49 protein-coding genes (1 of these 49 cut by a window edge) are annotated in these 56233 nt (G+C 70.6%); 19 read left to right on the plus strand and 30 right to left on the minus strand.

Annotation, left to right across the window (positions count from 1 at the left end):
• Positions 1-155: 155 nt before the first annotated feature.
• Positions 156-980, minus strand: coding sequence for a T9SS type A sorting domain-containing protein (locus tag AAGI91_05685; protein ID MEM1042103.1), 825 nt, complete (start codon positions 978-980; stop codon positions 156-158).
• 344 nt (positions 981-1324) lie between these two features.
• Between AAGI91_05685 and AAGI91_05690 the strand changes: the two genes are divergently transcribed.
• Both AAGI91_05690 and AAGI91_05695 read left to right on the plus strand, forming a co-directional pair.
• On the plus strand, positions 1325-1912 hold the full coding sequence (locus AAGI91_05690; protein MEM1042104.1) for an ECF-type sigma factor: 588 nt from the start codon (positions 1325-1327) through the stop codon (positions 1910-1912).
• A gap of 4 nt (positions 1913-1916) precedes the next feature.
• The gene (locus AAGI91_05695; protein MEM1042105.1) at positions 1917-4577 is read left to right on the plus strand and encodes a serine/threonine-protein kinase; all 2661 of its coding nucleotides are present in this window, start codon (positions 1917-1919) and stop codon (positions 4575-4577) included.
• Positions 4578-4648: 71 nt separating this feature from the next.
• Here AAGI91_05695 and AAGI91_05700 read toward each other — a convergent pair whose 3' ends face one another.
• The 6 genes from AAGI91_05700 to lat form a co-directional block, all read right to left on the minus strand.
• Positions 4649-5608, minus strand: a complete 960-nt coding sequence (locus tag AAGI91_05700; protein ID MEM1042106.1) for a M12 family metallopeptidase — start codon at positions 5606-5608, stop codon at positions 4649-4651.
• Between the two features lie 19 nt (positions 5609-5627).
• Positions 5628-7316 (minus strand): hypothetical protein, encoded by a 1689-nt coding sequence (locus tag AAGI91_05705; protein ID MEM1042107.1) that lies wholly within the window; start codon positions 7314-7316, stop codon positions 5628-5630.
• A gap of 63 nt (positions 7317-7379) precedes the next feature.
• Positions 7380-8603 carry a hypothetical protein gene (locus tag AAGI91_05710; protein ID MEM1042108.1) on the minus strand — a complete coding sequence of 408 codons (1224 nt, stop codon included), beginning with the start codon at positions 8601-8603 and terminating at the stop codon, positions 7380-7382.
• A gap of 161 nt (positions 8604-8764) precedes the next feature.
• Complete coding sequence (locus tag AAGI91_05715; protein ID MEM1042109.1) at positions 8765-11641, minus strand: DUF4397 domain-containing protein; 2877 nt, start codon at positions 11639-11641, stop codon at positions 8765-8767.
• A 292-nt stretch (positions 11642-11933) separates the two neighbouring features.
• Positions 11934-12299, minus strand: coding sequence for a cupin domain-containing protein (locus AAGI91_05720; protein MEM1042110.1), 366 nt, complete (start codon positions 12297-12299; stop codon positions 11934-11936).
• A 2-nt stretch (positions 12300-12301) separates the two neighbouring features.
• A complete protein-coding gene (gene lat, locus AAGI91_05725) occupies positions 12302-13636 on the minus strand; it encodes an L-lysine 6-transaminase (GenBank protein MEM1042111.1) in 1335 nt (444 codons plus the stop codon).
• Between the two features lie 254 nt (positions 13637-13890).
• On the opposite strand from lat, the gene lipA reads away from it, so the two are divergent.
• The 3 genes from lipA (at position 13891) to ndk (ending at position 16070) form a co-directional block, all read left to right on the plus strand.
• Positions 13891-14895: a lipoyl synthase gene (lipA, locus tag AAGI91_05730; GenBank protein MEM1042112.1), complete on the plus strand. Its 1005-nt coding sequence runs from the start codon at positions 13891-13893 to the stop codon at positions 14893-14895.
• A gap of 53 nt (positions 14896-14948) precedes the next feature.
• On the plus strand, positions 14949-15305 hold the full coding sequence (locus AAGI91_05735; protein MEM1042113.1) for a hypothetical protein: 357 nt from the start codon (positions 14949-14951) through the stop codon (positions 15303-15305).
• A 342-nt stretch (positions 15306-15647) separates the two neighbouring features.
• Positions 15648-16070, plus strand: a complete 423-nt coding sequence (ndk, locus tag AAGI91_05740) for a nucleoside-diphosphate kinase (protein MEM1042114.1) — start codon at positions 15648-15650, stop codon at positions 16068-16070.
• A gap of 19 nt (positions 16071-16089) precedes the next feature.
• Here the strand turns inward: ndk and AAGI91_05745 are convergent, their stop codons facing one another.
• Both AAGI91_05745 and AAGI91_05750 read right to left on the minus strand, forming a co-directional pair.
• A complete protein-coding gene (locus tag AAGI91_05745) occupies positions 16090-19194 on the minus strand; it encodes a two-component regulator propeller domain-containing protein (GenBank protein MEM1042115.1) in 3105 nt (1034 codons plus the stop codon).
• Between the two features lie 61 nt (positions 19195-19255).
• A complete protein-coding gene (locus AAGI91_05750; protein MEM1042116.1) occupies positions 19256-19930 on the minus strand; it encodes a response regulator transcription factor in 675 nt (224 codons plus the stop codon).
• Between the two features lie 227 nt (positions 19931-20157).
• Between AAGI91_05750 and AAGI91_05755 the strand changes: the two genes are divergently transcribed.
• On the plus strand, positions 20158-20667 hold the full coding sequence (locus AAGI91_05755) for a DUF6252 family protein (GenBank protein ID MEM1042117.1): 510 nt from the start codon (positions 20158-20160) through the stop codon (positions 20665-20667).
• Positions 20668-20764: 97 nt separating this feature from the next.
• Here the strand turns inward: AAGI91_05755 and AAGI91_05760 are convergent, their stop codons facing one another.
• Entirely contained in the window at positions 20765-21955 is a 1191-nt protein-coding gene (locus AAGI91_05760; GenBank protein ID MEM1042118.1) for a pyridoxal phosphate-dependent aminotransferase, read from the minus strand.
• A gap of 127 nt (positions 21956-22082) precedes the next feature.
• Between AAGI91_05760 and AAGI91_05765 the strand changes: the two genes are divergently transcribed.
• Positions 22083-23519: a hypothetical protein gene (locus tag AAGI91_05765; protein MEM1042119.1), complete on the plus strand. Its 1437-nt coding sequence runs from the start codon at positions 22083-22085 to the stop codon at positions 23517-23519.
• Positions 23520-23794: 275 nt separating this feature from the next.
• Positions 23795-25033 (plus strand): DUF1343 domain-containing protein, encoded by a 1239-nt coding sequence (locus AAGI91_05770; protein MEM1042120.1) that lies wholly within the window; start codon positions 23795-23797, stop codon positions 25031-25033.
• Positions 25034-25159: 126 nt separating this feature from the next.
• Here AAGI91_05770 and AAGI91_05775 read toward each other — a convergent pair whose 3' ends face one another.
• Positions 25160-25702, minus strand: coding sequence for a DcrB-related protein (locus AAGI91_05775; protein MEM1042121.1), 543 nt, complete (start codon positions 25700-25702; stop codon positions 25160-25162).
• Between the two features lie 266 nt (positions 25703-25968).
• Here AAGI91_05775 and AAGI91_05780 point away from each other — a divergent pair, with 266 nt between their 5' ends.
• Positions 25969-26106: a hypothetical protein gene (locus AAGI91_05780; protein MEM1042122.1), complete on the plus strand. Its 138-nt coding sequence runs from the start codon at positions 25969-25971 to the stop codon at positions 26104-26106.
• Positions 26107-26119: 13 nt separating this feature from the next.
• Here AAGI91_05780 and bshB1 read toward each other — a convergent pair whose 3' ends face one another.
• The 4 genes from bshB1 to AAGI91_05800 all read right to left on the minus strand — a co-directional run bounded on the left by bshB1 (position 26120) and on the right by AAGI91_05800 (position 31176).
• Positions 26120-26884 carry a bacillithiol biosynthesis deacetylase BshB1 gene (gene bshB1 / locus AAGI91_05785; GenBank protein ID MEM1042123.1) on the minus strand — a complete coding sequence of 255 codons (765 nt, stop codon included), beginning with the start codon at positions 26882-26884 and terminating at the stop codon, positions 26120-26122.
• A 56-nt stretch (positions 26885-26940) separates the two neighbouring features.
• Positions 26941-29514, minus strand: coding sequence for a leucine--tRNA ligase (gene leuS / locus AAGI91_05790; protein MEM1042124.1), 2574 nt, complete (start codon positions 29512-29514; stop codon positions 26941-26943).
• Between the two features lie 92 nt (positions 29515-29606).
• Positions 29607-30518, minus strand: coding sequence for a hypothetical protein (locus tag AAGI91_05795; GenBank protein ID MEM1042125.1), 912 nt, complete (start codon positions 30516-30518; stop codon positions 29607-29609).
• 64 nt (positions 30519-30582) lie between these two features.
• Positions 30583-31176 (minus strand): hypothetical protein, encoded by a 594-nt coding sequence (locus AAGI91_05800; GenBank protein ID MEM1042126.1) that lies wholly within the window; start codon positions 31174-31176, stop codon positions 30583-30585.
• 75 nt (positions 31177-31251) lie between these two features.
• Between AAGI91_05800 and AAGI91_05805 the strand changes: the two genes are divergently transcribed.
• Positions 31252-31677 carry a CoA-binding protein gene (locus AAGI91_05805; GenBank protein MEM1042127.1) on the plus strand — a complete coding sequence of 142 codons (426 nt, stop codon included), beginning with the start codon at positions 31252-31254 and terminating at the stop codon, positions 31675-31677.
• Here the strand turns inward: AAGI91_05805 and AAGI91_05810 are convergent.
• From AAGI91_05810 to AAGI91_05835, 6 genes are all read right to left on the minus strand, one after another.
• Positions 31649-32335 carry an HD domain-containing protein gene (locus AAGI91_05810; protein ID MEM1042128.1) on the minus strand — a complete coding sequence of 229 codons (687 nt, stop codon included), beginning with the start codon at positions 32333-32335 and terminating at the stop codon, positions 31649-31651. The two genes, AAGI91_05805 and AAGI91_05810, sit on opposite strands and share 29 nt — an antisense overlap.
• A 69-nt stretch (positions 32336-32404) precedes the next feature.
• A complete protein-coding gene (gene bshC, locus AAGI91_05815) occupies positions 32405-34051 on the minus strand; it encodes a bacillithiol biosynthesis cysteine-adding enzyme BshC (GenBank protein ID MEM1042129.1) in 1647 nt (548 codons plus the stop codon).
• A 107-nt stretch (positions 34052-34158) separates the two neighbouring features.
• Positions 34159-34743 (minus strand): bifunctional nuclease family protein, encoded by a 585-nt coding sequence (locus tag AAGI91_05820; GenBank protein ID MEM1042130.1) that lies wholly within the window; start codon positions 34741-34743, stop codon positions 34159-34161.
• A 50-nt stretch (positions 34744-34793) separates the two neighbouring features.
• Complete coding sequence (hisC, locus tag AAGI91_05825) at positions 34794-35900, minus strand: histidinol-phosphate transaminase (GenBank protein MEM1042131.1); 1107 nt, start codon at positions 35898-35900, stop codon at positions 34794-34796.
• A gap of 85 nt (positions 35901-35985) precedes the next feature.
• Positions 35986-36315 (minus strand): DUF3276 family protein, encoded by a 330-nt coding sequence (locus AAGI91_05830; protein MEM1042132.1) that lies wholly within the window; start codon positions 36313-36315, stop codon positions 35986-35988.
• Positions 36316-36507: 192 nt separating this feature from the next.
• Positions 36508-38160, minus strand: coding sequence for a trypsin-like peptidase domain-containing protein (locus AAGI91_05835; protein MEM1042133.1), 1653 nt, complete (start codon positions 38158-38160; stop codon positions 36508-36510).
• Between the two features lie 217 nt (positions 38161-38377).
• On the opposite strand from AAGI91_05835, the gene AAGI91_05840 reads away from it, so the two are divergent.
• Together AAGI91_05840 and AAGI91_05845 are read left to right on the plus strand one after the other, a co-directional pair.
• Positions 38378-39316, plus strand: coding sequence for a mechanosensitive ion channel family protein (locus tag AAGI91_05840; protein ID MEM1042134.1), 939 nt, complete (start codon positions 38378-38380; stop codon positions 39314-39316).
• A complete protein-coding gene (locus tag AAGI91_05845) occupies positions 39313-40821 on the plus strand; it encodes a carboxypeptidase M32 (protein MEM1042135.1) in 1509 nt (502 codons plus the stop codon). The genes AAGI91_05840 and AAGI91_05845 overlap by 4 nt, the downstream gene beginning before the upstream one ends.
• Here the strand turns inward: AAGI91_05845 and AAGI91_05850 are convergent.
• Positions 40818-41891 (minus strand): M42 family metallopeptidase, encoded by a 1074-nt coding sequence (locus AAGI91_05850; GenBank protein ID MEM1042136.1) that lies wholly within the window; start codon positions 41889-41891, stop codon positions 40818-40820. The two genes, AAGI91_05845 and AAGI91_05850, sit on opposite strands and share 4 nt — an antisense overlap.
• Positions 41892-42054: 163 nt before the next feature.
• Between AAGI91_05850 and AAGI91_05855 the strand changes: the two genes are divergently transcribed.
• The 3 genes from AAGI91_05855 to zapE are packed head-to-tail and all read left to right on the plus strand — an operon-like array spanning position 42055 to position 46272.
• Positions 42055-44349, plus strand: a complete 2295-nt coding sequence (locus AAGI91_05855; protein MEM1042137.1) for a PIG-L family deacetylase — start codon at positions 42055-42057, stop codon at positions 44347-44349.
• Positions 44339-45235 carry an EamA family transporter gene (locus AAGI91_05860; protein ID MEM1042138.1) on the plus strand — a complete coding sequence of 299 codons (897 nt, stop codon included), beginning with the start codon at positions 44339-44341 and terminating at the stop codon, positions 45233-45235. Before AAGI91_05855 ends, AAGI91_05860 begins: the two co-directional genes overlap by 11 nt.
• The gene (gene zapE, locus AAGI91_05865) at positions 45232-46272 is read left to right on the plus strand and encodes an AFG1/ZapE family ATPase (protein ID MEM1042139.1); all 1041 of its coding nucleotides are present in this window, start codon (positions 45232-45234) and stop codon (positions 46270-46272) included. Before AAGI91_05860 ends, zapE begins: the two co-directional genes overlap by 4 nt.
• Before the next feature lie 185 nt (positions 46273-46457).
• Here the strand turns inward: zapE and AAGI91_05870 are convergent, their stop codons facing one another.
• The 5 genes from AAGI91_05870 to mnmA form a co-directional block, all read right to left on the minus strand.
• Positions 46458-46895: a hypothetical protein gene (locus AAGI91_05870; protein ID MEM1042140.1), complete on the minus strand. Its 438-nt coding sequence runs from the start codon at positions 46893-46895 to the stop codon at positions 46458-46460.
• The gene (locus AAGI91_05875) at positions 46888-47547 is read right to left on the minus strand and encodes a Clp protease N-terminal domain-containing protein (protein MEM1042141.1); all 660 of its coding nucleotides are present in this window, start codon (positions 47545-47547) and stop codon (positions 46888-46890) included. Before AAGI91_05875 ends, AAGI91_05870 begins: the two co-directional genes overlap by 8 nt.
• Positions 47548-47604: 57 nt before the next feature.
• Positions 47605-47784, minus strand: a complete 180-nt coding sequence (locus AAGI91_05880; protein MEM1042142.1) for a zinc ribbon domain-containing protein — start codon at positions 47782-47784, stop codon at positions 47605-47607.
• Positions 47777-48073, minus strand: a complete 297-nt coding sequence (locus AAGI91_05885) for a hypothetical protein (GenBank protein MEM1042143.1) — start codon at positions 48071-48073, stop codon at positions 47777-47779. The genes AAGI91_05880 and AAGI91_05885 overlap by 8 nt, the downstream gene beginning before the upstream one ends.
• A gap of 127 nt (positions 48074-48200) precedes the next feature.
• The gene (mnmA, locus tag AAGI91_05890; protein MEM1042144.1) at positions 48201-49322 is read right to left on the minus strand and encodes a tRNA 2-thiouridine(34) synthase MnmA; all 1122 of its coding nucleotides are present in this window, start codon (positions 49320-49322) and stop codon (positions 48201-48203) included.
• Positions 49323-49586: 264 nt separating this feature from the next.
• On the opposite strand from mnmA, the gene AAGI91_05895 reads away from it, so the two are divergent.
• The 4 genes from AAGI91_05895 to AAGI91_05910 all read left to right on the plus strand — a co-directional run bounded on the left by AAGI91_05895 (position 49587) and on the right by AAGI91_05910 (position 54382).
• Positions 49587-49982, plus strand: coding sequence for a RidA family protein (locus AAGI91_05895; protein MEM1042145.1), 396 nt, complete (start codon positions 49587-49589; stop codon positions 49980-49982).
• 119 nt (positions 49983-50101) lie between these two features.
• A complete protein-coding gene (locus AAGI91_05900) occupies positions 50102-51199 on the plus strand; it encodes a histidine kinase (GenBank protein ID MEM1042146.1) in 1098 nt (365 codons plus the stop codon).
• 6 nt (positions 51200-51205) lie between these two features.
• Positions 51206-51961 (plus strand): LytTR family transcriptional regulator DNA-binding domain-containing protein, encoded by a 756-nt coding sequence (locus AAGI91_05905; protein ID MEM1042147.1) that lies wholly within the window; start codon positions 51206-51208, stop codon positions 51959-51961.
• 138 nt (positions 51962-52099) lie between these two features.
• Positions 52100-54382: a TonB-dependent receptor gene (locus AAGI91_05910; GenBank protein ID MEM1042148.1), complete on the plus strand. Its 2283-nt coding sequence runs from the start codon at positions 52100-52102 to the stop codon at positions 54380-54382.
• 5 nt (positions 54383-54387) lie between these two features.
• Here the strand turns inward: AAGI91_05910 and AAGI91_05915 are convergent, their stop codons facing one another.
• From AAGI91_05915 to AAGI91_05925, 3 genes are all read right to left on the minus strand, one after another.
• On the minus strand, positions 54388-54954 hold the full coding sequence (locus AAGI91_05915) for a hypothetical protein (protein ID MEM1042149.1): 567 nt from the start codon (positions 54952-54954) through the stop codon (positions 54388-54390).
• A 98-nt stretch (positions 54955-55052) separates the two neighbouring features.
• Positions 55053-55571, minus strand: a complete 519-nt coding sequence (locus tag AAGI91_05920) for an adenine phosphoribosyltransferase (GenBank protein MEM1042150.1) — start codon at positions 55569-55571, stop codon at positions 55053-55055.
• 8 nt (positions 55572-55579) lie between these two features.
• Positions 55580-56233: the 3' portion of an N-acetylmuramoyl-L-alanine amidase gene (locus AAGI91_05925; protein ID MEM1042151.1), read on the minus strand. Its footprint extends 507 nt past the window's final position; only the last 654 of its 1161 coding nucleotides appear in the window; its start codon lies beyond the right edge, outside the window; its stop codon occupies positions 55580-55582.

A 56233-nucleotide genomic window follows, 5' to 3' on the forward strand; every position in this document is an offset into this window, starting at 1 on the left:
CGCTGTTCTGCTACTGTTACCTCCTCACATCGAGTCATTCCCGACCCTGATCGGGAATCCAGAAGGCGTACTACAAGCTCTGGATTCCCGCCTGCGCGGGAATGACGGCTGTTTTTGAGGAGAACGCTGAGACCTAACCGGGTCCATAACATGCTCTAGCGAACCAGCGTTACGCGCTGCACGGCCTGGGCGGAGCCGGCCCGGAGCCGGACGAGGTAGACGCCGCCCGCCAGCCCGTCGGCGGGCAGCACGGCCTCGTACCAGCCTGGAGGGTGCCGCCCGTCGGCGAGGCGAGCCACGCGGCGGCCCCGGCTGTCGAACACGGCCACCTGCACGTCGGCCGCCACCGGCAGCCCGTAGCGGAGCCGGGCCGCTGTGCGGAACGGGTTGGGATAGCCCGGCTCCAGGACCACCTCGGTCGGCAGCGTAGTCGCTGCGGCGAGCAGCGGCTCCGCATCCAGGTCGGCCAAGACTGCCGCTGCGATCTCCTCAGCCTCGCGACGCCCGGTCCCCGACCGTACCAGGATCAGCCAGTCGACGACGGCGACGGAGTCCTGGCTGAAGGTGCCGCGCGTGTCGGCGATAGGGTGATACCGCGCTCGGACACCTGTGAACACGTCGCCCGAGGACGCGTCCCAGGCGTGGAAGCGCAGCAGGTCGTCCTCCGCGTAGCCGTCCTGCTGCGGCGTGGTCGGGTCGTCCATCCAGACTGGGAGGACAGCGGATCTGCCGTCCCAGACGATGGCTCCGGCGCAGGTGCCCTGCTGGGTGACGGCGGCGACCTCGTCGCCCGGCCCGGCCCAGGCCCACGACTGCAGGGAGCGGGCGAGGACGAGCCGAGAGGTGGGCGCAAACACGACCGAGGCGTTCCGTCCCGTCTCGGTCTGGCAGTCGTTGAAGTGTGTCGTGTGGGGATGGGCGGTGGGTACGGCGGGACTGAGGCTCAGCGCCAGCAGCGCGAGCAGGGGTGTTTTGGGCATAGGGTGGAGCACAGACGCGGCCAGTGTGGTGGGGCCGCCGCTGCGTCAGTGGCAGGGTGGTGGGGGCAGAAGTGTCTAGACGCCGGTGAGACGTCCAAGAGGTGCTGGTGCGTGCCGGTGGGCTGCACGCGTCCCGCGCGTTGGGGCACACGGGGGCTGGGGTGCAGGGGATGATACCACGGGTCGCCTGTTCCGACAAGCACCCCGCCGCGCGCTGTCCTCTCGGGCCGTCTTTTGACGGATTGGGAGGTACGCGCCTGCATCTATCCTGCGCCAGCGCATTACCTTATTATCAACACTGAGCTTGCCCGGTCCCCTGCGGGGTAGTCTCGCCTGTGCCTGCCATGGAACCAGCCGCCGATACCACGGCCCTCCTCTGCGATGCCCGCGCGGGCCGCCCCGACGCGGCCGAGCGCCTCTTCGAGCACCTCTACGGCGCGCTGCGCGAGATCGCCCACGCTCGCCTGAGCGCGCACCGCCCGGCGGCGACCGTAGCCACAACGGGCCTCGTCCACGAGGCCTACCTCCGGCTCATCGACCAGACCCGCGCCGCGCCGGCCGACCGGGCGCACTTCCTCGCCCTCGCCTCGCGCGCGATGCGCTTCGTCCTCCTCGACCGCGCCCGCGCCCGGCTCCGCCAGAAGCGCGGCGGCCCGCACGCGCCTGTCTCGCTGGACGCCGTCCAGGTCGCGGCCGACGAGCGCGCGGCAGAGTTGGTGGCTCTGGACGACGCCCTCGACCGGCTCCGCACGCGCAGCGAGCGCCTCGCCGAGACCGTCGAGTTCCGCTTCTTCGGCGGGTTGACCTACAGCGAGATCGCCGAGGCTACGGGCCGCTCCGTCGCCACCGCCGAGCGCGACTGGGTCCGGGCGCGCCTGTGGCTCCACCGCGCCTTGCAGGACGCACCACCTGCTACCCAACCGACCCCCTGACGGCATGGACGCGCTCTCCCCCGACGACTGGCTGCGCGCCGACGACCTGCTTGGCCAGGCCCTCGCCTACCCCCCTGCCGAGCGGACGGCGTTTCTCCAAGACGCCTGCCGGGAGCAGCCCGCGCTCTACCAAGAGGTCGTCACGCTGCTCGACAGTGCGCCAGACGCGGAGGACCGCTTCGGCGACTCGGCGGCGGCGTTTGCGGGACCGCTGCTGGCCGCCGGGGACCCGGCCGAGGTCGTGGTGCCGGGCGACACCGTCGGCCCCTACCGCGTCGAGGCCGAGGTCGGGCGCGGCGGGATGGGCGTTGTCTACCGCGCCTCCCGCGCCGACGGGACGTTCGAGAAGGAGGTCGCCCTCAAGCTCGTCAAGCGCGGCATGGACACCGACGAGGTCCTGGCTCGCTTCCGCCGCGAGCGGCAGCTCCTCGCCACGCTCGACCACCCCGGCATCGCCCGGCTCCTCGACGGCGGGGCCGCCGCCGACGGGCGGCCCTACCTCGTGATGGAGTTCGTCGAGGGGGAGCCCGTCACGGACCACGCCGAGCAGCGCCGGCTCCCGGTCGAAGAGCGGCTTGCGCTCTTCGAGCAGGTCTGCGAGGCCGTGCAGCACGCCCACCGGCACCTCGTCGTCCACCGCGACCTCAAGCCGGCCAACATCCTCGTCACTGAAGGCGAGGACGGCAGGCCGCAGGCCAAGCTGCTCGACTTCGGGATCGCCAAGCTGCTTGAGGTGGAGCCCGGGGCCGGGGTCACGCAGGAGGGGCTGCGACGGCTGACGCCGGCCTACGCCGCCCCGGAGCAGCTTCGCGGTGACGCGGTGACGACCGCCGCCGACGTGTACGCGCTCGGCGTCGTCCTCTACGAACTCCTCACCGGCGAGCGGCCCAGCCACCCGCCGAAGCCGCCGAGCGCTGTGGCCGGGTCCGAGCGGGCGCGGGCACTGCGCGGCGACCTCGACCAAGTCGTGCTCAAGGCGCTGCGCGAGGAGACGACCGCGCGCTACGGGTCGGTCGAGGCCCTGCTGGACGACCTCCAGCGGCACCAGACCGGGCGGCCCGTCGAGGCCCGCCCAGCGTCGGCGGGCTACCGGGTACGCAAGTTTGCCAAGCGGCATCGCATCGGCGTAGCATCGGCGGCGGCGTTCGTACTGCTGCTGGTCGGCGCGGTCGCAGCCCTGGCGGTGCAGCAGCGCGCGACGGCGCGCGAGCGGGACCGGGCCGAGGAGGTGACGCGCTTCCTCGGCGACCTCTTCGCCTCGAACGTTCCCACCACCGCCCCGACGGACACGATGACGGTGCGGACGCTCCTCGCAGAGGGCGAAGCGCGCGCCGAGGCACTCAGCGAACAGCCGGCGGTGCAGGCGTACATGCTGCGCGTGCTCGGCGAAGCCTGGCTCGGCCTGGGCCGCTACGACCGGGCAGAGCCGCTGCTGGACCGCGCCGTCGCGCTCAGCGAAATCTCTCTCGGCCCGCGCTCGCCCGAGGTCGCCGATGCGCTGGGTGCGCGCGCGCTGCTCGCCTTCCAGACCGGTGCCTACGACGCGGCCAATGCGCTCTTCCAGCGCGCCTTAGGCCTCTACCGCGACCACCACGGTCCGGCACACGAGACCGTTGCGGAGACCGTCGCCGACCTTGCGACCGTAGCCTCAGAGCAGGGCGCATACCCGGCGGCCGACTCGCTCTTCCGCGAGACGCTCGCGCTGTACCAGCGCCTGGGCACCGAGGGCCGCCCCGAAGCCGTCGAATGCCTCCGCGACTGGGCCGCCCTCCGCTTCCGCATGGGCGACTACGCCGCCGCTGACTCGCTCTACGGGCAGGCCCTCGGGAAGCTGGAGGCGCTCCACGGGCCCCAGCACCCCGACATCGCCCTCACGCTGGACAACCTCAGCGTGCTCCGCAGCCGGCAGGGCAACCTCGCCGCCGCCCTCGACCTGTCGCGCGAGGCGCTCGCGATGCGGCAGCATCTGCTGGGCGACGACCACCCGAGCGCCCTAGCGAGCAAAACAAACCTCGCCTCGTTCCTCGACCAGTCTGGGGACCCCGAGGCAGCGGCCGTCCTCCTCCGGGACGTGATCGCGGCCGGGCAGGACCGCTTCGGCGAGGGCCATCCGAGTCTCGCTCCCGCGCTCTCCAACCTCGCCACTCTGCTCGGGCGGCAGCGCAGGTACGGCGAGGCCGAGGTACGCTACCGCGAGGTGATAGCCATCCAGCGCCGCACGCTCGGCGAGGGACACCCGAGTCTCGCCAACAGCGTCAGCGGCCTCGCCTCGGTTCTCCGCGAGACCGGCCAGTATGCCGAGGCCGAGCGGCTCTACCGCGAGGCGATTGCCGTGCGGCGCGCGGCGCTTGGCGCAGAGCACCCGAGCGTGGCGAGCAGCCTGAGTGGCCTGGGCCGCCTGAAGCACCTCACCGGCGACCTGGACGCCGCCGCTGCCCACTACGACGAGGTCCTCCGCATCCGCCGGAGCGTCCTCGGCGACCGCCACCCGGACGTCGCCTTCAGCCAGGTCCGCCTGGCCGACCTGCTCCGCGAGCAGCGGTACGTCGAGCGGGCCGAGGCGCTGTACCGCGACGCCCTGGACATCTACAGGGAGACGCTGGGGAGCGACCATCCGCGCGCGCAGCAGGCCCGGGCCGGACTGGACGCCCTCTACGAACGCTGAGAGGCGACTTGCGCCCGTCTCGGCGTCTCGCTGACGTGCACTGCCCTCCGCTCCAAATCACAAGACAGAGCCTAGCGTAGAACGACCTCGCCGAGCGGAGCCTCCAGCATGGCCTGTTTAGTGTACAGACCGGCCGCCGAGTACGAACCGGGCTGAATCAAGACGCTGCCACCCGTGGGCGCTCGGGCGTAGCCTACTCCGAACGTCTGGTAGGGGGCCAGGAGCGTACCTATGTTGAAGAAAGATCCCGCCGTCCCGTCCACAATCACTCCGTTGCTCAGGTAGAGCTGGCGCATGGTCACCCGGTCGAGGAAGCTGAGGCGGGTCCGCTGACCGATCCGCGCCTGCCACTCGCCATTCGGCGGGAGCACCGTGATGGTAGGGCCCGGACAGGGGTCGATGCAGAAGGTGAACTGCCCGTAGTGCATCACCGAATCGAAGTCATAGGTCAGCGTATCAGGAAGGCCGTAGGACTGCTTGGGGTACGCCAGCGTCGAAGGCTGGATGTCGAAGTTGAACTCCATCGTGTCTACGATGGCCGCTGGATTCACGGACACGTAGTTGTCTCTGTCGCTGCGCGACTGCTCGTGGAAGAACCCAAGCGCATGCGCGAGTTCGTGCGCCATGATGAAGCGGAAATTCCAGTTGAAGATGCCGATCACCTGACGCCCGTCCTGACGCCCGACGGCCGAGTAATTCGCCGTGTCGTCTTGGATGTGCACGTAGTCGTCCTCCCCGTTGCGCGGGACGAAGCGCACGTCGGCTACGGCTTCCCACTCGTCCATCGCCGCGAGCATAGCCTGGCGATTGCTCGTGCTCACGTTGCCGTTGAACTCGTACGGGACTCGGCCGCCGGGCCAGAGCTGGGCGGTGAGGGTGCCGCGCTGGTAGCCTTCCGGGACGAGGATGTCGCCTTCGATGATCGTGTAGCCGTCGGGGATGTTGGGGCGCACCCCGGGCGGCCCCGGGTCCTGTCCCAGCACGGTCGATGGGAGGCTTACGAGGACGGCGAGCAGCAATAAGCGTTTCATGGCGATGGATTGGCTGAGCCTACTGGAGGGTGACGAGGACGAGGACGAGGCCCGTGCCGGCGTCGAGGCCGGTGATGGCCTTGCCGAGGACGGCCCCGAAGGCGCGGTCGCGGTCCGAGGCGCGCATGGCGTGGCCCGGCGTCGGTGCCGTCGTCAGGAGGTCGCCCGGCCGGATGGCCCCGTGCGAAGCGTCGGCGCGGACGTAGACGCGCCCGACGAGCGCGACGGGCACCTCGCCGTCGGCGATCGAGCCTTCCTGCCGGAGCAGCAGGCCCGTCTCGACGCCGCCCGCGCCGCTGACGACGCCCGCCACGAGCGGGTCGTAGGCCCCGCCGCTGACGACGAGTTGACCCGGTGCGTCGGGGTCGATCGAGACGACGGTGCCCGGCTCGGGGGCGACGCCGCCTGCGAGCGCCCGCACGTCGAAGTGCTCGGCGAGGTCGCTGCCGCCGGTGATCTCAAGCTCCTGCGTGACGATGCGAGCGTCGCCGCCCCGGTCGGCGTCGAGCGTGATGACGGCGGTGCCGTTCCGGTAGAGCGAGAACGCGCTCCCGTTCGGGCTGTCGCTGGCGTTGAGCCAGGCCACGGTCTGGTCGCCCAGCACGTTGTAGACCCGCAGCGAGCCGTCGCTCTCGAACTGGAACTGCTTGGCGGTGTTGGTGTAGCCCTCGATGAGCGCGTCGTTGTTGAAGAGGCTGCCTGTGACGAGCCGGAGGACGGCGGCGGCGTTGCCTGCGTTTGTTGAGAAGTAGCCCGCGTGCCCCGCCGTCGCGTAGCCGCGCACCCCGTAGTTGTCGTTGCCGAGGTGCCCGAAGTTGCCGTTGCTGTTGGTCCCGCTGGCCCCGTTCGTGCTCGTGCCGAGGTAGCCGTAGTTGCCGCCGCCGGTGTGCCGTCCCCACGCGCCCGAGTCGTGACGCCCGAGCGTGCCGAAGTTGCCGCTGGGGTGCTGGCCGCGCACGCCCGCGCTGCCATCGCCGAGGCGGCCGAACATCCCGTCGGCGTGCTCGCCGAAGACGGCGTAGCTGGGGCCGCTGAGGTAGGCGGTGTGGCCCTCGATGTGCTCGGCGTAGACGCCGAACCCGGTGGCCGAGTTGGTCTTGCCGAAGACGCCGTAGTTGGGGTCCGTCGCCAGCGTCGAGTTGGCGATGCCGTAGACGCCCGTGCCGGCGGCTCCCTGGCTGAGGCCGTAGAGGCCCGTGCTGGCCGACCCGGTGCCTCGGCCTGTGACGCCCCGGCCCGAGACGGCCTGCGTCTCCCCCTCGATGGCGTTGGTAGTGCCGTTGCTAATCAAGAAGGCGACATCGGGAACGGAGACGTTGTAGGCTTGCGGGAACGCGAGGCCGAGCGCGTAGGGCGTCGCGGTGAGCGGCGTGCGCGGCGAGAGCGTGCTCCCGGTGAGGCCCTCCTCGACTTCGAGCCAGAACGGCCGGTTGAACCGGAGGTCGGCGCCGATCAGCGGGTTGACCGCGCCGAGCGCCACGCTGAAGATGCCGTCCTCGATGGCGACACCGGACTGCGTCTCGCTCCAGACCGCCGAGCCGCCCGAGGCCGCCTCGAACAGGCGGAAGGTGAGCGTCGCCGATGGGTCGTCGACGGGCGAGCCGCCGCGTTCGAGGACGCCCTGGTAGGAGACGGAGGCGGGAGCCTGGGCGTGCGCGGCCAGCGGCAGCAGGCAGAGGCTGAGAACAAGAGCGAGGGTGTATTTCATGACAGGGTCGTGGTTGGGCCGCCGGCGTGCGTGGCGGCACGGGTTCGGGATAGCGGATGGAGGTCAGCGGAGGAGCGTGGCGCGCTGCGTGTGGACCGAGCGGGCGGCCCCGGCGCGCGGCGGGGTGCTCTCGAAGCGGAGCAGGTACAGCCCGGCCGGAAGCCCGCACCCGTCGAAGACGGCCTCGTGGTAGCCGGCGTCGCGCCACCCCTCGGCGAGCGTGGCGACGCGGCGGCCGAGGGCGTCGTAGACCACGCACCGGACCTCGGCGGCCTCCGGCAGCGCGAAGCGCACCGTGGCCTGCGCGGCGAACGGGTTGGGGAAGGGCGCGCTCAGCGACACCGCCTGGGGCAGCGCCGCCGCCCCGGCCGCGCCGCCGGTGCGGAGCACCTCGGACGCGGCGTCCTCCGCGGCGAGGGCGGCGTCGGTCGCCTCGTCGGCGTCGGCGAGGGCGTCCTCTGCACGCGCCGCCTCGGCGAGGCCGGTCGGCGGGAGGACGGCCGCGCCCGTCGCGGCGGCGAGCACCGGCCACGCCGCCGCCTCCGGGATGGCTGCGCCGGGTGCGGCGGTGCCAGAAACAAGAGCGGTGGAGGCCGTAGCGCTAGAGCCGGCGGTACCGGAAGCCGCCGCCTGCGTGCGGGCCGGCGCCTCCGAGACCGCACGCTCGCTCAGGGTGGGCGCGCTCGGGGCAGAGGCCTTCGTGAACGGGAAGCTGTCGGTGCCCACGGCGCCGCCGGGGAAGGTCCCGGCGTAGGCGGTGTAGCTGTAGGCCCCCGGCGGCGCGGTGCCCGGCACCTGCTGCGCCAGCGTCACCGGCCCGAAGGTCCCGCCCGGTGCCACCGTCAGCGCCTGCGGCCCGAGCGCGGGGCCGAAGGGCTGGCCGTTGGGCAGGGTCGCGTCGGTCCAGCCCTGGAAGCTCTGGGGCGCGCCGGTCGTGTTGGTGACGGAGACCTGGAACTGGAACGTCCCGCCGCCCGCGGGCACCGTGACGGGCGGGTTGAGCGGGACGAGTGCGACCACCAGGGCGGGCGGCGGCTCAGGAGCCGACGACGCGGCCGGATACCAGAAGCCGCTGCCGAGGGCGTAGGCGTCGCTCGCCGCCGGACCGGCTGCCGCCTGCCCGACGGTGCCTCGCAGCGTGTAGTCCCCGTCGGCGGACGCGGCGGCGGTGGCCCCCCCGCCGAGCACGTCGGCGCGGAGCGTGAAGGATTGGGCCTGTGCGGACGCGAGCAAGCCCGCGCACAGCAGCGCAGCGCTGCACCGGCGGCTGAGTGAGCGTGGAAGCATGAGCGGAAGAGGGTCAGGTGGAGGAAGCGTTCACCCCCCTCTCGCCGTTTCCCGGTGCAGACCCTCACGCCGGCCAAAAAAATGCGCCGCCCGGTGGAGCTTCCACCGGGCGGCGCACCTGTCTTCTTCTTTCACTCACCGTGCTCACGCACGATCGGTGTTTAGCGCACGAGCGTCACGCGCTCGGTCCGCACCACCGCGCCGGCAGCGAGCCGGACGATGTAGATGCCGTTGGCGAGCGCGGCCCCGTCGAGCGTCGCCTGGTGGCGGCCGGCCTCGACCTGGCCGTCGACGAGGCGGGCCACTTCGCGGCCGAGCACGTCGTAGACCGCGAGGCGCACGTCCACCGCCTCAGGCAGCGCGAAGGCGACCGTCGCCGCACGCGAGAACGGGTTCGGGTAGGCCCCCGTCAGCGCCGTCTCAGTCGGCAGTGCGCTCTGGCTAGAGGTGCTGAGTCCGTCTTCGGCCGGGACGTCATCGGCACGCTCCGAGGCGGCGAAGACATCCTTGGCTACCAGCCTCCACGGCGTCGCGTCGGTCACCTCCCAGGCTTCCACCACGGCGCGCGCGTTGGCAGTGCCCTCGCGGGCAGTGCCCCTGACGGTCACCTCGAACACGTTCTCGTCCAGCACGGTCGCCGGGAAGTCGCCGATCCGCAGGCGGTAGGTGTACGCGCCCGGCATCACGTTGCCCGGCACGTTCTGCACGAAGCTGGCCGTGACCGTCGCGTCGCCGGGCACGTTGCCCGTACGCACTTCCTCTTCGGCGATCACTTCGCCGCCCTGCTCGGCGACGAACCAGATCTGGCCGGCATCGTCCACCGAGACGTTGTTCGTGACGGCGTAGTCGTAGGCGATCGAGCCGCCCGGTGCCACGGTGAGCGGCGTCGTGTTCTCGGCGTTGAGCGTGCCGTCACGCGGCGGCAGGAGCGCGGCCGTCCCGTCCGGGAAGACGGCGAGGAGGCCGAAGGCTTCGCCGTCCTGGTCGTTCTCCGGCGAGAGGAAGCCCGAGGCGAGCACCGTGAGGGCACCGCCGACAGCGGCGCTCAGGTCGGCCGCGAACGTCGCCACGACGGCGTCGTTGTCCTCGCCCAGGGTGACCTGGAGGAAGTACCCGTCCGGTGCCACGCCGATGTAGGGCGTGATGTCGCCGTAGGTCGCGTTGTCGACGAGGCGGGCTACGTCGCGGGCGACCACGTCGACCGTCGGCGCGTCGGTCGAGCCGTGCACGACCGCGAACTGCACCTCGAAGTCGTTCGTCGACGCCTCCTGCGCGTCGTCGTCGATAAAGAGCGTGAAGCCGATGTCACGCCCGTTCGGGTTGGCCTCGAACTGGCTCGGGTCGAGCACGCCGTTGGCGATGATCGAGAACGTGCCGTTCGCCGTGAGCGTCGCCGGGAAGGAGGCGATGCCGTCGGCCGCGCTCTCCGAGTTGCCCGGGGCCACGGTGATCGTCAGTTCCTGCTCGGCCGGGAGGTCGATGAACGGCGTCGCCGTGCGGAAGACAAGGTCTTCGACGGCCGGCTCGTCGGTCGAGATCTCCTCGATGTAGATGTCGACCACCTCGGCGGCCGGGTCGGCGGCGTTGTGGATGATCTGCGCGCGTGCCGTCTCAGTGGCCATGACGGCCGGCAGGAGGGCGGCTGTGCCGTCGGGGAAGACGGCGAGGAGGCCGAAGGCTTCGCCGTCCTGGTCGTTCTCCGGCGAGAGGAAGCCTGAGGCGAGAATCGTGAGGGCACCACCGGCAGCGGCGCTCAGGTCGGCCTCGAAGGAGGCGACCACGGTGTCGGTACCACCGACCGCCACGTCGAGGATGTACGAGGCCGGCGGCACGCCGATGTAGGGCGTGATGTCGGAGTAGGTCGCCCCGTCAACGAGGAGCGTCACGTCGCGGGCGATCACGTCGACGGTCGGCGCGTCGGTCGAGCCGTGCACGACGGCGAACTGGACCTGGCTCGGGTCGGCCGAGATTTGCTGCGCGTCGTCGTCTACGAAGAGCGTGAAGCCGATGTCACGGCCGTTGGGGTTGGCCTCGAACTGGCTCGGGTCGAGCACGCCGTTGGCGATGACCGAGAAGATGCCGCCCGCCGCGAGCGTCGTCGGGAAGGACGCGATGCCGTCGGCTGCGCTCTCCGAGTCGCCCGGGGCAATGGTGATCGTCAACTCCACGTCACCGGGCAGTTCGAGGAAGCCCGTCGAGGTGCGGAAGGCGAGGTCGTCAATGACCGGCTCGTCGCCCTCGAACTCTTCGATGTAGATGTCCACTACAGCCGCCGCCGGGTCAGCCGCGTTGTGGATGATCTGCACAGTCGCCGTCGGCGCGGAGGCGGGCAGGAGAGCCGTGCCCCCGTTGGGGAAGACGAGCAGCAGGCCGAAGGCTGAGCCGTCCTGGTCGTTCTCCGGCGAGAGGAAGCCCGAGGCGAGGATCGTCAGCGCCTGCCCTCGCGCGAAGCTCAGGTCGGCCGCGAACGTCGCCACGACGGTCTCGCCGTCTTCGGTGGTCACGTCGAGGGTGTACGCAGCAGCCGGGACGCCGATGTAGGGCGTAATGTCGGTGTAGGCCGCATCGTCGACGAGCGTCCCCACGCCGCGGGCGACCACGTCGACGGTCGGCGCGTCAGTCGAGCCGTGGCCGACGTTGAACTGGACCTCGCTCGGGTCGGCCGAGGTCTCCTGCGCGCCGTCGGCGACCAGGAGCGTGAAGGCGGTGCTGCGCCCGTCAGGGTTGGCCTCGAACTGACTCGGGTCGAGCACGCCGCTGGCGACGATCGAGTAGGTCTCGCCTTCCACCAGCGTGGCTGGGAACGACGCGATGCCGTCGGCCGCGCTGAACGAACTGCCGGGCGCGATGGTGAGCGTCAGTTCTTGGCCGGCCGGTAGGTCGATGAACGGTGTCGCATTGCGGAATGCCAGGTCATCGACGGCCGGGTCATCGGTGCTGATCTGCTCGACGTAGACGTCGACGACGGCAGCAGCCGGGTCAGCGGAGTTGTGGACGATCTGCACACGGGCTGTCTGCGCCCATGCGGGAGCGGCCACGAGGAGGAGGGTGAGAAGGGAAAGGGCATAGGTCAGGTAAGGACTGCGTTGAAACATGACGCCTCCGAGGAGAGAGATGTGGATGTGGAGCCCGCGCGGGAGTGCGCTGAAGGGAGCGCCGAGCAGTCCGGTGCGGGCTTCTGTCACGAGGAATACCCACCACGCTGCGGGTATACCCATCCCTCCGCGTAAATAAATCTTTACCTCCCCCGAGCGCACGTCCCCAGACAGCCGATGCCCCTGTCAGCAGCGGTCTGCCGGCAGCGGCCTCCGAGCCCGCTGCCACGCGTCGCTAGCTCTCCTCCCGTCCTACCGTCTCCGGGCTGAACGCGGGCGCACAGACGGCCCAGTACTCGCAGGCCTCGTCTGCCGAGGGATTCGAGTAGCGGATGCGCTCGCCTGCCTCGCAGAGCACCGTCTCCCCCGCCCGCACGTCGACCGTCCCGCCGCCGTGCTCGACCCGCATCGTGCCGCGGAGCACGATCGTGACCTCGTCGAAGGTGGGCGTCTGGAACGGCTCGTCCCAGTCCGGCGGGGCGACCATGTGGGCCACGCTTAGGCTCGCCGTTCCCGTGTTGACGTGCCCGACGTGCTCCTCGATGAGCTTGTCGCCGGGGACCGGGATGCGCGCCGGCGCGGTGATGTGGCGCACCGGCACGGCTAGCCGACCACGTCGGCGAGGGCGCGGTCGAGGAGGGTGAGGCCGTGGTCGAGGTCGTCCTCGGAGACGCTGATCGCCGGGCGGAAGCGGATCGTCCGCTCGCCGCAGCCGAGGATGACCAGGCCGTGCTCGTAGGCCTTGTGCCGGACGAGGTCGCGGATGCCGGGCGTGGTGAGGTCGAAGGCGCACATCAGGCCCTGGCCGCGCGGGTTCGTGACGGAGTCGTAGCGCTCGGCGAAGTCGCGCAGCCGCGCCTGGAGGTAGGCCCCCTGCGTCGCCGCGTTCTCGACGAGGCCGTCCTCCTCGATGATCTCCAGGATGCGGTCGAAGCGGACCATGTCGACGATGTTGCCACCCCAGGTCGAGTTGATCCGGCTCGACTTGGCGAAGACGTGGTCGTCGACCTCCTCGACGCGCGGGCCGGCGAGGATGCCGCAGACCTGGGTCTTCTTGCCGAAGGCCATCACGTCGGGCGTGACGCCGAGGCCCTGCCACGCCCAGAACGTCCCCGTCAGCGCGACGCCTGTCTGGACCTCGTCGAAGATGAGGAGGGCGTCGTTCTCGTCGGCGAGCGTGCGGAGGGTCTGGAGGAACTCCGGCCGGAAGTGGTTGTCGCCGCCTTCGCCCTGGACCGGCTCGACGATGATCGCGGCGATGTCGTCCGGGTGGTCGTGGAAGGCGCGCTTGGCCTGGCGCACGGCGAGCGCCTCGCGCGCCTCGACGTCCTCGGCGTGGGCCGGCCCGTTCATGACCGGGTTGAGGATGCGCGGCCAGTCGAACTTCGGGAAGAGGGCGACCTTGTTGGGGTCGGTGTTGGTCAGGCTCATCGTGTAGCCCGAGCGGCCGTGGAAGGCCTGGTCGAGGTGCAGCACGCGGTGCCCGCGCTCGGCGCGGTAACCCTTGCGGAAGTTCATCCGCACCTTCCAGTCGAAGGCCGTCTTGAGCGCGTTCTCGATCGCAAGTGCGCCGCCCGAGACGAAGAAGGCGTGGGGCAGCTCGTCCGGGATGCCGACGCGCTCGAAGGTGTCGAGGAAGCGGGCGAAGTGGCGCGTGTACACGTCCGAGTTGGAGACCTTGTTGATCGCCGCGTCGAGGAGGCGCTCGATGAAACCGGGGTCGCTGCGCAGCTTCGGGTGGTTCATCCCGAGCGGGTTGGAGGCGTAGAACGTGAAGAAGTCCACGTAGTCGCGCCCGGTGAGCGCGTCGCGCAGGAACACGCCCTGGCTCTTCTCCATGTCGAGCACCATCTCGAAGCCGTCGGCGAGGAGGTGGCGACCGATGATGTCACGGGTGTCGGCGGGTGCGGGGAGGTGCTTCTGCACGTCAGCGATCATAGAGCGTACCGGTCAGTCGGTGAGCGATGGGTTGTCTGCAGCCTGGCAAGTATAGCACCAAGCCGGTGCGCAGCCCAAGCCGGACGGCTGAGGAAACCTCGTGAAGCGGCGCTGGGTTGGACGAGGCCGCTCGGCAGCGCGCCTGCCCCGGTTCCATCGTACCTTTGCCCGGAAAGAAAAGTCACCCCGCCCCGGCCTCCGCAAGGCCAGGCCCAGCACGGGAATGACGAGCAGAAAGGCTGTACTCACACCCCATGGCCGACACGCTGACCTCATCCAAACCGCGCCGGCCCGGCGAGATCGCGCTCAAAACTGCCACGCCGGTCGGCGGCGACGGGGCCGGCGGCGACGGCTTCGCCGCCGACGGCTTCTTCGAGCTGCCGGTCGTGGAGAAGCCGGTCCAGGCCAACCGGCCCGGGCAGCGGCCGGAGTGGCTCCGCGTCAAGCTCCCCTACGGCGAGACCTTCCGCCGCGTCTCGGAGATCATCGAGACGCACAACCTCCACACCGTCTGCCAGAGCGCCCGGTGCCCCAACATGGGCGAGTGCTGGACCGCCGGCACGGCGACGTTCATGATCCTCGGCGACGTGTGCACGCGCTCGTGCAGCTTCTGCGCTGTCAAGACCGGCCGCCCGACCGCCGGGCTCGACTACGACGAGCCGCGCCGCGTCGCCGAGGCCGCCCGGCTGATGGGCATCCAGCACGTCGTCGTCACCAGCGTCAACCGCGACGAGCGCAAAGACGGCGGCGCGCCGATCTTCGCCGAGACGATCCGCCTGCTCCGCGAGGAGGTCCCTGGCTGCACCGTCGAGGTCCTCGTCCCCGACTTCCGCGGCATCATGGAGGGCGGGGCCGACATCGTCTTCGAAGCGCGCCCCGACCTCTTCAACCACAACGTCGAGACCGTCCCGCGCCTCTACCGCCGCGTCCGCCCCCAGGCCAGCTACCGGCGCTCGCTCGACGTGCTGGGCCGCGCCAAGAAGGACTTCGGCCTCCGCACCAAGAGCGGCATCATGGTCGGCCTCGGGGAGAGGCAGGACGAGGTGCTCGCGCTGATGGAGGACTTCGTCGAGATCGGCCTCGACGTGATGACGATCGGGCAGTACCTCCAGCCGACGCGGATGCACCTCCCGGTCGAAGACTTCGTCCACCCGGACACGTTCCGGTGGTACAAGGAGCAGGGCGAGGCGCTCGGGCTGGACCACGTCGAGAGCGGCCCGCTCGTGCGCTCGTCCTACCACGCCGAGCGGCACGTCTAGACATGACGGGTGCCGGTCATCGAGTGCCGAACGGGCGATGGACTCTGGCGCCGGTGCTGGCTGCCCTCCTCCTGCCCGGGTGTGCGGGGCTGTTCGGGGCGGAGACCACCGTGGAGTCGGCACACGCGGTGTTTGTGGCGCGGCCCGGCTGCGCGCACCTCATCGCCCGGACGCCCGGCACGGGCTACGCCGTCCTCCGCCCGCGCGGCGACTACGCGCCCCGGCAGGGCGACATCCTGGTGGGCAACCTCCGCCGCGGCAGCCTCGCCCTCGGCATCGTCCCCTTCGGCGCGAACGGCCTCGACGGGAGCGAGCAGTTCGAGGTCGTCCAACACGGCCTCTCGCTCGCCGAAGCGCAGGAGGTCTACTACGGGCTCTGCCCCCTCTCGCTCGACACCGACCGGTCATAGGGACACGGCGGTGCCGTGCCCGGCCGCCGGCACCGTTCCTGACCCAGGCTAGGCAATCCCGACCAGGGCGACCACATACGTCGCCCCTGCGCGTGCTGGCGCAGAACGCGATGGCAGGAGGACGCCCCGACCAGCGAGGCACGCCTCGCCCCTACAATGCCGGCGCGGAGCGCGACCACGAGAGGTTCCTCCTGCGGATGCGCGAAGCACACCCGTCCTCCGTCTCACCGTCTACCGTCCTCCGTCCCCCGCCCTTCAGCAACTCTTCGCGGTCCCGGAGCCCGCCGCGCCGTCATATTCGGCCGGCACCCAACTCCTGACCTCAGACCTCCCGACTCAGCCATGGAACGCACCCTCGCCATCATCAAGCCCGACGCTGTCGAGCACGGCCACAGCGGCAAAATCCTCGACCGCATCCTCCAAGAGGGATTCGCCGTCCGGGCGATGAAGCTCGTCACGCTCTCTAAGACCGAAGCCGAGGGCTTCTACGCCGTCCACCGCGAGCGCCCCTTCTTCGGCGAACTGACCGACTTCATGTCGAGCGGCCCGTGCATCCCGCTCGTCCTGGAGCGCGACGACGCGGTCGCCACCTGGCGCGAGGTCATCGGCGCGACCAACCCGGCCGACGCCGCCGAGGGCACGCTCCGCAAGCAGTTCGCCGCATCGATGGGCGAGAACGCCGTCCACGGCTCGGACTCCGTCGAGAACGGCACGCTGGAGAGCAATTACTTCTTCCCCGAGCACGTCATCGTCGCCAACGCGTAACCCGCCGGCACGGAGGGACCTACCCCGCCGCCTCGGCCGCGTAGACCGGGACGCGCACCTGCACCTCGGCCTGCCCGGCCTCGGCCGCGAAGCGGAAGTCTCCGCCGAGGTCTTCGGCACGGCGGCGCATGTTGCGCAGGCCGTAGCCGCTCGGGGCCCCGTCGCCCCCGACGTTTGGCGCGGTCGTCCCGGCCTCGCTGCCGTCGTTCGTGACGCAGAGGGCGAGGCAGTCGCCGTCGCGGCGGAGGTCGACGCGGAGCGTGCGGGGGTCGGCGTGCTTGAGCGCGTTCGTGACGGCCTCCTGCGCGATGCGGAAGAGGTGGAGCGCCTGCGCGGGCGAGAGCACGGTGCCCTCCGCGTCCGAGGCGTCGCACGCTGCAGCAACGCCGTCGCGGTAGCGGGTCTGCTGGTCGAGCATCTGCTGGACCCGCTCGGCGAAGGCGGCGGCAGGGACAGCCTGCTGGTCGAGCGCCCAGATGGTCTCGCGGAGCTGGGTCATCGTGCGGCGGGCGTCGCCGTCGAGCGTGCCGAGGTGGTCCCGCGCCGCGTCCGGCTGCCCGGCGTCGGTGGCGAGGTGGACGAGTTCGATCCCCGAGATCATGGTCGCAAGCTGGGCACCGACGTGGTCGTGGAGGTCGCGGGAGATGCGCTCGCGCTCGGCCTGGACGCGGCGGGCGGCTTCGAGGGCGCGCATCCGCTCGCGGAGCCGGCGCTGCGCCAGGTGACGCACGCCGCCGACGAGCGCCCCGAGCGCGAGGAGCCCGGCCCCGAGGCGGAACCACCACGTCTGCCAGAACGGAGGCACGATCTCGAACGCGAACCGGGCCTCGTGTGGGCTCCACACCCCGTCGCTGTTGGTGCCGCTGACGCGGAGCACGTACCGGCCTGGGCGTAGCCCGGCGTAGGCCGCGTAGCGCCGCGTCCCGGCCTCGACCCAGCCAGCGTCGAGGCCGTCGAGGCGGTAGGCGTAGCGCGCCGCCTGGGGCGCGTCGAAGTCGAGCGCGGCGAACTCGAAGGCGAGGAAGTTGCGGCGGTGGCCGAGGCGGAGCTGAGGGCCGCCGCGCGCGGCGTCGTAGAACGGAACGGACTGCTCCATCACGCGCACATCGGTGAGGACGACGGGCGGTGCGTAGGTCCGCCGCTGCACCGCGGCGGGGTCGAAGAGCGTCAGGCCGCGGGGACCGCCGAAGGCGAGCGCGCCCGAGCGCAGCCGCGCCAGCGCGTGCCCGTTGAACTCGTCGCCGGGCAGCCCGTCGAGCGAGGAGAACACCTCGACCGCACCGTCGGCCAGCGGCGCGTCGGCGGCGGGCGGGCGGAAACGGACGAGGCCCCGGTTGGTGCTCATCCAGAGCGCGCCGTCGCCGGCTTCGAGGACGCCGTAGACCACGTTGCTCCGCAGTCCGTCCGCCGTCGTGAGTGCGTCGAAGGTGGCCGTCGCCGGGTCGAAGCGGTTGAGGCCGCCTCCGTAGGTGCTCACCCAGAACGCCCCGTCGCTCGTCTCGGTGACGCCGACCACGCTGTCGTGGCTGAGCGCGGCGGGGTCGGCGTCGGCGTGGCGGAACGTCGTCGAGGCCCCGGTGGCGAGGTCGATCACGTCCACGCCGCCGCCCCACGGGCTGGCCCACAGCCGCCCAGCGCGGTCGAGGTAGACGGCGTAGGTGTTGCGGTTGCTGAGCTCGAGGCCGGGCCGCTCGTCGAGCAGGCACCGGAAGCGGTCGGCGGCGGGGTCGAGGCGGCAGGGCCCGGTCTCGTAGCTGGCCACCCACAGGCTCCCGTCGTGCGCCCGGTGGAAGTCGATGACCCGTCCGAGCGGGGCGCTGCCGCCGCCCGGCAGGGCGCGGGGCACGGGTACGTAGCGCCGGGTCTCGGGGTCGAGGCGTCCCGCGCCCGCCGTGGAGCCGATCCACACGCGCCCGTCGCTGCCCATCGCCACGGCACGCGCCGCGTCGGTCGGGAGGCCGGAGGTGACCGCTGTGAAGCGCTCGAAGCGGCCGGTGGCCGGGTCGTAGCGCGCCACGCCACTCCCGAACGAGCCGAGCCACACCCGGCCCTCGGCGTCGTCGGCGAGGGCCCCGACGGCGGGCGGCGGCACCCGGTCGGCCGGGGCGGCGGGGCGGTGGACGAGCGGCGTGAACGGGGTGTCCCGCTGCTTCGCCACGCCAGCATTGTAGGTCCCGACCCAGAGCAGCCCGCTCGCGTCGGCGAAGAGGGTCCGCGCCCGCACCGTCGGGAAGCCAGACGGGGCGTCGGGCTGCCGCGCGACAGGCTGGGCCTCCCCCGTCGCCGGATCGAAGCGGACGAGGCCGCTGCCGGCCACCGCCAGCCACAGCCGCCCGGACCCGTCGGGGAGAAGGTCCATCACCCGGCCCGTCCACCCGCCGAACGTCGTCACTGTCTCCGCCGCCGGGTCGAGGCGGGCCAGACCGTCCGCTGTCCCCGCCCACACGGCCCCGTCGGCAGCGACGTGGACCGCGCTCACCGACGAGTCGGCCGTAACGCGGAAGCGGCGCGTGGTGCCGGTCGCCGGGTCGAGGCGGACGAGCCCCCGCTGCGTCCCAAGCCAGAGCATCCCATCGGGACTACTGGTGACCTTTGCCACGCTCGGGTAGGTGTCGGACAGCATCCACCGGAAACCCTCGGTCGCCGGGTCGAAGCGGAGCAGGCCGCCGTTCGTGCCGAGCCAGAACGTCCCGTCTGCGGCCTCGTGAATAGCGACGATGCGCTGAGCGTCGGGGGCCACGTCGGGGAGGTACGACCGAAACCCTTGCGTCGACGGGTCGAAGCGGGCGAGGCCGCCGCCGAAGGTCGCCAGCCAGAGCGTCCCCTCGCCGTCCACATGCAGGTCTTCCACCGACGAGTGCGGGAGCGAGGCCGAGTCGCCGGCGGCGTGCCGGAAGACCTCGAAGGTGTAGCCGTCGAACCGGTTGGCCCCGTCGTCGGTCCCGATCCAGACGAAGCCCTCCGCGTCCTGCGCAACCGACGTGACGGTGACCTGCGAAAGCCCCTCCTCGACCGAGAGCGCGTCGAACACGAGTGGGATCGGCTGCGCCCAGGCCGAGTCCAGAACGAGAGTCGCAACGACCAGGCAACAGGTCGCTGCGATAGAGCAGGCAGGACGGCGCATCAGCGGTGGAAGGGCGTGTGGGTGGACCGCCCCGAAGGTGCAAACTCCGCGCCACAGCGCGCTACGGGTCCAGCAGCCGGTTCTCCAGGGCCACGCGCACGACCGACGCCCGCGAGTGGACGTGGAGCTTCCGGTAGATATTCTTGATGTGGGTCCGCACCGTGTGCGGGGAGATGCAGAGATGGTCGGCGATGGCCTCCTCGGTGTCGGCCTCGACGAGGCGCTGGAGCACGTCGCGCTCGCGCTCGGTGAGGTCGAACGCCGGGGCGGCCTCCGGGGCCTCCGCCTCGGGTGCCGGGGCCGAATGCCGCGCCACGTCGAGCACGCGCCGGGCCACGCGGGCCGACATCGGCGCGCCGCCAGCGGCAAGCTCCAGCACGGCTCCCACCACCTGGTCGGCCGAGGAGTCTTTGAGGAGGTAGCCCGAGGCCCCGGCGCGGACGGCGTCGAAGATGCTGTCGTCGTGCTCGAAGACGGTAAACATCAGCACGTCGATCTCGGGGTGCTGCTCCTTGAGCCGCCGCGTCGTCTCGATCCCGGTGATGCCGGGCATCTCGACGTCCATGATGACGACCTCGGGCAGCTGGTCCTCCGTCATCTCGGCGATGCGCTCCAGGAAGGCGTTGCCGCTGTCGGCGCTCAGCACGAGCGAGACGTCGGCGAAGAACCGGAGGCGCTCGGTGAGGCGCTGCCGGAAATCGGGGTGGTCTTCGACGAGGGCGACGCGGACAGGCATACTAAACGATGAATCGTAGCTGAGGCTTGAATCGGCAGTCTGAAGATACACGGCGCGGCGCGGCGGGCCTATCCCCGGAGGCGGGTAGATCGGCCGCGCTCAGCGCGTCTGAGCGGCGCGGTTTCGCCTGTTCCGGCGATTGCGGACGGGTTGGCTGCTGGCGGAGCTTGGGTCCGTTGCCGCTGCGGCGGCCGCATTACTCCTTCCGAAACCATCCGGACCCTCCCATGCTACGCATTCTCTGCTCCCTCTTCCTGCTCCTCGCCCTCGCCGGCTGCGACAGCGGCGGCGACGACGACGGCGGCGGCGACCTCGCCCTCGGCTCGATGCGCGCCCAGATCGACGGCGACGGCTGGACCGCCACGAACGCCACCGCGACCGACATCAACGTCCTCGGCACGCGGACCCTGACGATCGCCGGGGGCCAAGTCGGCGACGCCGTCTCTACTGTCACAGTCAGCATCACGGCCGTCGACGGAGCTGAGATTACCCCCGGCACCTACGCCATCGGCGACGACGCGACGGACCTCGTCTTCGGCACGGGCAGCTACTCGCCCGACGCGACCATGCAGCAGACCTTCCTCTCGACGAGCGGCTCCGTCACCGTCGACGCGATCGACGACGAGGGCGCGAGCGGGACGTTCTCGTTCACGGCTGCGCTGCCGGGCTCGAGCGACACGATCGAGGTCGCCAGCGGCCAGTTCAACGTCGGCTTCGGGCCGCCGATCATGCCCTGACGGTCTTCCTGAGGCAGCCTGACGCGTGCCGCGCAGCCCGCTTTGTGGTGGGGCGGGCTGCGACGCCGCCGTCGGGCTGCCTCTTTTCATTGACGGTCTATGCTGGGACGTGTCCGAAGGCGGCGCGGAGGTTCCGGCAGGCGTCTTCGAGCACTGGCATCCGCTTGGCGTAGCAGAACCGGAGCACGGTGCTGCCGTCGGCGGGGTCGGCGAAGAACGAGTTGCCGGGGACGGCGGCGACGCCCGCCTCGCGGATGAGGGTGTCGCACGCGGCGCGGTCGTCCTCGAACCCGCCGCGCTGCGCGGCGAGGGCCGAGAAGTCGGCGAGGACGTAGTAGGCCCCCTCGGGCCAGTGGAAGGCGAAGCCGCACGCCTCCAGCGTCTCGCACATGAGCTGCCGCTTCGCCGCGTAGGCCGCCTGAAGCTCGGCGAAGTAGGCGGCGCGGTCCATCGCGAACGCCTCGGCGACGCCGTGCTGGAGCGGGCTCGGCGCGCAGATGAAGACGAGGTCGTTGATGAGCCCCATCCGGCTCGTGACGGCCTCCGGCCCAACCGCATAGCCGAGCCGCCACCCGGTCATGTTGTAGGTCTTCGAGAAGCCCGAGAGCGTGACGGTGCGCTCGTACGCGCCCGGCAGCGAGCCGAGCGAGACGTGCTCGTGCCCGTCGTAGGTCATGTACTCGTAGATCTCGTCGGTGATGGCCCAGAGGTCGTGCCGCTCCAGAATCTCCAGCATCCGCTCCAGTTCGGCCCGGCTCCAGACCTTGCCGCAGGGGTTCGAGGGCGTGCAGACGAGGACAGCCTTCGTCCGCTCGGTGATGAGCGACTCGACCTCGCCCCAGTCGATCCGCCAGTCCGGGGCGCGGAGCTTCGCCGTGACGCGCCGGACGCCGAAGAGGTCGAGCAGGCCCGTGTGGTAGCCGTAGAACGGCTCGAAGACGATGCACTCGTCGCCCGGCTCGAAGAGCGTCAGGCAGGCTCCGACGAACGCCCCCGTCGAGCCGACCGAGACCACGACCTCGTCGTCGCTCCCGACGGGCAGGTCGTTGTAGCCCCGCGCCTTCTCGGCGATCCCGGCACGCAGTTTCTCGATCCCGGCGTACGAGGTGTAGATCGACCGGTCGCCGTCGATCGCAGCGTGGGCACCGGCCTTGATCGGGTCCGGCGTGGGGAGGTCGCAGATGCCCTGGCCGAGATTGATCCCGCCGGCGGCGTTGACGGCGAACGTGACGGCGCGGATGTCGCTCTGGCGGAGGGCGTCGGTGCGGGCGGCAAGGGACTTGGGCATCGGGGGACCGAGGGGCGAATGTCGAATGAGAGTGGATGCGTGAGCAGGCGGGGCAGAGACGAGAACCGGGCGGCGGTTCGTTGAGGGCGGGTACCTTCTCGCGTCCGGCTCACCAAGCTCTCCTGCTATGCGCTACGTCCTGCTCTGTTCACTGCTCGGCCTCCTCGCCGCCCTCCCGCTCGCCGCGCAGCCGGTGACGACCTCGACCGGCGAGGCGCGCGAGGACGTGTCGCTGACGGTCTACAACCAGAACTTCGCCGTCGTCCGCGAGGTGCGGCCACTGGCCCTCCGGCGGGGCTCGAACCTCGTCCGCTTCGAGGACGTGCCGTCGCAGATCGACGCGACCTCGCTCGCGCTCAAAGCCCTCTCCGACCCCGACGCCGTGCTCGTCCAGGAGCAGAACTACCAGTACGACCTTGTCAACCAGACAACAATCCTCGACAAATCCGTCGGGGACAGGATCCGCCTCGTCCAGACGCGGGAAGACGGGAGCGAGACGACGCTGGAAGGCGTCCTCCTGAGCCAGCCCAGCCAGGGCCTCGTGCTCCAACTCGACGACGGGCGCGTGCTCCTCAACCCACCCGGCCGGATCATCGTCGACGCGCTCCCCGAGGGTCTCGTCTCGCGCCCGTCGCTGCTGTGGCGGCTCGACGCCGCCCGCAGCGCGACGTACCCGACGGAGGTCTCCTACCTCACCGACGGCATCACCTGGACCGCCGACTACGTCGCCGTCGTCAACGAGGCCGAGGACGCCGTGGACCTGACCGGCTGGGTCACGCTCGTCAACGGCAGCGGCGCGACCTACCGCGACGCCGAGCTCCAACTCATGGCCGGGGACGTGCGCCGCGTGCAAGAGAACGTGCAGGTCCGCGGCGTGCAAGCGCTGTCCGCCCTGAACGATGGTCTCCGCGCTCCTGAGCCAGCGTTTGGGCAGGAGGCGTTCTTCGAGTACCACCTCTACACCCTCGACGGGCGCACGACGGTCGCCCAGAACGAGACGAAGCAGATGACGCTCCTCGCCGCGGCCCACGTGGGCGTCGAGCGCCGCCTCGTCTTCGACCCGCAGCGGGCGCGGCGCTACAGCCGGGGCCGAGGCCAGGGCGGCGGGACGCAGGACGCCAAGCTGAGCATCATGCTGGAGTGGGAGAACACCGAGGCCAACCGCATGGGCATGCCGCTTCCGAAGGGCAAGGTCCGGCTCTACAAGGCCGACGCGCGCGGCAACCTTCAATTCCTCGGCGAAGACCTGATCGACCACACGCCCCGGAACGAGGACGTGAGCCTCTACGTCGGCGACGCCTTCGACGTGGTCGGGACGCAGATTGTCAAGGCTAACCGGCGCCCCAGCGACCGAATCTCGGAGCAGGACATCGAGGTCTCGATCCGCAACCGCAAGGAGACCTCGACCGAGGTGGTAGTCGTCGCCCGCGGCTACGGCACCTGGTCGGTCCTGGGCGCGAGCCACGAGTTCACGACCGTCGACGCGTACACGGCCGAGTTCCCGCTCACGCTTGCGCCCGACGAGGAGGTGACGGTCACCTACACCAGCCGAAGCTCGTGGTAGCCCTCGCGCTTTTATTTCTCGCGGCGAACGTCTCTGCTCAGGTCCCGTCGCCCATCTTCCCTCTTCCCGAAATAGGGGGCACGAGGTGTCTTTCGCAGGCGGGCGCGATCTCAGACTCCCAACCTCGATACTCGTCATCCCCGCGCAGGCGGGGACCCATAGGAGTGCTAGCCGGTGGGTCCCGGATCGGAGTCCGGGATGACTCCTCTTTGCGGCATGAAGGTCGCCGGAATCAGATCTATGGAGGCCGAGGCTCCGCTGGTTGCACTACTGTTGTGCTCGGCCTGTCCAAGCAAGGAGAGCACGGGGTGGTGATGGAGAAACGAGCAGCGGCCCGCGTCGTGACCGGCGCGCAGCGGCTCGTGGACACCGAGTTCGCCGACCTCGACGGGCTAAGGGTCGGCCTCGTGACCAACCACACGGCGACCGTGGACACGGCAGACGGCGGGCCGAGGCACCTGGTCGACCGGCTCCACGCGGCCGACGGCGTGACGCTGGCTGCGCTCTTCGGGCCGGAGCACGGGCTGCGCGGCACCGCCGAAGCGGGTGCGTCGGTCGAAAGCGGGACCGACCCGGCGACGGGCGTTCCGGTCTTTAGCCTCTACGGGACCTCCAGGCGCCCGCCGCCCGAGTCGCTCGCGGGGCTGGGCGCGCTCGTGTTCGACATGCAGGACATCGGGGCGCGGTTCTACACCTACATCTCGACGATGGGCTACGCGATGCAGGCCGCCGCCGAGGCGGGCATTCCCTTCGTCGTCCTCGACCGGCCCAACCCGCTCGGCGGACGGGCCGACGGGTTCGTGCTGGAGCCCGAGCACGCGTCGTTCGTCGGTCTCTACCCGGTCCCCGTCCAGCACGGCCTGACGGTCGGCGAGCTCGCCCGGATGATCGCGGGCGAAGGCTGGCTCCCCGGGCTAGGCGAGCTCGACCTCCGCGTCGTCGAGATGACCGGCTGGCAGCGCAGCATGCGCTGGCCCGAGACCGGCCTGCCCTGGGTCCCGACGAGTCCCAACATCCCGACGTTCGAGACGGCGCTCGTCTACCCAGGCGTCGCTTTTTTCGAGGGGACGACCGCGAGCGAAGGGCGCGGGACCGACGCGCCGTTCTTGCTCATCGGCACCCCGAGCCTCAACGCCGGCGCGCTCGCCGACACGCTCAGCGGGCACGGGCTGCCGGGCGTCCGGTTCGAGCGGTTTTACTTCGTCCCCCGCTCCATCCCCGGCGTCGCGGCCAGCCCGAAGTTCGAGGGCGAGAAGGTCGCCGGGGTCCGGCTCGTCGTGACCGACCCGGCGGGGGTCCGGCCCGTCGCGCTCGGCATGCACCTGCTGCAGGCGGTCTACCACCAGAAGCCGGCGGACTTCTTCGACGCCGACTGGCTCGCCCGGCTCGCGGGCACGCGACGGCTCCAGCGGATGCTCGAAGCCGGTGCCCGGCCCGAGGCTATCGTCGGCACCTGGCAGGGCGAGGTGGACGCGTTCGAAGAAGCACGGCAACCCTACCTGCTTTACGACTGATGAGCTTGCTGAGATGACGGCGCATAGACCCTGCTCAGCGTCCAGCCTCAACCGCTGTAGGGGCGTAAGGCCGTACGCCCCTGCGACGGCAGGGCGTATCTCGAGTCGAGAGGGAGGGTATGAGCCTCAGTTCAGGCGGAAGCTGTGGGCCATCTGCTCGAAGGCCGGCTGCGCGGCCTCGAAGCGCTCGGCCAGCGCCGTGCCGGTCAGCGTGTACGCCCGGCCGTCGGCTAGGATGAGGTAGGCCAGCGCCCGCAGCCGCTGCCCGCCGAAGGTGTGCTCGTAGACCACCCGCTGCGCCGCCCGCACGCCGACGGTCGTCTCCTCCGCCTTGAGCACCTCGAACCCCGCCAGCCCGGCGCGGAGCGCGGCCCGGCTGTCGCGGTAGGCCTCGGCCCGGCTCCGGCCCGCGGGCACGGGCCCGACGGACACGTTGAGGTTCTCGCGGAACCGGTCGCCGGGGGCAGAGAGCGGCGAGAGCACGACGAGCGCGGCCCCGCCCAGGTCGGGCTGCGCCGTCCAGCCGGCGGGCACGGCCAGGTCGAACGCGAGCCGGTACCGGTACGGTTCGACTCGGCCTTGCGCCTGGGCGTGCGGACCGAGGAGCCCGGCGCAGGCCACCAGGGCGAGGAGCAGCCTACGCTGCGCCGGAGCGAGGAGGGAGGTCACCGTTCGACTCTGTTGAGGTTTGCGACGCCGAGCCCCAAGCTAGAAACCGCTCTGTGACTAAATCAACGGCTGGTTCGGACCGTACTGCCGGTTTCGGGACGGCCCGGAGCCATGCACCCCTGGTCTGCCGGTTTCCTCGCGACCTCACCTGCGCCGTCTCTTCCCGTATCCATCAGGACTGTTCAACGGTGCCGGGGTGCTTCTGGCGCGATCTCTGCGGGGCGTGCCTGTATGCAAGCGACGGCTCATCCAAAACCCACGGACCTATGACCTCCTACGTGTCCTTCGCCCTCGGCACTGTGCTCATCGTCAGCGCGAGTTGGCTGGCGCGCCGCCACTTCACTCCGAGCGTCGCAGTGTCGTCCGACCTCCGCTTCACGAACGACGACATCGTCTGGGTGTAGCTTTTTCTGCGCGTTAGCGGAAACGCTTTTCCGCACTCAGCATCCCGGCCAAGTCCTGCACCCCGACCGGCCCGTGCCGGTACAGCAGGGGCTCGCCGAAGGTCGCCCCGACGCGGTAGCCGTAGACCCGCGCCCGCGCCTCGACCCACTGGAAGAAGCCGGGGTTCGAGATGAACGTTTCGGGCTCGTCCTCGCCGGCCTCGTAGTCCGGGTTGAAGAACTGGCTCTCGAAGGCTTGCAGCGCAGCGGTGCGCTGGTCCCACACGTCGGTCACGTCCACGACGAACGTCGGCTCGAACTCGACGGCCTGCATGTAGTGGAGGACGTGGCTCGGGCGCCACGGCTCCTGCGCCCGGCCGTCGTCGAAGGTCTCGACCTTGCGGAGGCCGCTGTAGAAGAGGGCGTCGATCGAGAGCCGGGCGGCGTCGCCGTGGTCGGGGTGCCGGACCTCGAGCGCGTTGACGAGGACGATAGGCGGGCGGTACCGGCGGACGAGGCGGATGAGGTCCTCCTGGTTCGCCTTCGTGTTCTGGATGTCGCCGTCCGGCAGCCCGAGGTTGTCGCGCGCGGCGAGGCCGAGAATCTCGGCAGCAGCAGCGGCCTCCTCTATCCGGCCTTCCGGCGTGCCCCGGCTCCCGAGCTCGCCCCGCGTGAAGTCCACAATGCCCGTCCGGTAGCCGTCGCGGGCGAGGACGCACATCGTCCCCCCGGCGCACAGCTCCACGTCGTCCGGGTGCGCCGCGAGGGCCAGCACGTCGAGCGTCACGTCATCAGCCATCCCAGTCCCCGTAGGGGCGCAGCATGCTGCGCCCGGCATCCGGCCTCGCCATCGGCTCAGTTCACGACGAAATTGACGAGGCGGCCCGGCACGTAGATCTCCTTGCGCACGGTCCCCTCGGCGAGGTAGCGGGCGACGTTCTCCTCGGTCCGTGCCGCGTCGAGCACCGCTTCCTTCGAGGCGTCGGCGGCGACCTGCACCGTGCCGCGTAGCTTGCCCATCACCTGCACGGCGATCTCGATCTCGGCCTCCTTGAGGTGCTGCTCGTCGTGCTCCGGCCACGGCGCGTAGGTCAGGCTGTCGCCGTGCCCGAGGCGCTGCCACAGCTCCTCACCGAGGTGCGGCGCGAACGGCGCGAGGAGGAGGACGAACGGCTCCAGCACCGCCTTCGGCGTCGCGTCCCACTTGGTCGCCTCGTTGACGAACTCGATGAGCGCGGCAATCGCCGTGTTGAAGCGGAGGCCGTCGATGTCCTCGGTGACCTTTTTGATCGTCGCGTGGAGCGTGCGAAGCTGGTCCCTCGCCGGTGCGTCGTCGGTGACCGCCTGCTCGGTGACGAGGCGCCACGACCGGGCGAGGAAGCGGTGGACGCCTTTGATGTCGTCGGTGCGCCAGGGCTTGGTCTGCTCCAGCGGCCCCATGTACATCTCGTAGAGCCGCAGCGAGTCGGCCCCGAACTCGGCGACGATGTCGTCCGGGTTGACGACGTTGCCGCGGCTCTTGGACATTCTGTACGCCCGTGCCTCGACCTCGACCTCGGGGTCGGCCTTGAGCACGAACCCGTTGCCGTGCTTCTCGACGGCGCGCTCCTCGACCGTGCTCGCCGTGCCGCCCCGGGTGACGGTGTACTCGACCTCGCCGAGAATCATGCCCTGGTTGACGAGCCGAGCGAACGGCTCTTCGGTGGATACGACGCCCGCGTCGAAGAGGACTTTGTGCCAGAACCGGGCGTAGAGCAGGTGGAGCACCGCGTGCTCGGCCCCGCCGACGTAGAGGTCGACCGGCATCCAGTACCGCTCCTTCTCGGGATCAACGAGGTGCCGGTCGTTGTCGGGATCGAGGTAGCGGAGGTAGTACCAGCACGAGCCGGCCCACTGCGGCATCGTGTTGGTCTCGCGCACGGCGGGCTGCCCGTCGAAGGCGGTGTTGACCCACTCGGGGATCGCGGCGAGCGGGCTCTCGCCCGTCCCGCTCGGCTCGTAGCGCTCGACCTCGGGGAGCGTCACCGGGAGGGCGTCCTCCGGGAGCGGCTGCGGCTGGCCGTCGACGAAGACGACCGGGAACGGCTCGCCCCAGTAGCGCTGGCGGCTGAAGATCCAGTCGCGGAGCTTGTAGTTGACCTGCCGCCGCCCGACGCCTTCGCTCTCCAGCCACTCCGTCATCTTGGCCTTCGCCTCCTCCACGCCGAGGCCGTCGAGGCGCACGCCCTGCTCAGCGATGTCGGGGATGGCGCGGCCCGAGGAGTCGGAGTTGATCGCGGGGCCGTCGCCGACGTACGCCTGGCCGTCGAAGTCGTCCGGCGGCTGGACGGTGCGGACGATCGGCAGGCCGTAGGTCTCGGCGAAGTCCCAGTCGCGCTGGTCCTGACCGGGGACGGCCATGATGGCCCCCGTGCCGTAGGTGGCGAGGACGTAGTCGGCGATCCAGATGGGAATGTGCTGGCCCGTCGCCGGGTTGACGGCGTGGCCGCCGGTGAAGACCCCGGTCTTGTCTTTCTGCAGCTCGGTCCGCTCCAGTTCGGACTTGCGGGCCGCGGCTTCGCGGTAAGTCTCCACGGCCTCGCGCTGTTCGCTAGAGGTGATCTCGTCCACGAGCGGGTGCTCGGGCGCGAGGACCATGAAGGTCGCGCCGAAGAGCGTGTCGGGGCGCGTCGTGAAGACGCGGATCGTGCGCTCGGCGTGCCCGAAGACGGGGAAGTCGACCTCGGCCCCTTCGCTCCGGCCGATCCAGTTGCGCTGCATCTCCTTGAGCGACTCCGGCCAGCCGAGGTCGTCGAGGCCGCTGAGCAGGCGCTCGGCGTAGTCGGTGATCTTCAGCATCCACTGCCGCATCGGGCGGCGGACGACGGGGAAGCCGCCGACCTCGCTCTTGCCGTCGACGACCTCCTCGTTCGAGAGGACCGTGCCGAGCTCGGGGCACCAGTTGACGGGCACCTCGGCCTGGTACGCCAGCCCTTTCTCGTAGAGCTTGAGGAAGATCCACTGCGTCCAGCGGACGTAGGCCGGGTCCGTCGTGTCGACCTCGCGGCTCCAGTCGTAGGAGAAGCCGAGCGCCTTGAGCTGCTCGCGGAAGCGGGCGACGTTGCGCTCGGTCGTCTCGCGCGGGTGCGTGCCAGTCTTGAGGGCGTACTGCTCGGCGGGCAGCCCGAACGCGTCCCAGCCGATGGGGTGGAGCACGTTGAAGCCCTGCATCCGCCGGGCGCGCGCCAGGATGTCAGTCGCCGTATAGCCCTCGGGGTGGCCGACGTGGAGACCCGACCCGCTCGGGTAGGGAAACATGTCGAGGACGTAGTACTTCGGCTTGCTCGCGTCGAAGCCCGCGTCGCCGGGGCCGGGCGTTTTGTAGGTCTCGTAGGCGTCCCAGTGGCGCTGCCACTTGGGCTCGATCTCGTCGAAGGGATAGGCGGCCATAGATAGTAGTGGATCGGGGGATCGGGACATTGGTGGATTGAGCGGGGTCAGCCAATCGCTCAATCGCTCAGTCAACCAGTCGCTCAGTGAGATTACCCGTCGCTGTCCGTCTCGTCTTCCATCTCTGCGTCTTCCTCCATCTCGGCCTCTTCCTCCCCACCACTCAGCATCTCGTCGAGGTCGATCTCTCCCGCGGCGTCGAGGTCCGCGAGCGTCTCTGCGAAGGCCTCGCCCGCGTCGGTGATAGCCCCGACGAGCGCGGCGCTGATCGCCTCGCGGTACAGCCGGGCGACGTACTGCCCGGTGGGCGTTTGGATGTGCGCCAGGTAGGCGTCGAGGTCTTCGTCTGGAACGTCGCGGTAGGCGTAGAGGGTGCTGCCCCGGACCGCGCTGCCGAGGTTGCCCTCCAGCATCGGACGCATCTGGGCGCGGATCGAGTCGGCCGGCGGAGCGTCACCGCGCGAGATGGAAGCCGTGGACTGCTGCGAAGCCACGATGATGTCGAGGAACAGCTCAACGGTTCCGTCTACGCCCCCGGTTGCGTCCAGCACGCGGTTGACCAGGGCCTCGCGCTCGGGCGTGACCTCTACGGTAGCAAAGCTGCCGGTCATGGCATACATCTGCACGGCGACCTGGGCCTCGTCGTCGTTCGCCATCGAGTCTTCGAGGGCCTGCAGCTGTCCGACGAGCGGCTCGCCGTACCACGCGACCGCGGCCTCCACGCTGTCGGCGTCGGGCTTCGCCATCACGAACGTGCTCAGCCGCTCCTCCAACGCCTCAGCGCTGAGGGCATCGCCGTAGATCTCCAGGAACGGCTCCTGCACCGGCTCGGGGAACTGGCTCGCCTGAAGCTCGATCTGCTGCCCGATCTGGTCGCCGATGTTGCTGACCTGGTCGGGCAGGTTGCTGGCGTCGAGGTAGGAGCGGGTGAGGTCGGCATCGACTTGGGCAGCAGCCGGCAGGGCAACGAGAAGCGCGAGGCAGAGCGGGAGCAGGTGGGGCATGGGAGCGGGTGCTTAGGACGGGGAGAGAAGGCTCGGAGTACGCCCCACGCGCCCGGCGGTTGCCTCACAGCGAGGCAGCGAGCACGACGGCGACGGCCACGGCGATGACGACGAAGTTGAGTGCGAACGCCGCGACGAGGACGAGCACGAACGGCAGGCTCGCCAGCCGCGCCGCCCGGGCGAGGGCGACCGTCCGCAGCAGCGTACCCCGCGTGTCGCCGACCACCTCGCGCAGCCGCCACAGCACGCCGAAGAAGCCGAGTAGCCGCCCGCTCCGCTGTTCTCCCTCGGGGGGCCGGGCCACGGACGCCGCCTCGGCTATCGTCTCGCCCGTGGCACCGAGCACGCGGCCGGGGAGCGCCCGGAGCCGAGCTGGAAGCTCCAGCACCTCGCGCATCGTAGCCACCGCCAGCCACGTCCCCGCCGCCGGTACGAGCAGCACCCCGAGCACGACGACAGCGAGCACTGTCCTCGCCGAGAGCGGCCACACCGCCGCGCCGCAGAGGACGCCCCACAGCACGAGCGCCGCGACGGCGGACACCCGCCCGACCGCGCTCACCTTGCCGACAAGGCGCTGCACGAGCGGGACGAGCCGCTGCAGGCGCGAGAGCGACGCCGCCTCCGGCTCGGGCGTGGTCATCGGGGCGGGATCGTTCATCGGGGGAGGAGCGGCGGAATCTAATCGGCCGGCATTCGTACAACGGCCCCTGTCCTTCTACGCCTCGCTCGCTTCATGGATCTTCGCACCGCCGACCTGCGCACCGCCCTCGACGACGCCCGCACGATTGCCGTCGTTGGCTGCTCGCCGCGCGCCACGCGCACGAGCCACCGCATCGCCCGCTACCTCCAAGACGCGGGCTACACCGTCGTCCCGATCAACCCGCACCACGATGAACTCCTCGGCGTACCGTGCTACCCCGACGTACTCCGCATCCCCGAGGGCACGGCGGTCGACATCGTGAACGTCTTCCGGCAGCCGCGCTTCACCGAGGGCGTGGTGCAGGACACGATCGACTGGAGCGAGCGGGCCGGCCAGCGGCCGCTCGTGTGGACCCAGCTCGGCGTCTCCTCCCGCGAGGCCGAACAGTTGGCGGCGGCCCACGATCTCCCCTACGTCGTCAACCGCTGCATCATGGTCGAGCACGCCCGGCTGGTCTGAGCTGCGCTTCGGTGCCCGTCAGCGTCTCGAAGCGGGCGACCTCTTCGCGGAGCCGGGCGCGCATCGGTTCCAGGCGCGGGTCGTCAAACGCGGCGGAGGCGTCGAGGACCGAGTGGAAATACCACCGCTGCTGGTCGGGGCCGGCCGAGAGGCTGCCCGGCCCGCCGCCGAAGAGGTCGAGCCCGGCCTCGATGCCCTGGTTCATCGTCCACACGTTGTGGAGCTTGTCGGCGAGCGAGATCGCCATGCTCTCGGCGGTGCCCGCTCGGAGGGTGTCGAGGTAGGCCTCCTTTCGGGTCCGCCACGGGAGGAAGTACCCCTCGGCATCGCACTTCGGCTCGGTGACGCCGCGCACGCGGTCGGCCACCTCGGGTCCGACGAGCGCGGCGAGGGCGGCGTAGCTCATTGTGTGCTCGTACTGGTTGCCGTCCTCCAGGATGTCGTGGAGAAACGCGGCAGCGACGGTGGCGTCGTCCCACCCGGCGCGCTCCACGATGAAGGCGACAGCGCTGAGGTGGGCCATCACGGGAATCTGCATCGCGGCCTCGGGCGGCGGGTCGTAGGGGTGCTGCCGCCACCGGCTCTTGCGGTACGTCCGGTCGTGCCACTCGGCGGCGATCTCGGTGGCCTGCTCGACGAGGGGGGAGAAGAGAGACATGGGGAGTGGGGCGAGTAGGAGGAACGGGAGGATTCCAGCTTCGCCGCTGCGCTTCCTTCCTCCCAGAAGCTAAAGCTCGACGACCTGGTGCTCGGCTGTGTCGAGGTCTAGGCCGTCGATCCACTGCCCGACGAGGGCGGGGCCGTACTTGTTGAGCACGTAGAGCGCCGAGAGGATGCGCTCCTGGAGCGTACCGGTCGGGTACAGCCCGGCGACGGCCTTTTCGAGCTGGCCGCGCACGGCGTCGTGGTTGCGCTTCTCGGCGCGGACGGCGCGGGCCTTCAGGCTGTCGAGGTCTTTTTGCAGCGATGCCCGCGTCGCCTCGGCCGACTTGCCGAGCGTCGGGTCGATGCCGGCGACGACCGGCTTGAGCAGGTTGACAGCCTCGTGCACGTGCCTAGCCGCTTCGCCGAACGCGCCTTCCACGTCGTGCTCCGAGAGGTCGAGGACGAGGCGGCGATGGAGAACGTCGAGGTCTTCGCTGAGGTCGGCGACGGTGAGCCGGTAGCGGTCGAGGATTTTCTGGACCTTGCCCTCGACGAGCGTGACGCTCGCGCGCGGGTAGACGACCGGCATCGGCACGCCGAAGGCTTCGTAGACGCCGCCGAGTTGGGCGTAGTACGAGGTCTCGCCCGGCCCCGCGACGTAGGCCGCCGTCGGCAGGAGCCGGTCTTCGACGATCGGGCGGAGGACGACGTTGGGGCTGAAGCGCTCCGGCTCGGCGTCGAGGAGGGCGAGGAGGTCGTCCTTTGCGTAGGTCCGGTCGAGACCACGCAGCGCGAACGTTTCGGCCGCGCCGTCGCCCCTCGGGTCGAGCGTGAAGCGGCCCTCGTCTTCCAGCAAAAAGAGGTTGACCGGCAGCGGCGTGACCTGCCGGTGGAAGCCGGCCGCTTCGAGGTCGGCGCTCGCCGCTTCGAGCCGGGCGAGCGTCTCGGCGTGGCGCTCGATCTCCTGCCGGAAGACGGGCGCGGCGAGGCGTTTGAGGCGGGCGTCGTCCGAGGAGATCAGCACGAGGCCGCTCCCGGCGAAGAGGTGCTGCATCAGCCCGGCGAAGGCGTCGCGCATCGACGCGCCAGGGCGGTAGGCGGCGCGCACGGCCTGCATCAACGCGGGCGTAAACTCGGTCTCGCGCAGCGCGGCTTCGAGCGCGTCCACGGCCTCCGCGACCTCGTCCCCGAGCACGCGGCGGCCGACCGGTAGTCGGCTCTCGCTCGGTGGCAAGCCGATCCGCACCGGGTCGTTGCCGCCGAGCACGAGGATCGAGCGAACCTCGTCGAAGTCATGATCCTCGCCTGCCATCCAGAAGACCGGGACGACGGGGTCGCCCGTCTCGCCCCGCATCTGCCGGGCAAGCCGGACGGCGGTGGCGGCCTTGTAGACCGTGTAGAGCGGCCCGCCGAAGAGGCCAAGCTGCTGCCCAGTCACGACGGTAGCGCTCGCCGGGTCGCGCAGCGCGTCGAGGTTTGCGCGCACCGCGTCGTCGAGGTTGCCCCAGGCTTCGTTCTGCTCGGCGAGCACGTCGGCGAGGGTATCGCGGTCGCGGCCGAGCGCCGCAGCCTCGCGGGCGGCTTCGGCGCGCGCCGCGCCGTCCCGGAAGTCGCGGGCGAAGAAGCGGAGGGCCTCCGGGTCGCCGGCCGCGTAGCGCCGGAAGAGGTCGGGAAAGCCACCGAGGCGGTCGAAGGCGAGGCGGCGGGCGGCGGGCGGCGGGGCGGTCATAAGAGCGGAAGCATGGAGGAGCGGAAGCGCGGAAGACGGAGCTGGGAGATCGGCCTGTAGATGAACCTCAGAGTCTTCCGCTCTTCCTTTCCTCCGCTCGTCCGCTCCTAGTTCTCCTTCCGCATCTGCTCGATCTCGTCGCGGAGTTGGGCGGCGCGCTCGTAGTCCTCGGTCTCGATGGCCTTCGTGAGCTGCGCCTCCATCCGGTCCAGCGGCGAGCGCGCCGTGACGGCCTCCTCGACCTCGCCGTCGTCGGCCCGTTCCATCCGGGCACCCTCCTCGTCGTCGGCCGGAATGCCGGCTTCGTCGAGCACGTCGGGGGCGACGTAGATCGGGGCCTCGGTGCGGACGGCGAGGGCGACAGCGTCTGACGGGCGGGCGTCGAGCTGGTGCTCTTTGCCGGCGTAGACGTAGCGGATCTTGGCGAAGAAGGTCCCCTCGCGGAGGTCGTCAATCACGATGTCCGTGATGTCGGCGTCGATGGCCTCGAAGAGGTCGCGCAGCAGGTCGTGGGTCAGCGGGCGCGGGGGCTGGATCTTCTCCAGTTCAAGGGCGATGGCCTGGGCCTCGAAGGCCCCGATGATGATCGGCAGGCGGCGGTTGCCGTCGATCTCGCCGAGTACGAGGGCGTAGGCCCCGCCGCTGGAGGGGCTGGTGGAGAGTCCGATGATGTCTACTTGGAGGTAGTCCATGGGCCCAGCGTTGGCTCAGAAGATAAGGACAGCCCGGTTGGGTAGGCGGCTCACGGAAGCACGCGTTTCAAGGCGTCGAGGAAGGCCCGGTTCTCCTCCGGCAGCCCGACCGACGCGCGCACCCAGCCGGCGAGTTCGGGGTACCCGCTCACGTTGCGGATGCGGACGCCCTCGCGCAGGAGTGCCGCTAGCAGATCGGCCGGCACCACCGGGGTGCGCATGATGAAAAAGTTGGCCGACGAGTCCATCGTCTCGACCCCTTCAATCTCGGCTAGCGCGGCGCGCAGCTTTACCCGCTCCGCGTTGAGCACGGCGACGCGCTCGCGGATCAGGTCGCCGCGCTCGAGCATGGCGAGGCCCATCGCCTCGCTGACGCAGTCGACGAGGAACGGGAGGCGCGGCTTCTGGAGTTCGTCGACGATCGCCGGGTGGCCCATCAGGTAACCGAGGCGGACTCCGGCCAGGCCCATCGCCTTCGAGAAGGTCCGCATCACGAGCACGTTCGGGAAGTCGCGCGCCACGTCGAGCGCCGTCGGCCCCTCGATGAACTCGTAGTAGGCCTCGTCGATGAGCAGGAAGCCGGGCGCGGCGGCGGCTAGGCGCCGGAGGTCGTCGTGCGCGAAGCTCGCCCCGGTCGGGTTGTTGGGCGAGCACACGACCGTGAGCGGGGCCTCGGAGGCGTGCATCGCCGCGATGACGGCGTCGGCGCTGTGCGAGAAGTCCGGCTCCGGGGCGACCTTCACCTCGGTCCCGCCGAAGACGCGGACGATGCTGCCGTAGAGCGCGAACATCGGGCTCGGCAGCACGACCGGCGTGCCCGGCTGCACGAACGCGAGGCCCACCGTCGGCGTTAGTTCGTTCGAGCCGCGCCCGAGGATGAGGCCCTCCTCGGGCCAGTCCAGCCGCTCGGCGAGGGCTGCGGCGAGCCGGTGCGGCCGGTCGGCCGGGTAGCGGTTCCAGGCCGTCGCCCGCAGCGCGCCGATGGCGGCCTGCTCGATCTCGGGCGGCAGGCCGTACGGGCTCTCGTTTTGGTCGAGCTTCGCCGCGCGGTCCACGGCGGTGGCCACGCGGTAGGCGCGCTCGGCGCGGACTTCGGGGCGGATCAGGTCGACGAGGTCGGAGAGGCGGTCCGTGGCGGGCGCAGCGGGGGAAGGCATAGGTCAGGCGCGGGCGAGGGACAGACCCACGCGGCGCAGCGGCCGTGGTTCCACCGGGGGCACCGATCTGCCGAACCGGCGCGTCCTATCCGCGCACGTCCTCGTCGTCGTACGTCAGGTCGACCTCGGGGAGGTCGCGGAATTCGTAGTCCGGGAGGTGGTTCTCGCGGATGTAGTCGATGGACTCGTGGAGTGCGGCGGCGAACTTGCCGAAGTCCTCCTTGTAGAGGAACACCTTGTGCTTCTCCCACCGGCCCTCGTCCACCTTCTTGCTCTCGGTGATGGTGATGAAGAAATCCTCGCCGGAACGGGTGGTCTTCACATCGAAGAAGTAGGTTCTGCGACCGGCGGGGACGCGCTTGGAGTAGATCTCGTCGCGGTGGTCGCGCCCGTGGTCAGCGTGGTCCTGGTCCATGAAGGTGGGAATTCGCTCGGGGGGACAGAGGGCAGCACGAGACTGCCTATGGGCGGAGAATATGCGCCCCCCGGTTGCACAAAAACAACACGAGGTCGGAATGGGCACCCACACGGGCACTGCCTCGGGCACAGGATGGCTCTTACCATCTTCTGTCTCCCGTCTTCTGTTCCCCGTCTTCTGTCCTCTGAACTACGGCTGCTTCGGCGTGACCGGGGGCAGCGTGGCGAGGGTGACGGGCTGGAGGATCGGCTGCTCGACGTGGAGCCGGAGCCGCTCAGCCCAGTAGCCGTCCAGCCGTTCGAGTTGCAGCGTCAGGCCGCCGGCCTCGGCCAAGCGTCCCTGCGCGACCAGGCAGTAGCCGAGCAGGTACAGCGCCGGGGCGAAGTGATGGTCCCGCAGCAGCACGTCGCGGATGGCCTGCTCGGCCTCGACGTACTGCAGCCTCGACGCGTAAATCCTGGCCAGCCCGAGGGCGGCCAGGCTGGCGTAGGGCGTTCCCTCCTGCATCTGCTCGAAGAGGGCGTGCGCCGCCTCGAAGTTGCCCGTGCGGAGGTGGTGGTAGCCGAGCGCGTAGGCCGCCGGGAAATACGCGGCGTCCCGGTCGAGCGCCGCGCGGTACGCCTCGGCGGCGCGGTCTCGGTCGCCGATCTGGTCGAGTGTGGTGCCAAGCAGGAACTGGAGCGCCGGGTCGCTCGGTGCCTCGTCAGCCACGAGGCGGAGGGCGTTTTCCTGCTGGGTCCGCTCGCCGATCCGCCAGCCGTTCTGCTGCGTCAGCGAGGTGGCGAGTTCGAGCACGCGGGCGTGGGCGCGTGCCCCGGCGCGGGCGTGCACGTCGAGCGCCCGGCGTAGCCCGTACGGCTGCGCACGGCGGAGCCGCAGCGCAAGGGCGCGGCGCGGGTCGGTGGCCAGGCTGACGTTCTCGGCGAAGACGCGCAGCCCGTCGGCCGTCCGGCCCGAGGTCACGACGCCGAGCACGCGTCCCTGCCGGTCCAGGAGCGGGCCGCCGCTGTCGCCCGGGCGGACGCGGTTCGAGGAGACCCAGATCGTCTCGTCCGCGACGGGGTGCAGGTCGGCGTAGCGGACCCCGACGCCCGACTGCTGGACGCCGTCCGGCCAGCCGGCCGTGAACGCGGGGTCGCCCGGCTCGCCGCGCTCGTGGGGCGGGGCGAGCGCGAGCGGTACCAGCTCGGCCCGGCGCATCGCCTCGGGGTCCACATGAAGCACGGCGATGTCGCGGACGGGGTCGATGGCCCAGGTCTTTGTCGTGGTCAGGCGCTTGCCGTTCGGCAGTTGGACCCGGACGCGGTCCGTCCCGACCACGACGTGGTAGGCCGTCACGAGGGCATCGTCGGCGACGAGAAACGCCGATCCAATCCGCGTGAACCCGTCACCCTCGGCGACGACCGGCAGTACCGAGCGGGCGGCTTTGTAGAACGACTTGGCTCCGGTGTAGGCCCTGATCGTGCGAGGCTGCGTCGCTGTGGCCACGGGTCCGGCCCGCACCGCAACGGCCGGCAGTTCCAGGACGCCCGCCCGCAGGGGGCGCAGCGTAAACCGCCGCGTCAAGACTGCCATCTCCACGCCGGCCACGGTGCCGCGCTCGGCCCGGATCGGCTCGGTGCGCACGATCTCAAATCCGGTCCCCTTCGTGGCGACCTCCACCGAGACCCCCTCGCACTCGTCGGTGCGGGTGACAATCGCCTCGACCTCCAGCACGAGCGTCTCACCGACGGCTACGATGTCCCGGCTGACCGAGGAGAAGACCTGCACACGCGGCGCGTCCGCCGCCTGCGCGAGCGGTACCAAGAGCAGCAGCCCTCCGAAAAATGCCTGTGCACGCATGGCGTCCCCCGACGCTTGTTAACAATTTGGTAACACAAGAATCGTCGCAGTATACCAAAATCCTAAGCCCTCGGACAAGCCGAGAACGCTAGGCGCTCCGCCCTGTCCTCCCGGATCGTAATTCGGGAGGAGCAACGGACTCCGAAGCGTGTTTCTCCTCTATCGTCCGTCTGTACCTTCTCTTTTACCCTATCACGTCTCCCATCCGATCCCTCCCATGAACCTCAGCGAAACCTTTGGCAACCTCCTAGACAAGCTCCAGGGCTGGCTCGACGCGCTCATTCTGCTGCTGCCCAACTTCGTCGCGGCGGTCCTGATCGTCCTCGTCACCGTGTTCGTCGCGCGGCTCGTGCGGCGCGGCGTCAAGGGCATCCTCAGCCGAACCTCGTCCTACGAGCAGGTCAACCACCTCCTCGCCACGATTGTCTACGTGGTCGTCCTCGCTGTCGGGACATTCATCGCGCTCGGCGTAGTGGGGGCGGACAAGGCGGTGACGTCGCTCCTGGCGGGCGCGGGCATCGTCGGCCTCGCGCTCGGCTTCGCGTTCCAGGACCTCGCGGCCAACTTCATCGCAGGCATCCTGCTCTCGATCCGCCGCCCGTTCGTCGAGGGCGACATGATCGAGACGAACGACTACACCGGGATCGTGAGCGAGATCAACCTTCGCTCGACGCAGGTCCGCACGTTCCAGGGCCAGACCGCGATCATCCCGAACGCGCAGGTCTTCCAGAACCCGCTGACGAACTACAGCACCGGCCACCGGCGCATCGACCTCTCCTGCGGCGTGGCCTACGGCGACGACCTCGAGAAGGCGCGCTCCGTCGCCGTCGAGGCGATCAAGGGCCTCGACGTTGTGGACCAGAGCCGGGCCGTGGACTGCTACTTCAACGAGTTCGGCGGCAGTTCGATCAACTTCGTCCTCCGCTTCTGGATCGACTTCGACAAGCAGGCCGACTTTCTCCACGCGCAGAGCGAGGCTATCATCGCGCTCAAGCATGCCCTCGACGAGAACGACCTCACGATCCCCTTCCCGATCCGCACGCTCGACTTCGGCGTCGTCGGCGGCGAGCGCCTCGACGAGATCCTGCCCAAGCGGTTTTACGAGGGCGACGGCGGAGACGGAGCGGTGAGCCCGTCTGACGCGGAGCAGGCATGAGCATCGACACGCTGAAAGAATACCTCGCCCCAGTCAGCGACCTTAGTGCCGCCGCGGCCTTGCTGGAGTGGGACCAGGAGACCTACATGCCGCCCGGCGCAGCCGAAGCCCGCGCCCATCAGCTTGCCACCCTCAAGCGGCTCGCCCACGAACACCTCACGAGCGACGAGGTAGGCCTTCTGCTCGAAGACCTGGAGCGCAACAAGCCAGCCGACGATCTCGACCGCGCGCTCGTCCGCGTCGCCCGGCGCGACTTCGACCGGGCGACCAAACTCTCGGCGGACTTCGTGACGCGGTTCGCCACGGCGAAGGCGCGGGCGCTGGAGGCGTGGAAGCACGCCCGGCAGGACGACGACTTCGGCCGCTTCGCCCCGCACCTCCGCGAGATCGTCGACCTGAGCGTGGAGCAGGCCGAAGCGCTCGGGTACGACCCGCCCGACCAAGGTGGGTGCAGGTACGACGCGCTCCTCGACGCGTACGAACCCGGCGCGACGACGGCGGAGATCGAAGCCCTCTTTGGCGACCTCCGCGAGCACCTCGTCCCCATCGTCCAGGCGCTCGCCGAGGCCGAGCCGCCCGACGACAGCGTTCTCCACCGCAGCTTCGACGCCGAGCGGCAGTGGCACTTCGGCCTCGAGGTCGCCCGCGCGCTCGGGTACGACTTCGTCTGCGGGCGGCAGGACCACTCGGCCCACCCGTTCACGACCTCGTTCTCGACGCGCGACGTCCGCGTCACGACCCGCATCGCGCCGGACTTTTTCCCGACCGGCCTCTTCGGGACGATCCACGAGGTCGGCCACGCGCTCTACGAGCAGGGCATCGAACCGGCGCTGGAGCGAACGCCGCTCGCCGACGGGACCTCGCTCGGCGTCCACGAGAGCCAGTCGCGGCTGTGGGAGAACCTCGTCGGGCGCTCGCGCGGGTTCTGGCGCTGGGCCTACCCCCGCCTCCGCCAGACCTTCCCCGATGTGCTCGCCGGCGTGGCCGAAGACGCCTTCTACCGCGCCGTCAACCGCGTGCGCCCGTCGCTCATCCGGGTCGAGGCCGACGAGGTGACCTACAACCTCCACGTCATGCTCCGCTTCCAGATCGAGACCGCGCTCGTCTCGGGCAGCCTCGCCCCGCGCGACGTGCCCGAGGCGTGGAACGCGGCGATGCAGGACCTCCTCGGCCTCGCGCCGCCGAGCGACGCCGACGGCTGCCTGCAGGACATCCACTGGGCACTCGGCGCGATGGGCTACTTCCCAACCTACACGCTCGGCACGCTGATGTCGGTCCAGCTTTTCGAAGCCGCCGAGCGCGACCTGGGCGACCTCGGCGAGATGTTCGAGCGCGGCGAGTTCGAGCCGGTCCTCGGGTGGATGCGGGAGCACGTCCACCGCTGGGGCCGGGCGCGCTCAGCAGCGGAGATCATGGACGAAGCAACGGGCGGACCGCTCAGCGCCGAGCCGTGGCTGGCCTACGTCCGCCGCAAGTTCGGCGCGGTCTACGGCGTCAGCCTCTAGAGGATGTCGGCGCGGAAGCGGTCGTCGGCCGTGACGGAGCGGGCGAAGGCGGTCATCAGGCGGACGGCGTGCTCCACGTCGCCGAGGTCGACAGTCTCGACGGTCGAGTGCATGTAGCGCAGCGGCATCGAGAGCAGCGCGCTCGGGACGCCGGCCTTCGAGTTGAAGATCACGTCGGTGTCGGTGCCCGAGAAGCGCGACGAGGCCTCGTGCTGGAGCGGGATGTCCTCCTGCTCGGCGATCTCGACGAGGCGCTCGACGACCTTCGGATGGTTGACTGTGCCGTGCGTAATGCTCGGCCCGCCGCCTAGCTTGACCTCGCCGTGCTTGGCCTTGGGGATGCCGGGCGAGTCGGTGGCGTGCGTCACGTCGAGCACGAGGGCGACGTCCGGTTCGAGGCGGTAGGCGGCCATGCGCGCGCCGTGCCCGCCGATCTCTTCCTGCACGGCGTTCAACCCGATGACCCGGCTCGGCCGCTTCTCTTTCGAGGCCGCAAGCTGCCGGAGTGCCTGGGCGACGACGAACCCGCCGAGGCGGTTGTCGAGCGCCCGCCCGACGAGCCGCTGCTCGGTCAGCGCCTCGACCGAGTCGGCGTAGACGGCCGGGTGGCCGACGCGGACGCCGCGCCCGGCGACCTCGTCCTTCGAGGACGCGCCGATGTCGAGGAACAGCTCTTCGAGCTTCGGGGCCTTCTCCTCGCCCGACCGGTCGCGGAGGTGGATCGCCGTGTTGCCGACGACGCCGAGCACGGGCCCGTCGCTGCCGAGGATGCGGACCCGCTTGCCACGCGCGACAGCGTGGTCGCTCCCGCCGATCCGGTCGACGTGGATGAAGCCCTCGTCGGTGATGTATTTCACCATGAACCCGATCTCGTCGGCGTGGGCTTCGAGGAGGACTGTCGGGCCGTCGCCGCCAAGCGTCGCCCAGACGTTGCCGTAGGCGTCGCTCTCGACGCGGTCGGCGAAGGGCTGGACGTAGGCGGCCCACTTCTTCTGGCCGGGCGTCTCGAAGCCGGTCGGGCTGGGGGTGCTGAGCAGGTCGAAGAGGAAGGTGCGGTCGGCGTCGGTCATGGATCGGAGGACGGAGGACGGGAAACGGAGGACAGGAAGGTAGGCGCGCCGTCCAAACGGCCCCGTTAACTTTCTCGGTTTTTGTTCTACTCCCTCCACTCCCTCCACAATCGGAACCCGTTGGCAGTGGGTCTGTGGAAAGCGGGGCTCCACTATCGCGCCCATGACCGTCCGCCGTTTCTCCCTCTTTGCCCTCCTGCTCTTCGCGACCGCGCCGGCCTTCGCGCAGAGCATCGACGAGCCCGAGCCGCTCGTGGTGATGAACCTCGCGGCGCACCCGGACGACGAGGACGGCAACACCCTCGCGCACTACCGCTGGGCCCACGACGCGGTCGCCTACTCGGTGATCTACACGCGCGGCGAGGGCGGGCAGAACGAGATCGGGCCGGACCTCTACGAGAAGCTGGGCGCGATCCGCACCGAGGAGACCGAGCGCGCCGGGCGCATCCTCGGTGCTCAGGTCCGCTTCCTCAACTTCTACGACTTCGGCTACTCGAAGTCGGCCGCCGAGTCGTTCGCGGCGTGGGGCGGGCGCGACGCGGTGACGGCGCGGCTCGTCCGGGTGATCCGCGAGCTGAAACCGGACGTGATCTTTACCAACCACGACACGCTGACGGTCGGGCCACGGACGCAGCACGGGCACCACCAGGCGGTCGGGCTTTCGGCCTACGACGCCTTCGCGCTCGCCGCCGACCCGAGCTTCCACCCCGAGCACCTCGCCGAGCCGGGCGTGGACCTCTGGCAGCCGAAGCGGCTCTTCCTCCGCAAGTGGCGCTTCGGCGGGACCGACGCGCCGCCGGACGTCTCGGTGCCGGTCGGCGAGACGATCCCAGGGCGCGACCTCGCGGCGACGGACATCGCCGTGGAGGCGGTAGCTGAGCACCGCTCGCAGGGCTTCGACAAGTTCGCCCCGCGCTTCCGGCGCCAGGTGACCGACTTCCAGCTCCTCCGCTCGGCCCCCGGCATCCCGGCGCTCCCTGACGAGGCCACCGACCTCGCCGACGACCTCGCCCCGAACCGCTACGCCAACGCCCTACCCCTCGCGGCGCTCCTCGACATGGGCCGCCTCACGGCCTCGCTGCGCGACGGCGAGGGGCTCCGGCCGCAGACGGAGCGCGCCGTGCCCGGCCAGACGGTCCCGCTCTACTGGCGCTTCGGGACGCGGTTCTCGCCGGGCGGGCGGCCCTCGCCGGTCGAACTCGTCTTTACGGGCGCGGTCGACACCGTCGTGACCGTCCCGCCGGAAGCCTCGATGAACACCGAGCCGATTGCGTTTCTCCACGTCCCGCCCGACGCGAGGCCAACGCTCCCGAAGGCGGAGCGGCAATACGACCGGCTCCTCAGCACGCCGCCGGTCCAGTACGCCATCCGCCTGCCCGGCCAGCCCGAGGCCATCTACACCGCCGAGCACCTCACGCTCGAAATCGCTGCGCCGATCACGGTCGAGCTGCCCGACGGTGTGATCCGGCTGATGCCCGGCGAGAACACGCTCGACTACCGCATCCGCATCGACGATCCGGACGTGAGCGGCGCGACGGTGCAGCTTGTCATCGCCCCGCCGGCAGAGCCGAACGTCCGCGTGCGCCCGCTCGTCGTCGCCGAGCAGACGGTCGGCAAGCGGGCGGGCTGGACGGACGAGACGTTCGCGTTCACGCTCCCCGACGACATCCCGGTAGCGGACTACGAGCTCCGCCTCGAAGCGCGCCCGGCCCCGACGCCGACGCGCTACGCACCTACCACGGCGACGCGCACCGCACGGCCCCTGCCGCGCGTCGAGGTCGCCGACGGCCTGCGCGTCGGCTTCGTCAAGAGTTACGACGAGACGACCGAGTACGCGCTCCGCACGATGGGTGCGACTGTCGTCCCGCTCGACTCGGCGATGCTGGCCTCGGGCGACCTGAGCGACCTCCACACGGTCGTCGTCGATATCCGCGCCTACCTCGTCCGCTCCGACCTCCGGCGCTACAACGAGCGCCTGCTCGACTGGGTGCGCGCGGGCGGGCACCTCGTCGTGACCTACCAGAAGACGTTCGAGTGGAACGAGCAGTACGACGACCCCTTCGACGAAACGAAGAAAAACCCGGCGGGCTTCGCGCCCTACCCGCTGCTGCTCGGCCGGGACCGCGTGACGGTCGAGGAGGCACCGGTGACGCTCCTCGAACCGGAGCACGTCCTCTTCCGCGCGCCGAACGCGACCGGGCCCGACGTGTGGGACGGCTGGGTGCAGGAGCGCGGCCTCTACTTCCCGGCAGGGTACGACGACCGCTACGTCGAACTCCTTGCGATGAACGACCCCGGCGAGGACCCGCTGCCGAGCTCGACGCTGCTGGCCGAGGTCGGCGAGGGGACGTACCTCTACACGGCGCTCGGGTGGTACCGGCAGCTCGCCGTCTACAACCCCGGCGCGTACCGGCTCTTCGCCAACCTCGTCAGCCTCCCGCTCGTCGATGGGCGCTGAGGCTACGCGCGCAGGTCAGCACCGGCGGGCCTACGCGGCCCTCGCCGGGGCGAGCGTGCTCTGGGGCGCCTCGTTCCCACTCGGCAAGCTCGCGCTCGGCGAGATGGGGGCGGCGACGCTCGTCTTCTGCCGGTTCGTACTGGCCGCCGCGGTCCTGCTGCCGGTCGTCCGGTGGCGCGAGGTGCGGTGGGCGCGGCGCGACACGGTCCTGCTCGTGGTCTGCGCAGTCCTCTGCGGGCCGGGGATGTTCCTGCTCCAGTTCGAGGGGCTGGACCGCACGACGGCGTCGAGCGCCGCCCTCCTCGTGGCGACGGCCCCGCCGATGATGGCCGTGGCGGCGACGCTCTTCGACGGCGAGCGGCCCGGCCGCCTGACGTGGGTCGCCGTCGGCCTCGCCACGCTCGGCGCGCTGCTGCTGATCGGCGCGCCGGGGCCGGGGCGGACGCTCCTCGGCGACACCCTCGTGTTCGTCTCGATGGGCATCGCCACGGCGTGGACGCTCGTCGTCCGGCGGCTCGCCCGGCGCGTCGGCGCGCTCGCGGCGACGGCGGCGCAGTTCGCGCTCGCGGCCGCCGTGCTCGTCCCGTTCCTGTGGGCGCTCGACGGCGTGCCCTCGCTCAGCTTCTCGTCGGGGGCTTGGGCGGCCGTGCTCGGCCTCGGGCTTGGCTGCACGGCTCTCACGTTCTTCCTCTGGAACTGGGGCCTCCTCCACGCCGAGGCGGCGCGGGCAGGCGTGTTCGTCAACCTCGAACCGCTCGTCGGGGCAGCCCTCGGCGTCGCATTTCTGGGCGAGGTCCTCGGGCCGCTGGCGGTCGCCGGCGGGGCCGTGCTTCTCGCGGCGGCCTTCCTGGCGACGCGCCCCGACCGTGTCCCTGCCGCGCCATGAGTGCCCTCGCCCCGCCACCGCGCTTCGACGAGGCGCGCTTCGAGACCTACCGCCCGCAGAACGACGCGCAGGCCGCCGCCCTCGCCGGCGCGCAGCAGTTCGCCGAGCGCGTGCGCGAGCGCTACGACGGCCCGGCCTTCCTTCGGTGGCTGAAGCGCGACGCGTCGCTCCGAAGCGGCCTCTACCTCGTCGGGCCGGTCGGGACGGGCAAGACGCACATGCTGGTCTCGATCTACCGGACGCTACACCCCGCCGTGCCGTGCGCCTTCCTCCACTCGTCGGCGCTGTTCCGGGCGACCGAGCCGCCGGAGGCCTACGCACAGCGCCTCGCCGACGCCCACCGCGTCCTCCTGATCGATGAGATCGAGCTCGACGACCCGGCCAACGAGGTCCGGCTCATCAACGTCCTCAAAACCCTCGGCCGGCTCGGGGTGACCGTCGCGGCGACGAGCAACGCCGAGCCGGAGAAGTTCGTCTCGGCCGCGTTCGGGCGCGACCGGCTGGAGCGGTTCATCTCGGAGGAGTTCCGGCGGAGCTACCACGTCGTCTTCGTCCCGGGCGAGGACTTCCGGCGCGGCCTCGCGAAGCCGGGCAAAGCCTACGTCGGCCCGACGGACGCCGCCGAAGCTGCGATGCGCCTCGACTTCGAGCGCGACGACCGGACGAAGCTCTGGCTCCACCGCGACGATCTGCTCCGCCGCACCGTTGACACCGAGCGCGCCGCTCTCACCGCCGACCTCACCGGGCACGACGCGCTCTACCTCGCCGACCTCCGCGTGGGCTCGACCGACGACGCCCTCCGCCTGCTCCGCGTGGTCGACGACCTCTACACCCACCCGTCGCCGCCCGTCCTCCACTTCACCGCCGAGGCTCTGCCCGAGCAGTGGTTCTCGGCCGACGGCGCGCGGGGCGTCGAGCAGGCCATTGCGGAGAAGTTCGAGCGCACCGTCTCGCGCCTCCACGCAATGTGCGACGTGCAGCGGGTCGGTGCTACTAGGAAAGGAGGAGCGGAGGAGCGGAAGAGCGGCAGGGTCTGATCCTCACCGTCGAGCCTATCTTTCCCGCTTCCGCTCTTCCCCGCTTCCGATCCTACCCTTGTCTTTCATCGACCTCCCGCCGTGGCTCGTCCCGACCGTGCTCGGCGTGGCGCAGGTGCTCGGCGTGCTGAGCGCGCTCGACGCGGTGATGAAGACGCCAGATACTCGACCCCTGGTTCCTGGGCTCACTCGGCGAAGTCGAGTGTGGTACCGTCGGGACCCTGCAGGAGCTTGAGGGTGCGGAGCTTCTGCATCATCGAGAGGGCGACTTCGAGTTTCTTTTCGAGGTTCTCCAGTTCCTGCCGCTCGGCCGAGGCGCGCTGCTCGCGGGCGTGGGCGAGACGCTCCTCGGCCTCGGCGTAGAGCCGTGTGATCTCGGCGAGCCGCACCTGGTTCTCGATCGACGGAGCCTTGAGCCGGGCCTCGACGTAGCCCTGCGCCGCGCCGAGCAGCTCGCCCATGATCTCGCGCGAGGACGGGTCGATCTGCGCGTGCGTCAGGCGCTCGACGACGTCGACAAGGGTCTGCTCCAGCTGCGCGAAGAGGGCGTCGAAGAGCGCGGGGTTGCGCCCGGCGAGGTCGATCTGCAGCGGCTCGCGCTTCGGGTCGAGAGCGTCAGCCATCGCCGGTGCCCTCCGCGTCCCACGCCGGGACGCCGCTGTCGAGGATCACGAGGCCGTCGCCGCCGAGGGCGCGGTAGAGTTCGGAGAGGAGGGCGAGCACCTCGGCCACCTCTTCTTCCGTCGCGGTCTCGTCGAAGACGAGCGAGAGGCGGCGCCCGGCCGATGCGGCGCGGTCGCGGAGGTAGGGCGGCTCCGGCTCGCGCACGGCCGGCGGCTCCGGCGGCGCGAGGCCGTGGGCGCTCAGCACCCCGGCCGTGACGGTCTCTGCCTGGACTCCGAAGGCGTCGCGCAGCACCGAGGCCGCCACACCGTCCTCGTCGCCTAGAACGGCGAGGAGCAGCCACTCCGGTCCGACGGTACCCTGGCCGTGCTCGGCCGCCGCGCGCTCGGCAGCAGCCAGCACGTCCTCCGCTTCCGCCGCGAGCGCCGGGTCGAGGTCGGCCGCACCCGGCCTGGCCGGCAGCGCGGCTTCGACCGCCCGGCGGAGGTGGCGGACGCTGACGCCGAGGCCCCGCAGCAGGCGGACCGGCAGCCCGCCCTCATGCAGCACGCCGAGGAGGAGGTGCTCCGGCGAGACCGTGTCGTGGCCGAGGCGCACGGCGTCGGCGCGGCTGCGCTGCAGCGCGTGACGGGCGCGGTCCGAGAGTCGCATCGTGTGGTGGAGGGTTCGTTCGTCTGGAGCGTACGGCCCCCACCTGTCAACCCCGTGTCAGAGGAGCCGAGCGAGCACCCACAGCGCGGGCAGCAGCATGAGTGCGACGAACAGCCACGCCATCGGCCCGAAGCCCGTGCGCGGCTCGGGAAACTCGTAGCCGCACAGCGGGCAGACGGCGGCCGCGGCGTCCACCGCCACCGCGCACGACGGGCACTCGCGCCGGCCGTCAGTCATCGCGCCGCGTGATCTGAATCTCGACCTCGCTCAGCTCGACCGGAATGCCCCACTCGCCCTCGCGCCGGTCCTCCTTGACGACGTAGCCCTCGAACTCGACCACCAGGCCGTCGCGCTCGAACACGTCCGGGAGGTTCGTCGGGCGAAAGCGCGTGCTGTCGTCGTGCGAGACGATGCCCCAGAACCCACCGTCCGCCTCGACGCGGACGACGGTCCCGACGTGCTCGATCTCGCCGATCTCGCACCCGGCGGCGGTGAGCAGGAGCAGGACGAGGGCAGTGCGCTTCATGGGGTAAGGCGGCGGGTGAGGGAAAAAGATAGGGCGCGTAGGGAAGGGAGAGCAGGGAGGGTTTGCTGCCCGTCGGACCTAGAGGGCTTCCCCGCCCTCCATTCCTCCCACGCCATACGTAACGCCTTCAGTCGACTCCGTGAATCCACCCGCCCATCACCACGTCGTCGCCGTCGTAGAGCACGACCGACTGCCCCGGCGCGATGGCCGTGCGTGGCTCGGCGAAGGCGATGCGGACCTCGTCGTCGCCGGTCTGCCACGCGAGCGCGGGCGCGCCGGCGTCGTTGTAGCGGATCTGGGCCGTGACCGGCTGCTCGTCGAAGAGGTCGGGGCGCTTGCCGAAGTTGAGCTGCCGCGCCGTGAGCGTCTGCCCGAGGAGCTGGTCGCGCGGCCCGACGGTGACCGTGTTGGTCGCGGCGTCGATGCGGGTGACGTAGGCCGGGTAGCCGAGCGGCAGGCCCAGCCCACGCCGCTGGCCGACGGTGTAGAACGGGTACCCCTCGTGCTGCCCGACGACGGTCCCGTCGGCGAGGACGAAGTCGCCGCCGGCGACGGCGGCTTCGAGGCCGGGCGTGCGGCGCTTGAGGAAGCCCCGGTAGTCGTTGTCGGGGATGAAGCAGATCTCGTAGGAGTCCGGCTTGTCGGCGACGCGGTCGAGGCCGTATTCGCTCGCCATCTCGCGGATGCGGGGCTTGGTGTAGTTGCCGAGCGGGAAGAGGCTGCGGGCGAGGTGCTCCTGCGGCAGGCCCCAGAGGGCGTAGCTCTGGTCCTTGTTCCCGTCGAGCCCGCGCGAGGCGACGTGGCGGCCGAGCGCGTCGTCGCGGCGGACGCGGGCGTAGTGGCCGGTGGCGATGAAGTCGCAGCCGAGGTCGTCGGCGCGGCGGAGGAGGGCGGCCCACTTGATGTGGGTGTTGCAGAGCACGCACGGGTTGGGCGTCCGTCCGGCGAGGTATTCGCTCGTGAAGCGCTCGATGACCCAGTCGCCGAACTCCTCGCGGATGTCGACGATGAAGTGCGGGAAGTCCATCTTGAGCGCCACCGAGCGGGCGTCGTTCATCGACTCCAGCGAGCAGCAGCCGACCTCCTTCTGCCCCGGCTTGCGCGGCCCGCTCGGCTCGCCGAGCGACCCCGCGTAGTCCCACGTCTTCATCGTGATGCCGACGACCTCGTACCCTCGGTCGCGCAGGAGGGCCGCCGTCACGGACGAGTCCACGCCGCCGCTCATCGCTACCAGTACGCGGTCGCTCATAGGTCGGGAAGTCGAGAGTCTGAGGGTCGGGGAGGGTCGGTCTGAGGCCGGTTCAACAAGGCCCCAAACGGGGCGTTCCGCCTCTGCGGATTCTTGAACGGACCGCTCCTGTTCGCCTCTGCTCGTGTGCTGCTTATGTCGTTTAGTGCCTGGCCTTGCTCCGGTTGGTGGCTGAGCGTCGCTCCGGCTCTTGCACGAAACTTCGCTTGCGGCCGGGGCGGGGTGGGCCGAAACTAAAGACAGACTTCCTAATCCGGCCCTCTCATGCCCACCGTCTCCACCCGCCGCGAAATCATCTGCTCTCCGAACGCGCCGGCCGCCATCGGCCCGTACAGCCAGGCTATCCTGTCGGGCAATACGCTCTACTGTTCGGGGCAGATCGCGTTCGTGCCCGAGACGGGCGAGCTGCTCCACGGCGACATCGAGGCCGAGACGGCGCGGGTGCTGGACAACCTCGGGGCCGTGCTCCGGGCCGGGGGGATGACCTACGAGGACGTCGTCTCCTGCACGGTCTACCTGACCGACATCAACGACTACGGGCAGGTCAACGAGGTCTACGCGCGCTACTTCAGCGAGTCGCCGCCGGCGCGGCAGGCCGTCGAGGTGTCAGCGCTCCCGCGCGGGGCCCGGGTCGAGATCGCCTGCACGGCCGTCCGGTAAGCGGCGGCCGCTCGTCGCCTGAGACCGACCGTTCGTCGCCGGGGCGAACCGTCGGCGCGACCGGTGCCGAAGTTGTGGAGCCAGGCGCGATCTTAGGGAGCACGGCCCTACCTTCTGCCATGCCCTCCGTCTCTCCACCCTCCCGCGCTCTTCTCCGCCGGCTCCGGCTGCCCGCAGCGATGGTAGTCGTCGGCGCGGCGTCAGGCGTCCTGGTGGCGTGGCTGGAGGACAAAGACCTGGGGCAGAGCATGGCCTACGGCGTCCTCTACGGCTGCGTGATGTGGACGTCGCTTCTCGTCGCGCGGCGGTGGCTCTACCGCCGGGTCCCCCTCCGGTCGTGGCAGCACGCGGCGCTCCACATCGCTGCGCTCACGACGACGGCGACGGCGACGTTTCTCTTGATCTACGGCCTCGACGCGCTTCTGTGCGCCCTCTTCGAGCCAGACCGGGCGCTCGACGGCGAGGGGCCGCGCCTCGTCTCCGTCGCCATCGTCGCGGGGCTGTTCGCCGTCCTCGTGAGCACGCTGATGTACGCCTTCGACTTCTACCGGCAGCTTCGCAACGCCGAGCAGGCCGCGCTGACCTCGGAGCTGAAGGCGCTCCGGGCGCAGATCAACCCGCATTTCCTCTTCAACACGCTCAACGCGATCGCGGCGCTCGTCCGCACGCGCCCGCGCGAGGCCGAGGGCGTGACCGAGCAGCTCGCCGAGCTCTTCCGCTACACCCTCCGCGCCTCGAAGCAGCCGACGGTCACGCTCGCCGATGAGGTCGAGGCAGCGCGGCTCTACGCCTCGATCGAGGAGACGCGCTTCGGCGACCGGCTCGTCGTCCTCGTCGAGGTACCCCCCAGCCTGCTCGGGGCGCAGGTGCCGAGCCTGATGCTCCAGCCGCTCGTCGAGAACGCCGTCAAGCACGGCTGCGCCCGCACCGAGGAGGCGTGCGCCGTCCAGGTCCGGGCTGAGCGGGCGGGCGACGCGGTGCACCTCACGGTCCGCGACACCGGCCCCGGCTTCGCCACGACCGACCCGGCGGTCGTCTTCGGGCGCGGCACGGGGCTGGCGAACGTCCGCGACCGGCTCGGCCTCCTCTTCGGCGAGGCCGCGACGCTGACCCTCCTCCCCGACGGCGTCGCGCTCCGCTTCCCCTTCCGCACGGCAGTGGCCGAGCCGCACCCGGCCGGCCGGCCGGTGTGGGAGCGCCCTTCGGCCGAGGGCTGAGCGGCCATGCTGCGCGCGATCCTCGTGGACGACGAACCGCTCGCGCGCGAGCGCCTCCGCGCTCTCCTCGGCGAGGTCGGTCCCGAGGCCGGCGAAGTCGAGATCCTCGCCGAGGCCGGCAGTGGGAAAGAGGCCGTCCTCCGCACCCGCGAGCTGCAGCCCGACCTCCTCTTCCTCGACGTCCAGATGCCGGGCCTCGACGGCTTCGACGTGCTCGACCTCCTCGTGCCGCCGCGCCCGCACGTCGTCTTCGTAACGGCCTACGACGAGTACGCCCTCCGCGCCTTCGACGCGCACGCCCTCGACTACCTCACCAAGCCCGTCCGCCGCGAGCGCCTCGCCCGGTCGCTCCGCCGCGTCGCCGCGCTCGTCGCTGCCCGCGAGCCGGACCCCGCGCTCGACGCGCTTGGCGACGCGCGACGCGAGGTGCCCCTGGCGCACGTCGCGCTCCAGGCCGGGCGGCGGCTCCGCATCGTCGAGCCGGCCGAGGTGCGCTACTTCGAGGCGCAAGACAAAGTGGTCCTCGCGCACTTCGAAGGGAAGACGTATCCTGTGGACTTTACGCTCCAGGCGCTCGAAGAGCGGCTTGGCGGCGACCGGTTCCTCCGGGTTCACCGCGCCTTCCTCGTCAACGTCGCCGCCGTGCGCGAACTCGTACCGTGGTTTTCAGGGACGTACCGGCTCACGCTCGACGGAGGCGAGACGGTACCGCTGGCCCGCCGCCGGGTGCGCGACGTGAAGCGCATCCTGCGAGGCGCGTAGCGCCCGGACTGACCGTTCGTCGCGGCCCGCCAGCCGCTCGTCGGACCGAAGGTCCGCACGTCGCCGGAGGCTTGGGAAGGAGCAGGAACTGGGAGAGATTGGGTACCGACACACTCTCTCACCCGACCTCGACCTGTCATGCTTCGCCTCCGCACCGCCCTCTGGCTACTCGCCCTTCTCTTTCCCCTCGCCGCCGCTGCGCAGCCGCGCACCGGCACCCTCAAAGGCACCGTCGCCGACGCCGCCACGCAGGAGCCGCTCGCGGGCGTCAACGTCGTCGTTGCCGACCTCGGGATCGGCGCGGCGACCGACGCCGACGGGGCATTTTCGATTCCCGGCGTGCCCGTCGGGACGCACCGCATCGAGGTCCGCTACCTCGGCTACGAGCCGGTCCTGCGGACGGACCTCATCGTGCAGCCAGGGCGGTCGACGGTCGTGACGGTCGAACTCCGCGAGGCGGTGCTCGAAGGCGACGCCGTGACGGTGCAGGCGGACTACTTCGGGCGGGGGGCGGATCCGACGAGCGTCGCGGCCTTCTCGGCCGAGGAGATCCGGCGCGCGCCCGGCTCGGGGCGCGAGATCGCCCGCGTGCTGAGCGCGCTCCCCGGCGTCGCCGCCCGCGGCGAGACGAGCCAGGACCTCTTCGTCCGCGGCGGCAGCCCGGCCGAGAACGGGTTCTACGTCGACGGCATCTTCGTCCCCGGCGTCCAGCACTTCCAGACCGGCGACGGCTCGTCGTTCGGCCCGACCGGCATCCTCAACACCGAGTTCATCGACCGGATCGCGTTCTCGACCGGCGGCTTCTCGGCGGCCTACGGCGGCTACACCTCGTCGGTGAGCGACATCCGCTACCGCGACGGGGCTGAGCAGTTCACGGGCGAGGTCGGCGTGGACTTCACCGGCGGCACCGGGATCGTCGAAGGCGGGCTGCCGGGCGGACGCGGCTCGTGGTTCGTCTCAGGGCGGCGGAGCTACCTCGACGTGATCGCCGGGGCCATCGACGCGGGCGGGGCACCGAGCTTCGGCGACCTGCAGGGCAAGCTGGCGTGGCAACCGGGTCGCGGGCACGAGCTCACGCTCCTCAACCTCTTCGGGACGAGCCGCTTCGAGCAGACGGCCGAGGACGCGGTCGAGGACGGCGCGGCGGACTTCGTCGACGCGCAGAACACGCAGAACACGGTCGGACTCGGGTGGCGGGCGCTGTGGCGCGGCGACGGGTTCACCCACACGACGGCCTCGCACTCGTTCGTCCGCCGAGGTCTCGACGTGCGCCTCGTCGACGGCGGGGCGCGCGACCTCGCCGAGGAGACACGGACGAATCATTTCAACCTCCGTTCGACGAGCCTCTGGCGCGTCGCGCCGCGCCTCCAGGCCGAGTTCGGCGGCGAGGTCTGGGTCGAGCGCGGCGCGTTCGAGCTGGAGCGCGACCCGTTCGTCGCCCGCAACGGCGAGGCGCAGCCCGGCTACCGGCGTGACGAGACGCTCACCGACGCCCGCCCCGGCGCTTTCGCGAGCGTAACCGTGCAGCCGACCGCCCGGCTCGAAGCCACGCTCGGCCTCCGCGCCGACTACGCGTCGCTCAGCGAGACCGCGACCCTCTCGCCGCGCGCCTCGGCATCGTACCAACTCACTGACCGCCTCGCCCTGAGCGCTGCCCTCGGTGTCTACCGGCAGGCCGTCCCGCTCCTCCTCGTCTCGTTCAACGACGCCAACGAGCGCCTCGGCCCCTACCGCGCCGACCACTACATCGCCGGCGCGAGCTACCTCCTCACGCCCGACACGCGGCTCACGGTCGAGGCCTTCGCCAAGGAGTACCGCGACCTCCCGCAGTACACCCCCGGCAACCCGCAGGCCGATCCCGGCTTCGTACTCGACAGCCGAGGCGACTTCTCGGGCGCGCTTGACGCGGGCGGGCGGGCGTGGGCGCGCGGGGTGGACGTGCTCCTCCAGAAGAAGCTCGCCGAGAATTTCTACGGCCTCGCCAGCGCCTCGTACTTCCGCTCGCGCTACCGCGACGCGGACGGCGCGTGGCGCAACCGAGACTTCGACGCCCGCCTCCTCTTCAGCGTCGTCGGCGGCTACAAGCCCAACGACCGGTGGGAGGTCAGCGCCCGCTGGAGCTACCTCGGCGACCGCCCCTTCACGCCCATCGACGCGGCCGCCTCGGCCTCGCTCGACGAGGAGGTCCTCGACGTGGCGCGGTTCAACGAGGAGCGGCTCCCGGCCTTCCACTCGCTCTTCCTCCGCGTCGACCGGCGGTTCTTCTTTCCGCGCTCCAGCCTCGTCACGTTTGTGAGCCTGTGGAACGCCTACAACCGCACGAACGTCGAGGGCGTCTTCTGGAACGTCACCGAGCGCCTCGTGGAGGAGCAGGCGCAGTTCTCGCTCCTGCCCATCATCGGGTTCGAGTACGAGTTCTGATTCGCCTAGACGAACACCTCGATGTCCACGTCGAAGGTCACAGTGAACTGGTAGGTGCCGTCGGTGGCCCCGTCGACCTGCATCGTCAGCGTCCCCGTGAAGGTACCCTGCTGGAGAAACTCGGTGATGTCCGCGTTCTCGACGTCGAGGTCCGCCCGGCGGAGGCTCACGTTCGTGGAGGTGATCTCCATGCTGAAGTCCGACGCGGTCGCCACGACGCGGTCGGGCGCGCCGGGCGCAGACAGCGTGAGCGTGGCCTGGCCGACCTCGACCCTCCCGCCGAGCGGCTGGTCCATGTTGAGCTCGACCGACATCGAGCGGATCCGCGCCGAGGCCACGTCGCCCGGCCCGAAGCGGTCGTCGTTGATGACGTCCTGCGAGGTTTCGCTCGCACTCTCGTCGACCGTACCGCCCCCCATGAGGGTCCCGACCGAGTAGGTGAAGCTGGCGCGGTGGTTAGGCGGCGTGGGCAGCGGGAACGTCTCGCCCCCGTTTCCGCCGTCTTCGGCCGTGTCACAGCCGGCCAGGGCTAGCAGTAAAAGGAGCGGAAACGAGAGGCGGAAGAGGCGCATGGAAGAATGGGTTGGCTGTGGGATCGTCTGCACTCACCAAGCCGAGGGCCGGGGTGCGAGAGTAACAAAGGTACCACCTGCCGCGATGGCCTGGCTGGCTACAAGCCGAGGACGACGTGGACCGGCACGCCCGGCGGAAGCTGCGCTCGTCCGCCCAGCGCGGCGAGCTCGATCAGGAACGAGAACCCGACGACCTGTGCGCCGGTCTGCGCCGCGAGGCGAGCGGCGGCGGCGGCCGTTCCCCCTGTCGCCACCAGGTCGTCGTGGACCAGAACACGGGCTTCTGGCCCGAGCGCGTCGGCCTGGATTTCGACGGTGTCGGTGCCGTATTCGAGCACGTACGTTTCGCTCAGAACCTCGCCCGGCAGTTTGCCCGGCTTGCGCGCCGGCACGAACCCGGCCCGGAGCCGCTCCGCGAGCGCGGTCCCGAACCAGAACCCCCGCGCCTCGATCCCGACGACGTGCGTCACCTCCCCCACGCTGAACGGCTCCGCGAGCGCGTCGACCGCTGCGCGGTAGAGGTCGGGGTCGCCCAAGATTGGGGCGATGTCCTTGAACTGGATGCCGGCGGTGGGAAAGTCCGGGATCGTGCGGAGCGCGCGGCGGAGAGCGTCCATCGGTAGGGTCAGTTGATCGAGTAGTGGACGCCGCGCTCGTACTGCTCCTTGTAGTCGCGGATCGAGCGGAAGATGGCGCTGGCGAGGAGGTCCTGGCCGCGCTCGCTGCGGAGGAAGCGCGCCTCGGCCTGGTTGGTGAGGAAGCCGAGCTCGACGAGGACCGCCGGCATTGAGGCCCCCCAGAGGACGAGGAAGCCCGCCTGCTTGACGCCGCGCGAGAACCGGTCGGCCCGGTGCTCGAACTGGCCCTCGATGAGCGAGGCCAGGCGCTCGCTCTCGCGCTGGTACGCCGTCGTGGCGAGCATCTGCATGACGCGGTCCGCGTCGTCGAAGCCGGCGTAGAGGTCGGGGTCGCTTTCGAGCTTGACGACGCCGTTCTCGCGCTCCATCACGCGCCGCGCCGACTCGCTGCGGTGCAGGCCGAGGAAGAAGGTCTCGGTGCCCTGGGCGCGGCGGTTGCGCGCGGCGTTGGCGTGGACCGAGACGAAGAGCTTGCCGCATGACTCGTTGGCGATCCGCCCGCGCTCGTGGAGCTCGATGAACGTGTCGTCGTCGCGGGTGTAGACCACGTCGATGCCGAGCCGGTCCTCGACGTAGGCCCCGACCTTGCGCGTGACCGCGAGGGCGATGTCCTTCTCGCGCAGCCCGTTGGCGACGGCACC

The organism is Bacteroidota bacterium (assembly GCA_038746285.1).
Classification (GTDB): domain Bacteria; phylum Bacteroidota; class Rhodothermia; order Rhodothermales; family JANQRZ01; genus JANQRZ01.

Excerpts from the sequence above, each read along its gene's own strand:
- AAGI91_05840 (MEM1042134.1), top strand. The coding sequence starts at position 38,378 with ATGAACCTCAGCGAAACCTTTGGCAACCTCCTAGACAAGCTCCAGGGC.
- AAGI91_05705 (MEM1042107.1), bottom strand. The coding sequence starts at position 7,316 with ATGAAATACACCCTCGCTCTTGTTCTCAGCCTCTGCCTGCTGCCGCTG.
- AAGI91_05920 (MEM1042150.1), bottom strand. The coding sequence starts at position 55,571 with ATGGACGCTCTCCGCCGCGCGCTCCGCACGATCCCGGACTTTCCCACC.
- bshC (MEM1042129.1), bottom strand. The coding sequence starts at position 34,051 with ATGACCGCCCCGCCGCCCGCCGCCCGCCGCCTCGCCTTCGACCGCCTC.
- AAGI91_05685 (MEM1042103.1), bottom strand. The coding sequence starts at position 980 with ATGCCCAAAACACCCCTGCTCGCGCTGCTGGCGCTGAGCCTCAGTCCC.
- ndk (MEM1042114.1), top strand. The coding sequence starts at position 15,648 with ATGGAACGCACCCTCGCCATCATCAAGCCCGACGCTGTCGAGCACGGC.
- AAGI91_05860 (MEM1042138.1), top strand. The coding sequence starts at position 44,339 with ATGGGCGCTGAGGCTACGCGCGCAGGTCAGCACCGGCGGGCCTACGCG.
- AAGI91_05765 (MEM1042119.1), top strand. The coding sequence starts at position 22,083 with ATGCGCTACGTCCTGCTCTGTTCACTGCTCGGCCTCCTCGCCGCCCTC.
- AAGI91_05910 (MEM1042148.1), top strand. The coding sequence starts at position 52,100 with ATGCTTCGCCTCCGCACCGCCCTCTGGCTACTCGCCCTTCTCTTTCCC.
- AAGI91_05915 (MEM1042149.1), bottom strand. The coding sequence starts at position 54,954 with ATGCGCCTCTTCCGCCTCTCGTTTCCGCTCCTTTTACTGCTAGCCCTG.
- AAGI91_05755 (MEM1042117.1), top strand. The coding sequence starts at position 20,158 with ATGCTACGCATTCTCTGCTCCCTCTTCCTGCTCCTCGCCCTCGCCGGC.
- AAGI91_05885 (MEM1042143.1), bottom strand. The coding sequence starts at position 48,073 with ATGAAGCGCACTGCCCTCGTCCTGCTCCTGCTCACCGCCGCCGGGTGC.
- AAGI91_05830 (MEM1042132.1), bottom strand. The coding sequence starts at position 36,315 with ATGGACCAGGACCACGCTGACCACGGGCGCGACCACCGCGACGAGATC.
- AAGI91_05900 (MEM1042146.1), top strand. The coding sequence starts at position 50,102 with ATGCCCTCCGTCTCTCCACCCTCCCGCGCTCTTCTCCGCCGGCTCCGG.
- hisC (MEM1042131.1), bottom strand. The coding sequence starts at position 35,900 with ATGCCTTCCCCCGCTGCGCCCGCCACGGACCGCCTCTCCGACCTCGTC.
- AAGI91_05835 (MEM1042133.1), bottom strand. The coding sequence starts at position 38,160 with ATGCGTGCACAGGCATTTTTCGGAGGGCTGCTGCTCTTGGTACCGCTC.
- zapE (MEM1042139.1), top strand. The coding sequence starts at position 45,232 with ATGAGTGCCCTCGCCCCGCCACCGCGCTTCGACGAGGCGCGCTTCGAG.
- AAGI91_05820 (MEM1042130.1), bottom strand. The coding sequence starts at position 34,743 with ATGGACTACCTCCAAGTAGACATCATCGGACTCTCCACCAGCCCCTCC.
- AAGI91_05695 (MEM1042105.1), top strand. The coding sequence starts at position 1,917 with ATGGACGCGCTCTCCCCCGACGACTGGCTGCGCGCCGACGACCTGCTT.
- AAGI91_05780 (MEM1042122.1), top strand. The coding sequence starts at position 25,969 with ATGACCTCCTACGTGTCCTTCGCCCTCGGCACTGTGCTCATCGTCAGC.
- AAGI91_05905 (MEM1042147.1), top strand. The coding sequence starts at position 51,206 with ATGCTGCGCGCGATCCTCGTGGACGACGAACCGCTCGCGCGCGAGCGC.
- bshB1 (MEM1042123.1), bottom strand. The coding sequence starts at position 26,884 with ATGGCTGATGACGTGACGCTCGACGTGCTGGCCCTCGCGGCGCACCCG.
- AAGI91_05895 (MEM1042145.1), top strand. The coding sequence starts at position 49,587 with ATGCCCACCGTCTCCACCCGCCGCGAAATCATCTGCTCTCCGAACGCG.
- AAGI91_05700 (MEM1042106.1), bottom strand. The coding sequence starts at position 5,608 with ATGAAACGCTTATTGCTGCTCGCCGTCCTCGTAAGCCTCCCATCGACC.
- AAGI91_05710 (MEM1042108.1), bottom strand. The coding sequence starts at position 8,603 with ATGCTTCCACGCTCACTCAGCCGCCGGTGCAGCGCTGCGCTGCTGTGC.
- lat (MEM1042111.1), bottom strand. The coding sequence starts at position 13,636 with ATGATCGCTGACGTGCAGAAGCACCTCCCCGCACCCGCCGACACCCGT.
- AAGI91_05745 (MEM1042115.1), bottom strand. The coding sequence starts at position 19,194 with ATGCGCCGTCCTGCCTGCTCTATCGCAGCGACCTGTTGCCTGGTCGTT.
- AAGI91_05760 (MEM1042118.1), bottom strand. The coding sequence starts at position 21,955 with ATGCCCAAGTCCCTTGCCGCCCGCACCGACGCCCTCCGCCAGAGCGAC.
- AAGI91_05810 (MEM1042128.1), bottom strand. The coding sequence starts at position 32,335 with ATGTCTCTCTTCTCCCCCCTCGTCGAGCAGGCCACCGAGATCGCCGCC.
- mnmA (MEM1042144.1), bottom strand. The coding sequence starts at position 49,322 with ATGAGCGACCGCGTACTGGTAGCGATGAGCGGCGGCGTGGACTCGTCC.
- AAGI91_05870 (MEM1042140.1), bottom strand. The coding sequence starts at position 46,895 with ATGGCTGACGCTCTCGACCCGAAGCGCGAGCCGCTGCAGATCGACCTC.
- AAGI91_05800 (MEM1042126.1), bottom strand. The coding sequence starts at position 31,176 with ATGAACGATCCCGCCCCGATGACCACGCCCGAGCCGGAGGCGGCGTCG.
- AAGI91_05875 (MEM1042141.1), bottom strand. The coding sequence starts at position 47,547 with ATGCGACTCTCGGACCGCGCCCGTCACGCGCTGCAGCGCAGCCGCGCC.
- AAGI91_05795 (MEM1042125.1), bottom strand. The coding sequence starts at position 30,518 with ATGCCCCACCTGCTCCCGCTCTGCCTCGCGCTTCTCGTTGCCCTGCCG.
- AAGI91_05750 (MEM1042116.1), bottom strand. The coding sequence starts at position 19,930 with ATGCCTGTCCGCGTCGCCCTCGTCGAAGACCACCCCGATTTCCGGCAG.
- AAGI91_05880 (MEM1042142.1), bottom strand. The coding sequence starts at position 47,784 with ATGACTGACGGCCGGCGCGAGTGCCCGTCGTGCGCGGTGGCGGTGGAC.
- AAGI91_05805 (MEM1042127.1), top strand. The coding sequence starts at position 31,252 with ATGGATCTTCGCACCGCCGACCTGCGCACCGCCCTCGACGACGCCCGC.
- AAGI91_05845 (MEM1042135.1), top strand. The coding sequence starts at position 39,313 with ATGAGCATCGACACGCTGAAAGAATACCTCGCCCCAGTCAGCGACCTT.
- AAGI91_05690 (MEM1042104.1), top strand. The coding sequence starts at position 1,325 with ATGGAACCAGCCGCCGATACCACGGCCCTCCTCTGCGATGCCCGCGCG.
- leuS (MEM1042124.1), bottom strand. The coding sequence starts at position 29,514 with ATGGCCGCCTATCCCTTCGACGAGATCGAGCCCAAGTGGCAGCGCCAC.
- AAGI91_05855 (MEM1042137.1), top strand. The coding sequence starts at position 42,055 with ATGACCGTCCGCCGTTTCTCCCTCTTTGCCCTCCTGCTCTTCGCGACC.
- AAGI91_05850 (MEM1042136.1), bottom strand. The coding sequence starts at position 41,891 with ATGACCGACGCCGACCGCACCTTCCTCTTCGACCTGCTCAGCACCCCC.
- lipA (MEM1042112.1), top strand. The coding sequence starts at position 13,891 with ATGGCCGACACGCTGACCTCATCCAAACCGCGCCGGCCCGGCGAGATC.